This is a genomic window from Pseudomonas sp. Mb7, from assembly GCF_054790525.1.
On record NZ_CP186501.1, the window covers coordinates 2056574 to 2114244 of the forward strand.

48 protein-coding genes (2 of these 48 running past the window's edge) are annotated in these 57671 nt (G+C 60.1%); 26 read left to right on the forward strand and 22 right to left on the reverse strand.

The genetic code is table 11. The features are described 5' to 3' along the window. The 4 genes from gspE to ACOYXH_RS09520 form a co-directional block, all read left to right on the forward strand. A protein-coding gene (gspE, locus tag ACOYXH_RS09505) for a type II secretion system ATPase GspE (RefSeq protein WP_095125637.1) crosses the window boundary here: on the forward strand, window positions 1–615 show its end. 792 nt of this gene lie to the left of the window's left edge; 615 of the gene's 1407 nt are visible here — the last part of the coding sequence; its start codon lies off the left edge, out of view; the stop codon is at window positions 613–615. Next, on the forward strand, window positions 615–1826 hold the full coding sequence (gene gspF / locus ACOYXH_RS09510; protein ID WP_258709725.1) for a type II secretion system inner membrane protein GspF: 1212 nt from the start codon (window positions 615–617) through the stop codon (window positions 1824–1826). The genes gspE and gspF overlap by 1 nt, the downstream gene beginning before the upstream one ends. Before the next feature lie 612 nt (window positions 1827–2438). Then, window positions 2439–3548, forward strand: a complete 1110-nt coding sequence (locus tag ACOYXH_RS09515) for a substrate-binding domain-containing protein (RefSeq protein WP_095049840.1) — start codon at window positions 2439–2441, stop codon at window positions 3546–3548. A 191-nt stretch (window positions 3549–3739) separates the two neighbouring features. Then, on the forward strand, window positions 3740–16234 hold the full coding sequence (locus ACOYXH_RS09520) for a filamentous haemagglutinin family protein (RefSeq protein ID WP_460410587.1): 12495 nt from the start codon (window positions 3740–3742) through the stop codon (window positions 16232–16234). A gap of 53 nt (window positions 16235–16287) precedes the next feature. On the opposite strand, the gene ACOYXH_RS09525 is transcribed toward ACOYXH_RS09520, so the two are convergent. From ACOYXH_RS09525 to ACOYXH_RS09535, 3 genes are all read right to left on the reverse strand, one after another. Continuing rightward, window positions 16288–16575, reverse strand: coding sequence for a type II toxin-antitoxin system RelE/ParE family toxin (locus ACOYXH_RS09525; protein ID WP_371917969.1), 288 nt, complete (start codon window positions 16573–16575; stop codon window positions 16288–16290). Next, window positions 16556–16750 carry a type II toxin-antitoxin system RelB family antitoxin gene (gene relB, locus ACOYXH_RS09530; RefSeq protein ID WP_460410589.1) on the reverse strand — a complete coding sequence of 65 codons (195 nt, stop codon included), beginning with the start codon at window positions 16748–16750 and terminating at the stop codon, window positions 16556–16558. The genes ACOYXH_RS09525 and relB overlap by 20 nt, the downstream gene beginning before the upstream one ends. 254 nt (window positions 16751–17004) lie before the next feature. Beyond that, window positions 17005–17952, reverse strand: a complete 948-nt coding sequence (locus ACOYXH_RS09535; protein WP_095049844.1) for a SphA family protein — start codon at window positions 17950–17952, stop codon at window positions 17005–17007. Window positions 17953–18163: 211 nt separating this feature from the next. On the opposite strand from ACOYXH_RS09535, the gene ACOYXH_RS09540 reads away from it, so the two are divergent. The 11 genes from ACOYXH_RS09540 to ACOYXH_RS09590 all read left to right on the forward strand — a co-directional run bounded on the left by ACOYXH_RS09540 (window position 18164) and on the right by ACOYXH_RS09590 (window position 29181). Continuing rightward, window positions 18164–19261, forward strand: a complete 1098-nt coding sequence (locus tag ACOYXH_RS09540) for an AraC family transcriptional regulator (protein ID WP_460410591.1) — start codon at window positions 18164–18166, stop codon at window positions 19259–19261. Window positions 19262–19578: 317 nt separating this feature from the next. Next, on the forward strand, window positions 19579–20466 hold the full coding sequence (locus ACOYXH_RS09545) for a Dyp-type peroxidase (RefSeq protein ID WP_320414340.1): 888 nt from the start codon (window positions 19579–19581) through the stop codon (window positions 20464–20466). 10 nt (window positions 20467–20476) lie between these two features. Continuing rightward, entirely contained in the window at window positions 20477–21445 is a 969-nt protein-coding gene (locus tag ACOYXH_RS09550; protein ID WP_220558711.1) for a Gfo/Idh/MocA family protein, read from the forward strand. 221 nt (window positions 21446–21666) lie between these two features. Continuing rightward, the gene (locus tag ACOYXH_RS09555; protein WP_127927000.1) at window positions 21667–22419 is read left to right on the forward strand and encodes a GntR family transcriptional regulator; all 753 of its coding nucleotides are present in this window, start codon (window positions 21667–21669) and stop codon (window positions 22417–22419) included. After that, window positions 22416–24146, forward strand: a complete 1731-nt coding sequence (locus ACOYXH_RS09560; protein ID WP_460410593.1) for a fumarate reductase/succinate dehydrogenase flavoprotein subunit — start codon at window positions 22416–22418, stop codon at window positions 24144–24146. The genes ACOYXH_RS09555 and ACOYXH_RS09560 overlap by 4 nt, the downstream gene beginning before the upstream one ends. A 26-nt stretch (window positions 24147–24172) precedes the next feature. Further along, window positions 24173–24418 (forward strand): 4Fe-4S dicluster domain-containing protein, encoded by a 246-nt coding sequence (locus ACOYXH_RS09565; protein ID WP_003225615.1) that lies wholly within the window; start codon window positions 24173–24175, stop codon window positions 24416–24418. Between the two features lie 211 nt (window positions 24419–24629). Continuing rightward, on the forward strand, window positions 24630–26054 hold the full coding sequence (locus ACOYXH_RS09570) for an ABC transporter substrate-binding protein (RefSeq protein WP_177409266.1): 1425 nt from the start codon (window positions 24630–24632) through the stop codon (window positions 26052–26054). A gap of 265 nt (window positions 26055–26319) precedes the next feature. After that, entirely contained in the window at window positions 26320–27099 is a 780-nt protein-coding gene (locus tag ACOYXH_RS09575; protein ID WP_460410596.1) for an ABC transporter permease, read from the forward strand. Further along, the gene (locus tag ACOYXH_RS09580) at window positions 27099–27947 is read left to right on the forward strand and encodes an ABC transporter ATP-binding protein (protein ID WP_460410598.1); all 849 of its coding nucleotides are present in this window, start codon (window positions 27099–27101) and stop codon (window positions 27945–27947) included. The genes ACOYXH_RS09575 and ACOYXH_RS09580 overlap by 1 nt, the downstream gene beginning before the upstream one ends. Continuing rightward, on the forward strand, window positions 27944–28906 hold the full coding sequence (locus tag ACOYXH_RS09585) for a HEAT repeat domain-containing protein (RefSeq protein WP_460410599.1): 963 nt from the start codon (window positions 27944–27946) through the stop codon (window positions 28904–28906). Before ACOYXH_RS09580 ends, ACOYXH_RS09585 begins: the two co-directional genes overlap by 4 nt. Next, window positions 28903–29181, forward strand: coding sequence for a DUF971 domain-containing protein (locus ACOYXH_RS09590; protein ID WP_460410601.1), 279 nt, complete (start codon window positions 28903–28905; stop codon window positions 29179–29181). Before ACOYXH_RS09585 ends, ACOYXH_RS09590 begins: the two co-directional genes overlap by 4 nt. Window positions 29182–29302: 121 nt before the next feature. Here ACOYXH_RS09590 and ACOYXH_RS09595 read toward each other — a convergent pair whose 3' ends face one another. The 3 genes from ACOYXH_RS09595 to ACOYXH_RS09605 all read right to left on the reverse strand — a co-directional run bounded on the left by ACOYXH_RS09595 (window position 29303) and on the right by ACOYXH_RS09605 (window position 33798). Further along, complete coding sequence (locus ACOYXH_RS09595) at window positions 29303–30961, reverse strand: phosphoethanolamine transferase (RefSeq protein ID WP_460410602.1); 1659 nt, start codon at window positions 30959–30961, stop codon at window positions 29303–29305. Between the two features lie 211 nt (window positions 30962–31172). Continuing rightward, entirely contained in the window at window positions 31173–31910 is a 738-nt protein-coding gene (locus ACOYXH_RS09600) for a TorF family putative porin (protein ID WP_220558717.1), read from the reverse strand. A 145-nt stretch (window positions 31911–32055) separates the two neighbouring features. Beyond that, window positions 32056–33798 carry an amidohydrolase gene (locus ACOYXH_RS09605; protein ID WP_460410603.1) on the reverse strand — a complete coding sequence of 581 codons (1743 nt, stop codon included), beginning with the start codon at window positions 33796–33798 and terminating at the stop codon, window positions 32056–32058. Between the two features lie 103 nt (window positions 33799–33901). On the opposite strand from ACOYXH_RS09605, the gene ACOYXH_RS09610 reads away from it, so the two are divergent. Next, complete coding sequence (locus ACOYXH_RS09610) at window positions 33902–34819, forward strand: LysR family transcriptional regulator (RefSeq protein ID WP_095049858.1); 918 nt, start codon at window positions 33902–33904, stop codon at window positions 34817–34819. A gap of 48 nt (window positions 34820–34867) precedes the next feature. On the opposite strand, the gene ACOYXH_RS09615 is transcribed toward ACOYXH_RS09610, so the two are convergent. Both ACOYXH_RS09615 and ACOYXH_RS09620 read right to left on the reverse strand, forming a co-directional pair. Continuing rightward, complete coding sequence (locus tag ACOYXH_RS09615; protein WP_095049859.1) at window positions 34868–35464, reverse strand: LysE family translocator; 597 nt, start codon at window positions 35462–35464, stop codon at window positions 34868–34870. 55 nt (window positions 35465–35519) lie between these two features. Beyond that, window positions 35520–36356, reverse strand: a complete 837-nt coding sequence (locus ACOYXH_RS09620; RefSeq protein WP_220558720.1) for an AraC family transcriptional regulator — start codon at window positions 36354–36356, stop codon at window positions 35520–35522. A 137-nt stretch (window positions 36357–36493) separates the two neighbouring features. Here ACOYXH_RS09620 and ACOYXH_RS09625 point away from each other — a divergent pair, with 137 nt between their 5' ends. Both ACOYXH_RS09625 and ACOYXH_RS09630 read left to right on the forward strand, forming a co-directional pair. Then, window positions 36494–36769 carry a hypothetical protein gene (locus tag ACOYXH_RS09625; protein ID WP_095049861.1) on the forward strand — a complete coding sequence of 92 codons (276 nt, stop codon included), beginning with the start codon at window positions 36494–36496 and terminating at the stop codon, window positions 36767–36769. 67 nt (window positions 36770–36836) lie between these two features. Continuing rightward, a complete protein-coding gene (locus ACOYXH_RS09630) occupies window positions 36837–37760 on the forward strand; it encodes a bifunctional helix-turn-helix transcriptional regulator/GNAT family N-acetyltransferase (RefSeq protein ID WP_460410604.1) in 924 nt (307 codons plus the stop codon). A 974-nt stretch (window positions 37761–38734) separates the two neighbouring features. Here ACOYXH_RS09630 and ACOYXH_RS09635 read toward each other — a convergent pair. The 4 genes from ACOYXH_RS09635 to ACOYXH_RS09650 form a co-directional block, all read right to left on the reverse strand. Next, window positions 38735–39196, reverse strand: coding sequence for a DUF3574 domain-containing protein (locus ACOYXH_RS09635; RefSeq protein ID WP_095049879.1), 462 nt, complete (start codon window positions 39194–39196; stop codon window positions 38735–38737). A gap of 197 nt (window positions 39197–39393) precedes the next feature. Continuing rightward, a complete protein-coding gene (locus ACOYXH_RS09640; RefSeq protein WP_460410605.1) occupies window positions 39394–41778 on the reverse strand; it encodes a DUF3772 domain-containing protein in 2385 nt (794 codons plus the stop codon). Window positions 41779–41944: 166 nt separating this feature from the next. After that, complete coding sequence (locus ACOYXH_RS09645; protein ID WP_258709736.1) at window positions 41945–42217, reverse strand: hypothetical protein; 273 nt, start codon at window positions 42215–42217, stop codon at window positions 41945–41947. 136 nt (window positions 42218–42353) lie between these two features. Next, window positions 42354–43232, reverse strand: a complete 879-nt coding sequence (locus ACOYXH_RS09650) for a LysR family transcriptional regulator (protein ID WP_220558728.1) — start codon at window positions 43230–43232, stop codon at window positions 42354–42356. A gap of 157 nt (window positions 43233–43389) precedes the next feature. On the opposite strand from ACOYXH_RS09650, the gene ACOYXH_RS09655 reads away from it, so the two are divergent. The 7 genes from ACOYXH_RS09655 (at window position 43390) to ACOYXH_RS09685 (ending at window position 49013) form a co-directional block, all read left to right on the forward strand. After that, on the forward strand, window positions 43390–43815 hold the full coding sequence (locus tag ACOYXH_RS09655) for a VOC family protein (protein ID WP_026000724.1): 426 nt from the start codon (window positions 43390–43392) through the stop codon (window positions 43813–43815). A 112-nt stretch (window positions 43816–43927) separates the two neighbouring features. Then, window positions 43928–45184 carry a cation:dicarboxylate symporter family transporter gene (locus ACOYXH_RS09660; RefSeq protein ID WP_095049883.1) on the forward strand — a complete coding sequence of 419 codons (1257 nt, stop codon included), beginning with the start codon at window positions 43928–43930 and terminating at the stop codon, window positions 45182–45184. Between the two features lie 122 nt (window positions 45185–45306). Then, on the forward strand, window positions 45307–46410 hold the full coding sequence (locus ACOYXH_RS09665; RefSeq protein ID WP_460410606.1) for an alkene reductase: 1104 nt from the start codon (window positions 45307–45309) through the stop codon (window positions 46408–46410). A gap of 57 nt (window positions 46411–46467) precedes the next feature. After that, window positions 46468–47211, forward strand: a complete 744-nt coding sequence (locus ACOYXH_RS09670) for an SDR family oxidoreductase (RefSeq protein WP_095049885.1) — start codon at window positions 46468–46470, stop codon at window positions 47209–47211. 81 nt (window positions 47212–47292) lie between these two features. Beyond that, window positions 47293–47679: a nuclear transport factor 2 family protein gene (locus ACOYXH_RS09675; protein WP_095049886.1), complete on the forward strand. Its 387-nt coding sequence runs from the start codon at window positions 47293–47295 to the stop codon at window positions 47677–47679. A gap of 65 nt (window positions 47680–47744) precedes the next feature. Further along, window positions 47745–48179: an SRPBCC family protein gene (locus ACOYXH_RS09680; RefSeq protein ID WP_095049887.1), complete on the forward strand. Its 435-nt coding sequence runs from the start codon at window positions 47745–47747 to the stop codon at window positions 48177–48179. A 117-nt stretch (window positions 48180–48296) separates the two neighbouring features. Continuing rightward, window positions 48297–49013, forward strand: coding sequence for a class I SAM-dependent methyltransferase (locus ACOYXH_RS09685; protein ID WP_095049888.1), 717 nt, complete (start codon window positions 48297–48299; stop codon window positions 49011–49013). A 713-nt stretch (window positions 49014–49726) separates the two neighbouring features. Here the strand turns inward: ACOYXH_RS09685 and ACOYXH_RS09690 are convergent. The 3 genes from ACOYXH_RS09690 to ACOYXH_RS09700 all read right to left on the reverse strand — a co-directional run bounded on the left by ACOYXH_RS09690 (window position 49727) and on the right by ACOYXH_RS09700 (window position 51400). Beyond that, window positions 49727–49885 carry a DUF2986 domain-containing protein gene (locus tag ACOYXH_RS09690; RefSeq protein ID WP_095049889.1) on the reverse strand — a complete coding sequence of 53 codons (159 nt, stop codon included), beginning with the start codon at window positions 49883–49885 and terminating at the stop codon, window positions 49727–49729. Between the two features lie 78 nt (window positions 49886–49963). Then, window positions 49964–50872 carry an alpha/beta fold hydrolase gene (locus tag ACOYXH_RS09695; protein ID WP_460410607.1) on the reverse strand — a complete coding sequence of 303 codons (909 nt, stop codon included), beginning with the start codon at window positions 50870–50872 and terminating at the stop codon, window positions 49964–49966. 66 nt (window positions 50873–50938) lie between these two features. Then, on the reverse strand, window positions 50939–51400 hold the full coding sequence (locus ACOYXH_RS09700) for a VOC family protein (RefSeq protein WP_034155445.1): 462 nt from the start codon (window positions 51398–51400) through the stop codon (window positions 50939–50941). 125 nt (window positions 51401–51525) lie between these two features. On the opposite strand from ACOYXH_RS09700, the gene ACOYXH_RS09705 reads away from it, so the two are divergent. Further along, window positions 51526–52011 (forward strand): anti-virulence regulator CigR family protein, encoded by a 486-nt coding sequence (locus tag ACOYXH_RS09705; protein WP_460411545.1) that lies wholly within the window; start codon window positions 51526–51528, stop codon window positions 52009–52011. Window positions 52012–52045: 34 nt separating this feature from the next. Here the strand turns inward: ACOYXH_RS09705 and ACOYXH_RS09710 are convergent, their stop codons facing one another. The 7 genes from ACOYXH_RS09710 to ACOYXH_RS09740 form a co-directional block, all read right to left on the reverse strand. Next, complete coding sequence (locus ACOYXH_RS09710) at window positions 52046–53587, reverse strand: methyltransferase regulatory domain-containing protein (RefSeq protein ID WP_460410608.1); 1542 nt, start codon at window positions 53585–53587, stop codon at window positions 52046–52048. Window positions 53588–53754: 167 nt separating this feature from the next. Continuing rightward, window positions 53755–54237: a GNAT family N-acetyltransferase gene (locus tag ACOYXH_RS09715; RefSeq protein WP_460410609.1), complete on the reverse strand. Its 483-nt coding sequence runs from the start codon at window positions 54235–54237 to the stop codon at window positions 53755–53757. 130 nt (window positions 54238–54367) lie between these two features. Beyond that, entirely contained in the window at window positions 54368–54688 is a 321-nt protein-coding gene (locus tag ACOYXH_RS09720) for an isochorismate lyase (RefSeq protein WP_095049893.1), read from the reverse strand. Window positions 54689–54859: 171 nt separating this feature from the next. Beyond that, window positions 54860–55063, reverse strand: a complete 204-nt coding sequence (locus ACOYXH_RS09725; protein WP_095049894.1) for a PLD nuclease N-terminal domain-containing protein — start codon at window positions 55061–55063, stop codon at window positions 54860–54862. Window positions 55064–55113: 50 nt separating this feature from the next. After that, entirely contained in the window at window positions 55114–56034 is a 921-nt protein-coding gene (locus ACOYXH_RS09730) for an ABC transporter substrate-binding protein (protein WP_095049895.1), read from the reverse strand. After that, on the reverse strand, window positions 56031–56390 hold the full coding sequence (locus ACOYXH_RS09735; RefSeq protein ID WP_095049896.1) for a (2Fe-2S) ferredoxin domain-containing protein: 360 nt from the start codon (window positions 56388–56390) through the stop codon (window positions 56031–56033). The genes ACOYXH_RS09730 and ACOYXH_RS09735 overlap by 4 nt, the downstream gene beginning before the upstream one ends. Beyond that, window positions 56390–57671: the 3' portion of a TonB-dependent receptor plug domain-containing protein gene (locus ACOYXH_RS09740; protein ID WP_460410610.1), read on the reverse strand. Its footprint extends 656 nt past the window's final position; only the last 1282 of its 1938 coding nucleotides appear in the window; the start codon falls outside the window, past its right edge; the stop codon is at window positions 56390–56392. Before ACOYXH_RS09740 ends, ACOYXH_RS09735 begins: the two co-directional genes overlap by 1 nt.

The following is a 57671-nucleotide window of genomic DNA, read 5'->3' on the forward strand; positions in this document are numbered from 1 at the left end:
AACATCCTCACCGTGGAAGACCCGGTGGAATACGACTTGCCGGGGATCAGCCAGATTCAGGTCAACGCCAAGATCGACATGACTTTTGCGTTGGCGCTGCGAGCAATCCTGCGGCAAGACCCGGACATCATCATGATCGGCGAAATCCGCGATCTCGAAACCGCGCAAATCGCCGTGCAGGCCTCGCTGACCGGACATTTGGTGCTGGCGACCTTGCACACCAATGACGCAGTGTCGGCGGTCAACCGCTTGATCGACATGGGCGTCGAGCCGTTTCTGCTGGCGTCGTCAATGCTCGGGGTTTTGGCGCAGCGACTGGTGAGGCGGTTGTGCAATCAATGCAAGGAAGAAGACCCCACCGCGCCCGGCACCTGGCGCCCGGTCGGCTGCCCGGAGTGCAATCAAACCGGCTACAGCGGCCGCACCGGCATCCACGAATTGTTTTGCATCGACGACGACATCCGCACCCTGATCCACCAAGGGGCGGGGGAGCAGGCCTTGCGCGCCTCGGCGGCCAAGGCCGGGATGTTCAGCCTGCGTGAGGACGGTGAGCGCTGGATTCGCAGCGGCGCCACCGCCCCTGAAGAAATCCTCCGTGTGACACGGGACGCCTGATGAATCGCTATCGTTTTGAAGCCGCCGATGCCACCGGCAAGATCGAATCCGGGCACCTTGAGGCGGACAGCCAGGCTGCTGCGTTCACAACATTACGCGGGCGCGGTTTGACCGCACTGTCGGTGCACAAGGAAAGCAACGTCGCTCAGCACGGCGGTGGCGGACTGTTCAGCGCCAAACTCTCGGACAACGATTTGGCCTGGGCCACGCGGCAATTGGCGAGTCTGCTCGGGGCCAGCCTGCCGTTGGAAGCGGCGCTGAGTGCCACGGTCGAGCAGGCCGAGAAAAAGCACATTGCCCACACCCTAAGTGCCGTGCGCGCGGATGTGCGCAGCGGTATGCGACTGGCGGAATCACTGGCGGCGCGGCCACGGGATTTTCCGGAGATCTATCGCGCGCTGATTGCGGCGGGTGAAGAGTCTGGCGATCTGGCGCAGGTCATGGAGCGGCTGGCCGACTACATCGAAGAACGCAACAACCTGCGCGGCAAGATTCTCACCGCGTTTATTTATCCGGGCGTGGTTGGGCTGGTGTCGATCGGCATTGTGATTTTTCTGCTCAGTTACGTGGTGCCGCAGGTGGTCAGCGCGTTTTCCCAAGCGCGGCAGGATTTGCCGGGGCTGACCCTGGCGATGCTCAATGCCAGCGATTTCATTCGTGCGTGGGGCTGGTTGTGTGCGGCGCTGATCGCCGGGGCGTTCTGGAGCTGGCGTCTGTACCTGCGCAATCCGGCGGCGCGTTTGAGTTGGCATCATCGGGTGCTGAAATTGCCGTTATTCGGGCGTTTCATTCTGGGTCTGAACACCGCGCGTTTCGCCTCGACGCTGGCGATTCTTGGCGGTGCCGGGGTGCCGCTCTTGCGTGCACTGGAAGCGGCGCGGCAGACATTGTCCAATGATCGCCTGAGCCTGAGTGTCACTGAGGCCACGGCCAAGGTGCGCGAGGGCGTCAACCTGGCAGCAGCGTTGCGGGTGGAAAATGTCTTCCCGCCGGTGCTGATTCACCTCATCGCCAGCGGTGAAAAAACCGGTTCACTGCCACCGATGCTCGAGCGCGCAGCGCAAACCCTGTCGCGTGATATCGAGCGGCGGGCGATGGGCATGACCGCGCTGCTGGAGCCGCTGATGATCGTGGTGATGGGCGGGGTGGTGCTGGTGATTGTGATGGCGGTGTTGTTGCCGATCATTGAGATCAATCAACTGGTGCAGTAGCCGGTTTTGATGGTGTCTGATCGGGCCCCTTCGCGAGCAGGCTCGCTCCCACAGTGTTCTGTGTTGTGAAGTCAATTGCATTCGATCATTGAGAGCACTGAGTTGATCCAGTAGTGGTGTGTCAGATGTTTTTAGGGTGTCTGACCTGGCCTCATCGCTGGCAAGCCAGCTCCCACAGGTTCTTGTGTTGTGTCGCAGATCGCATTGACAACTTGGCTCCTTGTGGGAGCTGGCTTGCCAGCGATGGGGCCAGTCAGGGCAACAAATAATCCATATTTTTTTCCAGCACTTCAGCATCACCCGACCCTCAAAAGAACCATCCTCGGGTTCTCCTTTCTGTCATCTGCAACCACCCGCCAACGCCTCCAGCCCGATTCAGTCAAACCCGCGATCCAGACGCTGCGCAGCATCCGACAAACACCCGAGAAAATCCCTTCGGGAACAGCTCTCAGCTCCCGAGGTTTTTTCCTTTATCTGTCACCGGAAGCTGCGAATTTCTCAGTGCGACTTAACCAAGGCCAACGCTAGCGAGGGCCCCGGTGAGTCCTCCCAGTGTCATGCAAGTCACCCGAAAACCTGTGTTCCCAAACCTAGTTGAAAAGGAGATTCTTCATGTTCAAGCGCACTCTGATCGCAGCCTCATTGACCGTCGCCGCTCTGGCATCCGCCCAGGCCATGGCCGTAACCGGTGGTGGCGCTTCACTGCCTGCCGCTCTGTACAAAGGTTCTGCCAACAGCATCCTGCCTGCCAACTTCAGCTACGCCGTAACCGGTAGCGGCATCGGCAAAAGTGCTTTCCTCTCCAACACCGCTTCGCAATTCGGCACCACCGGCACTGTGCACTTCGCTGCCAGCGATTCGATTCTCAACGCTACGGAACTCAGCAACTACACCGCCAACTTCGGTACTTCCTACGGCCCGCTGATTCAGTTGCCATCGGTTGCCACCTCGGTAGCGATCCCTTACAAAAAGACTGGCAACACCACCCTCAACCTGACCAGCGCGCAACTGTGCGACGCCTTGTCCGGTGCCAAGACCACTTGGGGTGAACTGCTCAACAACGACGCCAAAACCGACCCGACCCTGATCCGCGTGGTCTATCGCACGGCTTCCAGCGGCACCACTGAAATTCTCACTCGTCACCTGAACTCGGTGTGCCCTGGCCAGTTCGCCGTCAACACTACCTTTACCAGCGCTCGTCTGGGTGGCTCTCCGCTGCCGGGCAACTGGGTAGGTGTGGTCAACACGGCTGACGTCGCTACCGCCGTGAACGCTGTAAACGGTTCGATCGGTTATGTCGGTCCGGACGGTGTGAACGCGTCGAGCAACGCCGTAGTGGCGCGCATCAACGGTGTTCAGCCTACCAGCGCCAACGTCAATGCTGCCCTGTCATCGGCTGCTCTGCCAGCCACTCCATCCAACCCGGCGCAGTGGGTACCGGTCGTAGCCAACCCAGGGACCGGCTATGCCATGGCGGCCTACACCAACTTCATCTTCGGCCAGTGCTACAAGGACGCCGCTGTTGCCGCTGACGTGAAGGCCTTCCTGACCCAGCACTACAGCACTCCAGGCAACGCTGTTGCTACCGCTGCCCACGGCTTCATTCCGGTTCCAACCAACTGGAAAAACGCTGTGACCGCCAACTTCATCACCAACTCCTCCGGCAACAACCTGGACATCAACAACGCCAGCGTCTGCAACGGCGTGGGTCGTCCTTTGTAAGTCCTGCTACACGCACAATGAAATGGCAGCAGCCTTAGGGCTGCTGCCATTTTTTTTGGCCGATTTACACCTCAATCATGAAGTTTGTGTGACATCCGTTCGGTCGTGGCCCTCGCCAACAGCCTATGTCGTAACAGCAGGTTTTTGCTGGCCTGCAGCTTCGTGTGGCAATCAAAAAGGATCTCGTAGTGATGCTCGCTCGCCCATCCCGTCGCAATATCCCCGGCCAGACTTTCAGGCGTGACGTTGCCGATCCGGCGCTGTGGTTGCTCAAGCCCCTGGCGCACGCGGTGGCATTGTGTCTGGTAGCCGGCAGTGCCGAGGCGGCGACCGCGTTCAGCTCTGGCTGGTTCGCGGCCAAGGGCGCTGCGCAACAAGCCGCGGCCGCCCGGCCCGGTGCGGCTGGTTTGCCGGGGATGACGCCACCCTTGGCGCAGCAGCAAAAAGCCAACCAGCAACTGCAACGCTCGTTGCAGACCCTCAACAACACCGTGGCGGCCATTGCCGCACAGCAGGCGGCTCAGGCTGCCGGGCGCGCGGTGGCCTTGGGCAGTCTGCAGACCGTTCCGGACGGGCTGGGCGAGGGCGGCCTCAAGGTCGACAACAGCCTGACTCAGGGTTGGCTGAACGCCAAAGGCCCGCAGCAGACGCAAGCCGATGGCAAGACCAACGTGAAGATCGAGCAGACGGCCGACAAGGCCATTCTCAACTGGGAGACCTTCAACGTCGGGCGAAATACCACAGTCGAATTTGCTCAGCAGTCGAATTGGGCCGTGCTCAACCGTGTCAACGATCCGAACGCACGCGCCAGTCAGATCCAGGGCCAGATCAAGGGCGACGGCACGGTGATGCTGATCAACCGCAACGGCATCGTGTTCAGCGGCAGCAGCCAGGTCAATGTGCGCAACCTGGTGGCCGCCGCCGCCAATATCACCGACATCCAGTTCCGGGATCGTGGTCTGTATTTCGACAGCAACGGCAGCCAGCCGACGTTCAGCGATGCCGCCGGCAAGGTGCTGGTGGAGCGCGGTGCGCTGATTGAAACCCACAAGCCCGTCGTCTCGACCGACGCCGGTGGCTATACGCTGTTGCTCGGCAAAGACGTTGTCAATGACGGCACCCTCAACACCGCCAAAGGCCAGACCGTGCTGGGTGCCGGTGATCGTTTTTACATCCGCAAAGGCTCAGGCACAGAAGGCAACACGTTTTCGACAACCTTTGGCAACGAAGTCACGCCCGGCTTCAAGGCTGGCGAGAGTGGCGGCCGGGTCAGCAACAGCGGGTTGATTCAGGCTGCCACGGGTGACATCACCCTGACCGGGCATGAAGTGGAGCAGGGCGGCGTGTTGCTGAGCAGCACCTCGGTCGCCACTCGCGGGACCATTCACCTGCTCAATCCGGCGAGTGACACGAGCGGCAGCGTCACCCTGGCGCCCGGCAGTGTCACGGCGGTCATGCTCGACAGCAGCGACCTGACGGCGCTGGACAGTCAGCATCAGGCGGCCCTGAGCGGGGTAAACCTCAATAACAGGATTCGCGGCGATCAGTCGCGTATCGATCTCCAGAGCGGCGGCAGTGTCGAATTCCAGAACGGTTCGATCACCCTGGCCACCGGGGGGCAGGTCGCTGTCACCGCGCAGCGTCGCAGCCTGGTTGGCGAAGGCGCGGTGATCGACGTTGCCGGCGCTGTCGGCGTCAAGGTGGCGATGGAATCGAACAACATCAAGATCAACGTGCAGGGCAACGAGCAGCGCGATGCGTCGGTCAATCGCGAGAACGGCGCGCTCAATAGTAACGATGTCTGGGTCGATGTGCGTGAACTGGTCTACGTGCCGGCCGGAACCAATGGCTATGCGACGGACCGTTGGTACACCGCGGGTGGCCTGCTGGAAGTCGGCGGTTATCTGGGCACCCAGGGGCATGGCATCGGCGAGTGGATGGCGCAGGGCGGCACAGTGAGTTTTGCCGGCAACGACGTGGTCACGCGTAAAGGATCACTGATCAACCTGTCCGGCGGCACCCTCGATGTGCAAAGCGGCGAGATTCGACAGAGCTGGCTGCGCGGTGCAGACGGTCGTCTTTATGAAGTCTCGCGTGCGCCGGGGGATCAGCTCTACAACGGTTTGTACAAGGGCTACGAGGATCACAGTGAGCGGTGGGGCCAGACCCGCACGTTCTACAACCCGCTGATTGCACCGTCCAGTCGTACAGAGTCGGGTTACACCGTGGGTCGCGATGCCGGGCAACTGGTGGTCAGCACTGGAAACGCGGTGCTGGACGGGCAACTGCTGGGTGAGGTTTTCCAGGGTGAACGACAGACTCAGGCGCCGCGTGCGGTCATCGACGGTTATGAGCAGAGCCAGACTGCGCTGGCACGGCGCGCGCAGTTGATTGTCGGCAGTTATCTGCCGAGCTATCAGGCGGCGTCCGGCGGATTGCGCTACACCCTCAATCCGCTGCTGGATCAGGTTCTGATCGGCGGCGAACGGCGGGACGAGGAATTCACCGGGGATCTGAACGGCGCCGTCGCGCAAGACCGTCAGGGCAAGTTGTTTCTCGACGCCGGCCAGCTCAATGGCTTTGATCTCGGCGCACTGAAGATTTCGGCGCTTGAGCGGATTGAAGTCAACGACGCGCTCAAGGTAGACACCGGGGGTGACATCACGCTGTACGCACCGGATGTCCGTGTTGCGGCCGATCTGACGGCGCGCGGCGGCAGTCTGAATCTGGGCAACGTGCTGAACCAGCTGCGCAGCAGCACCCTTGACGACATGCTGATTGCTGCACCGGCGGGTGAACCGGTGCAGGTGACAATCGCCAGGGATGTACGCCTCGACACCCGTGGTCTCTGGAGCAATCTGCGTACCGATCCGGACGATGTGGCAAGTCTCGGATACCTGAACGGAGGCCGGGTCTCGATCCGCAGCAGTGGCGATATCGATGTGGCGACGGGCAGCTTGATCGATGTGTCGTCCGGTGGTGCGATTCTGGCCAATGGCAAGACCCGGGGCGGCAAGGGTGGCGACGTGAGTCTTGAGTCCAGCGCGATTTCTGCGCTGGGCGATTCGCATCTGACGATGGCCGGCGACATTCTCGGTCATGGCGTGACGGGCGGCGGTACGCTCGCTATTCAGGCCAATCGGGTGCGGATCGGTGCGTCCGCAGACACGCTGCCCGAACATGCCTTGCAGCTGACGCCCGAGTTGTTCGACAACGGTTTCTCTGCCTACCGGGTTACCGGTCTGAACGGTCTGGAGGTGACGGCGGGCACACAAATCGATGTGACGATGCCGGTCTACCGTTTTGCCGACACAACGCTGAATCCGGTCAGCGGGGTCGACCCGAGCCAGGCGATGGAGCGGTGGACACCCACGCTTTATCAGGAAGACCCGCTCAAGGGCGTACTCAGTCAGCGCGCCGGTGCGAGTCTGGCGCTGCAAGCCGGCTCGAGTGAACTCGACCGGTTCGACACCGCCAGCACCCTGACGCTGGGACGCGGATCGCGCATCACGGTCGATCCCGGACAACGGATCAATCTGCGCGGGACCGGGCAGATCACCCTGGAAGGCGAACTGCAGGCCTGGGGCGGAACCCTGGATATACGTCAGCAACAGTTCGGCTCGATCGACGTTGCCACTTCACAGCAACAAGCCGACAGCAAGGCGCACAACCGCTCGATCTGGATCGGCGAGCAGGCGCTGCTGGACGTCGCGGGGCGTGCCCACACGGCGGTCGATGCGTCGGGTCGGGTCTACGGTCAGGTCGACAAGGGCGGCAGCATTATCATCGGCGGCGAAATCGATCCCAAGCGTGCGACGGCGACGGCGGCCGATGCATTTCTGATTGTGCGCGAAGGTGCACGTCTGGATGCCTCCGGGACGCAGGCCGTGCTGGACATCTCCGGGCAGGGTCCGACCCGCGTTGCCTCGGATGGCGGACGTATCAGCCTGAGTTCGTATAACGGCCTGTGGATCAATGGTCAATTGCGCGCCGCTTCAGGTGGCAGCGGTGCTGCCGGCGGACGGCTGGAGGTAGCTCTGGAGACCCCGCTGTACGCTACGCAGAAGGCGGGTGCCGAGGTTCTGCGAGCTCGGGAAATCGTCATTGGTCACGGACCGGGCGATGCAGTGTTGCCCGTGGACCTCAAGCCCGGTGACGCCGCGAACACTCTTCGTTACGGGCATGCCCGCCTGAGCACCGATACGTTGATGTCGGGCGGATTCGACAATCTGAGCGTGTTCAGCAACGGCCTCTTGTCATTTGACGGCGACGTCGACCTGCACATGAATCAGAGTCTGAATCTCTATGCTGGGGCCTTGTCCCTGGCGCAGACTTCCAGCGACTCGACGCGGGTCAATCTATCAGCGCCTTCGGTGCGGCTGTCCGGTGTGGGGACTTATTACGGTGTGGTGGGCACCATTCGTCCCCGGGTCCTGAACAGTCCGACTGCGCAAGTTTCGCCGGCGCAGTTCAACGTCAATGCCAACGTACTGGATATTGCCAACAGCCTGTCGTTCGGCGCGCAAGGGTCGATCTTGCAGAACAACGACGCCCCGGTTGAAGTCAGCCGTCGCGGCTTTGACCAGGTATCGCTGACCAGCACCGGGGACGTGCGGTTTCTTGCGCCCACCAGTGGCCAGGTGAAGTCAGAGTTGTGGACACCGGGGGACCTGAATCTGCGCGCCGCGCAGATCTACCCTGCGAGCGGGGTCTCGGCCGAAGTCCGGGTCGGCTATCAGAGTCAGAGTTCTCTCGCCGATACCCATCGGACATTGCGCATCACTGGCCAGGGTCCGGCGCCGACAGCGCTGCCGTACTCGGTGTTTGGCACGCTGGCGATGAGCGCCAGCCGGATCGATCAGGGCGGTGTTCTGCGTGCGCCTCTGGGCGTCATCAGTCTGGGTGATCTGCTGACCAAAACCCAGGAACTGCGCCTGCTGCCCGGGAGTACGACGTCGGTCAGTGCGGCCGGTCTGGTGATGCCTTATGGCGGCACCACCGACGGTATCGAATACCTTTACAACGGCGCGCCGATCATATTGAAAGGCATCAGTGGCGACAGCGCCGGGGTGAGCCTGCGCTCGCAGTACGTGGATGTGCAGTCCGGCGCGTTGATCGACCTGTCGGGCGGCGGAGATTTGCGCGGTGCCGGGTTTGTCTCCGGTCGCGGTGGCTCCACCGATGCGCGGTTCAGTCCACTGGTGCGTAATGCCAGCGATGGAACGTTCAGTCTGCCGGGGCTGGCCAGCAACCCGGTGTACGCCATTGTCCCGGGCGATCAGAGTGCCTACGCACCGATACTGGGGGAAGCGGGAGCGGTCGATCCGCGCATCGGTCAGCAGATCACCCTGGGCAGCGGCGTGCCAGGGTTGGCGGCAGGCACTTATACATTGTTGCCTTCCACCTTCACGTTGCTGCCGGGCGCGTTCCGGGTGGAAGTGAACGGCCAGGCCGCCCCGGGCGCCACCAACGGCGCGGTTGCAATGCGCAACGGCTCGTGGACAAGCAGTGCGCGGATGTCGATTGCCAATACCGGTGTGCGGGACAACCTCGCCAGCCAGGTCATCGTGACATCGGCGGATGTGTTGCGGCGTTACTCGCAATACAACGAAACCACTCTGGAGCAGTTCATCGTCAGCGATGCGGCGCGCCGGGGTGTTCCGCGTGCGCTGGCGCCCATGGACGCTAAAGCGCTTAACCTGTTTGTCATCGCGGGGGGCAAGCAGGATACCGCACTGGACTTCAACGGCCGGATCGCCTTCGCAGCCGCCAAGGGAGGCGTGGCCGGGACGGCGGTGATTCGTGGCGGCAGTGGCGACAGCTTTGAGATTCTCGCCACCGGGCAGTCAGCCACGAAAGGCTTTGCCGGCGTCTCGCTGAATGCCGATACGCTCAACCGGCTGGGCGCTTCTCGTCTGGCGATCGGTGCGACCCCGACGGTGAATTACGGCACGGCCGGTAACATCGTCAGTTTCACGGGCAGTACCTACAACATCACCTTGCGTGAAGGTGCGCTGCTTTCAGCACCCGAAGTGCTGCTCTGGACCAACAGTGGGGACGGTGCCATCACGGTCGAGGCCGGTGCCGGCGTCAACTCTCTGGGACGCGGCGAGGTGCCGTACGACTCCTCGAGCGGTTTCGTCTATCAGCCCGGCGCCGCGAGTCTGCTGGTGGTGTCCAACGGCTGGACGAATGTGCTGGCGCCAGAGGTCAACGTCAGCACTGCGTCTGGCAGCATCCGCATCGGTACCTGCGATCGCCAGGCATGCGCCAATCCGGCGATGCTTTATTCGAATGGCAGCATTACGGCGGCCACCAACAATCAGTTCGAACTGGCCGAAGCGGTGCGTTTCGGCACCCGTCACTTGGCATTGGCTGTGGGTGCGGTCAACATCGGTACCACTGAAACACTGGCGGCGGTCGGTCGCCTGCCTGCCGGCCTGACGTTGAATCAGGGCGTGCTGGACCGGTTGCTGCGCGGCGATACTCAGTTTGCTGCGCCAGCCCTGGAAACGCTCAGCCTGACCACTCGCGACGCGTTCAACTTCTACGGCAGCGTCGCGCTGGACACTCTGGATCCTCAGACCGGGCGCAGCAGGTTGCAGAATCTGATGATCACGACCCCGGCCATCTACGGCCTGGGGGATACGAGCGACGTGGCGACCATCCGCACGGCCAACCTGATCTGGAACGGCACCACTCAGGCGCCCGGGGCCGTGGCCAGCGGCGGTGCGGGCACCGGGCACGGCACGCTGAACATCGAGGCTCAGCGCATCGATTTTGGCTACGGCCCTTATTCCCAACCCAACGGCCTGGATCAGAACGCTCGTCTTGCGCTGGGCTTTGCCAACGTCAACCTCAACGCCAGTGACCGCATTACCGCCAACCACAAGGGCAGCCTCGCGGTTTATGAAACGCAGGGGGCTTACGACCCGATCAAGGGTTATCTCTACAGCGGCGGCAACCTGAACCTGCGCACACCTCTGCTGACCGGGGAGGGCGGCTCGGTGAATGCGCTCAAGGCCGGCGGCAGTCTGGTATTGAGCGGGCCGACCGGGGTGGCGCCCGCCGATGCACTGGGTGCCGAACTGACGCTGGAGGGGCGTAATGTGGTGCTCGACGGCCGGATTGCGCTGGCCAGCGGCAAATTGCAGGTCAAGGCCGAGGGCGATCTGACCCTGACGAGCGGGGCTACCCTAGACTTGGCGGGCCGCACCCTGCCATTCAACGATATCAATCAGTACAGCTGGGGCGGCGACGTGGCGTTGTACAGCCGCGACGGCAATATTCGTCAGGCGGCCGGCTCGCGCATCGATCTGTCAGCGCAGAACAATCAGGCCGGCAATCTGAGTGTCGTGGCACTGTCAGACACCGCGGGCGAGGTCGATCTGCAAGGCGAAATCCGTGGCAGCAGTACAGGGCATTACGATGCCGGCGGCACGTGGGTACCCTACAAATCCGCGGGCGTGGACATACGCGCGCAACACCTGGGTGGAGCGCTGAATGAACAGTTTGCTGCGCTCAACCAACGCTTGAACGCCGGGCAAGTCTTCGGCAGTCGCAGCTTCCAGTTCAAACAGGGCGACCTGGTGATCGGCGATGGCCTCAAGGCGGGCGAGGTCTCGGTATCGGTGGACAACGGCAGCCTGACGGTGAACGGCCTGGTCGATGCCAGCGGCGAACGTGTCGGCAATATTCGCCTGTCGGCCGCCCATGGCCTGAATGTGGCGGGCGGCGCGGTACTGGATGCTCACGGTCGGGTACTGCGGGTCGACAGTTACGGCAAGATTATCGACGCGCCCAACCGGGCCATGGTCGAGCTCAGCTCCGGCGACGGCCTGCTGACCCTCGCTCCCGGTGCACGGATAGACCTGCGCCATGGCACGGACGCGGCAGTCGGCACCCTGGCGGGTCAGAATGACGGTCGCCTGCGCGGCACACTGGAACTGAACGCACCGCGACTGGGCGCCGATGACATCGCCATCGATGCCCGTGGCGCGTTGATCATCCAGGGTGCGCGGTCCATCGGGCTCAATGCCGTGCGCCGCTATACCGATGCCGCCGACGGGGTAGATCCGGCGGCCAGCGGTCGGCCTTATCAAATCATCGACCAGGCTTACCTGAACCGCATCCACGGTGACAACGACCTGTTCATCAACGCAGCCTTGGGCAACGCTGATCTGTTGCAGCGCAAACTGGCAGGGTTGAACAATGCGGGGTATGCCGATGCCTTCCATTTGCGACCAGGTGTAGAGATTGCGAGTAAAACCGCCGACGGCGATATGGTGGTGCAGGGCGATCTGGACTTGTCCGGCTATCGCTACGCCAGTCTCAACCCGAACACCGGCAAAACTTCGCTCTACGGTTCTGGCGAGGCGGGGAGCCTGGTGATTCGAGCCGGGGGTGACCTGGACATCTACGGCAGCATCAACGATGGCTTCGCGCCGCCACCGGAAACCGTGGACGATGCGGGATGGAAACTGCTGCCGGGCGTCCAGCCGTTTGGCGGCGATCTGATTGTGCCGGGGGCGGGCGTGACGCTGGCCGAGGGCACGTTGTTCCCAGCGGGCGTCAAGCTGAACTATGACTTGCCGATCCAGGCCGCCGTCCTCGCCAGCGGTACGCTGTTGCCCACCGAGGGCGTGCTCGCCGGCCCCTACACGTTGCCGGCCGGCACCGTGTTGAGCGCAGCCGTACACGATGCCTCCGGTAACCTGCTGTATGGCGCCGGAACGCTGCTCAATGACAGTGTGATATTGCCGGCCGGCAGCCGCCTGGGCGCCGGGACCCGACTCGCTCAGGCTACCGGGATGCAGGCCATGCTCTGGCCAAAAGGCGTGCCGCTGCCCAGTGTTCTGGATGACCAACAGCGTGCGGTGGGGGCGAAGTTGAGTGGGTCGCTGGCACTGCTGCGCGGCTCCCTGATTCCGTCCATGACCGATGTGGTGCTGGCTGCCGACACACCCTTTATCGAACTTCGTTCATTGAACGGTACACGCCAGGGCGCGAACTGGGCGATCGCGAGCATGTTGCCGTCGGGCAGCGCATCGTGGTCGATGCGGATAGTTGCAGGTGCCGACCTGGAAGCCGCTGACAGTCGTGTGGTGAAACCCGTCACCAGTGGCGGTGACTTACGGCTGGCAGACACTCACCTCGGGATTATCGTCACCGAGAAAAAGCTCGACAGCACCTGGTCGGCGGATAACCCGTTGGGGTATCCGGCGGGCAGCGTCGTCAGCGATGAGGACAGTTTCTGGTGCGATCTGATTCCCGGGGTCTGTCTCCCACCGGCCAAGTTCCTGTGGGCGGATGGCAACATGATGGGCATACCCGCCGGAACCCCGGTCATTGACGACGATCTGTTCTGGTGCGACATCGATCCGGGGAACTGCCTGGCCAACAAGGGCGGGATAACCGCCAATCCCCACTCGCAGATGTTCAGCGTGCTGCGCACCGGTACTGGCGATCTGGATTTGATGGCTGCGGGCAATCTGCGCATGGACTCACCGTTCGGCGTTTATACGGCGGGCACTCAGTCCAGCGATGTCGATTCACGTTTCAACCAGGCCCGCGGCCGCCTGTCTGACGATGGATCGGTACTGGGCAGCGCCGGCAGCGCTTACGAAAAATGGGTCAATGGCGGTTCAGAAAGCCTGTATCAGGCGTGGTATCCGCAGATGGGCGGCAACCTGACGATCGGTGCCGGTGGTTCGGTGTCGGGGGACACGCTCGGGCGGCGCAGCTACGCAATGAACGCGCCACTGCGTGAACAGGTCCCCAGCGTTGCTGTGGGCAACTGGCTCTGGCGTCAGGGCGACGCAAAGGCGGATCTTCCTACGGCCTGGTGGATCAACTTCGGCAGCTACGCCACGCAGCCCTTGCCGGACCAGAGCACCGACACCGGGTCGTACCTGGTCGGGTTCACCGGCTTCGGCACGTTGGGCGGCGGCAATATCAGCCTGCGCGCTGGCGCGGATGCAGGCATGCTCAGGGCCATAGGCGATCAGTTGCTTAACCCCCGCAGTCAGGGACTGATCGTGGCAGTGGGCAGCACCGGCCGCGTTGGCGCTGACGGTAGCCTGCAGTTGACCGGCGGTGGCGACATGGACATTCGTCTTGGCGGCATGCTCAATCCGTCATTGCAGGCGAGGTCGGGGCAGAACGGCACGACACCGCCGCGACACGACCTTCAAGGCGCCCTGATCAATCTACGGGGTGCGGCACAGCTGACCGGCGCTGCTGCGGGTGCGATCAACCTGCAATATGGCGTCGAGCAATTCCAGCAGGACGCCCGGGAAACCAGAGCCTACGATTTGTTCAGTGCCAGCACCGGAGCGGCCGGCGGTGGCGTGGTCTTGATACCGGGTGATTCGGGGATGCGCATCAGCACACGCGGCGACCTGGTGATAGGGGGCGCGGCGGATCCGGGTCGGGTCAGGCTGCAGAACTCCACGCCGTTCACCACTGACAATGGCGAGGTCCATGCGGGTGGTGGACTGAGCGGCTTCTCGTTGTGGACCGGGCACACGGCCATCGATCTGTTTTCCGCCGGAGGCAATCTCACACCGAGCACACAGATGGCTGAAGTCATCACGACGTCGTCTCAAACCGTAAGTGGAATGAACAGCTCGCCGACTGATGGTCGCTTTGTATACCCCTCGATTCTTCGGGCCGTTGCAGGCCAGGGTTCCATCTATGCGGGACCGTCGGCCGCTTTCGGTGCATCAAGCAATCTGTTTCCGGCGGTGGGGTACTCGTTATTGCTGGCGCCTTCGACAAACGGGCAACTGTCGTTGCTGGCCGGTGACTCCATCTACGCCGGCGGTTATGCGATCAATCAGTCCGGCGCGAGCCCGGCAGCCATTGCGACCCCCTTTGCGCCTGCCTTCTCGGGATACGGAGCCAGCGCGAACGTGCCGTTGGTCAGCAACTACAGCCCCGATGGTGTGATCCCGAAGGGAAACCTGCGTTATCCGCTGTTTGCCTTTGGCGCCGACACCTTCTCGGGGTTAAGCGATGTACAGGGCCCGGCGCGTTTCTATGCCTTGACTGGTGATCTGGTCGGTTTACGCAGCGGCGAAACGCTGAGTTTTTCCCCGTCCGCTCGTACCTGGTATGAAGCGGCGGGGCCGGTGTGGATGATGGCCGGTCGCGATATCGTCGCGTCCGGTACTTTCCTGGGGCAGCCGACAATCGCGCCGAATGAGGAATTGGGCGGAACCCGACAAAACGTCAGTTCGACCGGCAACCTGTTCATTCACAACGACCCGCGGGATGTCTCGCGCGTATCTGCCGGGCGCGACATTCTCTACAGCAGCTTCGATATCGCCGGCCCGGGCCTTTTGGATGTCAATGCCGGGCGCAACATCCTGATGGAGAATCAGGCCGCTATTACCAGCCTCGGACCGATCACGGCGGGAGACAGCCGATCGGGGGCAAGCATCGTGTTGCAGGCCGGCGCAGGAGTGCAGGGGCCGGACTACACGCGATTCATTGCGCGTTACCTTAACGCGCAGAACCTGGCCGATCCGAACGCTTCCCTCAACGGGCAACCGGGCAAAGTGGTCAAGACCTACCTGGACGAGTTGCAGAGCTGGCTGACCCTCGGCTACGGCTTCAGCGGCAGCGAAGAACAGGCGCAAGCCCTCTTCGCCGCACTGCCGAGCGCCGAACAGGCAATCTTCGCCCGCCAGGTGTACTTCGCCGAACTGCGTGCCGGTGGCCTGGAATACAACGACGTCGATGGCCCGCGCACTGGCAGTTATCTGCGCGGTCGCAACGCGATTGCCGCTCTGTTCCCGACCACCGACGTGGCCGGCAATCCGATCCGTTACGACGGCGACATCACGATGTACGGCGGGGCAGGGGTCAAGACCCTGTTCGGCGGCGACATCCAGATGCTCACGCCGGGCGGCGGTCAGGTGTTCGGCATCGAAGGCGCGGCGCCGCCATCGACAGCGGGGATCATCACCCAGGGTTCGGGCAATATTCAGCTCTATTCGCAGGGCAGCATTTTGCTCGGCCAGAGCCGGATCATGACCACCTTCGGCGGCTCGATTCTCGGCTGGTCCGCCGAGGGCGATATCAACGCCGGTCGTGGCTCGAAAACCACCGTGGTCTACACCCCACCGAAACGCGTCTACGACACCTGGGGCAACGTGACCCTGTCGCCGTCGGTGCCAAGCACCGGCGCCGGTATCGCCACGCTCAACCCGATCGCCGAAGTGGCGCCGGGCGACATCGACCTGATCGCGCCGCTGGGCACCATCGATGCGGGCGAGGCGGGGATTCGCGTGTCGGGCAACGTCAACATCGCCGCGCTGACGGTGGTCAACGCCGCGAACATTTCGGTGCAGGGCAAGGCGACGGGTGTGCCGGTGGTGTCGGCGGTGAATACCGGGGCGATTACTTCGGCCAGTTCGGCGGCATCGTCGGCCACCCAAGCGGCGGAAGACGTGGCGCGTCAGCAGCAGGCGGCTTCGCGACAGAATCAGGCGTCGGTGTTCACCGTGCAGGTGTTGAGCTTCGGCAATGAACAACTTGCGCCGTCCCGCGATGGCGCTAGCCGTGCACCGGCCCCGGGTTACAACCCGAACAGCCCGGTGCAGGTGCTGGGCGCCGGGGCGCTGGATGAACAGGCGAAACAGCAGTTGACCGAGGAGGAGCGCGGGCAACTGACGTTGTAAAAGACTCTCGTGTAGTACGTTTGGGCGGCCGGTTGGTCGCCCTTTTTTTATATTTATGAGGTTCGTGGGTATTGTTGTCGGGTGTGGACTAACGTCAGGATTTTGATGCGCCCGTTCACTCGATAGACCAGTAGATAGTTTGGATTGACCACCATTTCCCGAGTGCCTGGTACTCGACCGGATCTGTAACCATAGGGAATTGATGAAAGCCTTTGCGTTGCTGCACCCACTTTGCGCTGCAGAGCCGCTGAAGCGTTGGAATTGTATTGTTCAATGTAATCGATAATGTCAGCCAGATCGTCCAGAGCTTGATCACTCCATTCAAGCGGCAGTGCGTCGATTCTTGCGTTTCTCTTCTAATAGTTGGTCGAGCCGCACCATGGCTTCCTCATGGGGAATGCCTGAGCGAGGATCATCCAGTGCAGCCTGCACCTTGGCACGAAACCAGCGATCGTAGCTCTCTGCCTCTTCTTCGGATTCGAACTCAGAATAAAACGGGGAAAGCAATATGCTCATATGACCTCCGTGATCAATGTCAAGCAGTCTAAGGGGGGAACGGCCCGTTGTCGTCACTGGCTGACGATGCACCCCATGAACCCTTGAGCAACCATGGGATAACGGAGCCCAGTATCTGCAAGCGCACCCTTTAAATCTGCCAGACGTTTCCCCCTGTTGTCCGGTAATCTCGACCGCCGCTGTAGGCGTATTCCACCCATGCGTTTTTCAGGTTTTCAGGCTACAAAACCGGGTGTTGTTTCCTACAAATACACTCAGAACGCATAGGGAATACTCACCTTCGCCCACAACATTTCCCCCTCCGGCCGGTTCTCCACGTCAAATTCCTTGGCCCAGCGAATCTCCGCACTGGCGTACTTGAGAAAGGTAAAGTGCAGCGCCGGGCCAATCGCGAACACCTTGCCGCGCACACCATCATCGACGTCCTGCCCGGCAAACTGCACGGTGTGGCCGAACTGTTTGTCGTCGGTGGTCTGCTTGAGGAAGTAGCCGTTGACGCCGAGCATCAGGTCGTCGGTGATCTTGTAGCTGGCCGAATAATCGAAGTGGAAGATCTGCCCGGACTTGTAGTCAGTGTCCTTGTTCTTCTCGTTGAAGCTGTAGGTGGTCTTCATCGAGACTTCGGTGCGTTCAGTCGGTAACCAGGTGAACGAGAACAGCGGCTTGTAGGTGTAGAAATTGTTGCTGGTGTTGGCCAGTCGATCGACGCTGTATTCGCCGGTGGGCACGGTGATTTCCACGGCGGCGCCGAGGGTCAGGTTTTTGCCCATGTCCCACAGAATGATCGGCGCGATGGTGGTATCGCCCATGCCTTCGCGGGTGTCGCTCAAGCCGAACACCGAGACTTCCTGCTTCAACCACGGCTGGGCGATGTAACCGGCCAGACGCCCGCCGAACACGCGCACGGGGCTTAAATAATCGAGACGCGGAATCACCGCAGTGGATTCGATTTCGACCTTCGGTACCTTGCCGCCCAGCGAACTGATGTTGAGCTTTGTCGACTTGTAATGGTTGTAGTAGAGATTGAACGCGACCATGTTCTGCGGAAGGCTGTCGACTTCCAGCGGCAGCATGAAGAAGCCGTCGGTGCCGGTGCCGATGTTGTCGACCCCGGCTTCGGTGGCCAGGGCGGGCAACGTCAGGGTGCAACCTGCGATGAAAAGGGCGAGCGGCAAGAAGGATGTTGCACGGTTCTGGCTCATGACTGTCCTCATTATTATTGTGATTGGGACCTGGTACCGGTCGCTCGGAGCGCCGGTACGCTAGAAATAAGCGTTTGGCGTACGTTGGGGCAGGGTATTGGCGGACACCGAGGGGGGCATCTGCGGACAGTCCGTAAACCTTGTGCTAACTTCCTTCGACATAACCGGTTACAAAAATAACAATCAAGCGTGATCCGGAATGTCAGCCCCCATGAACGTAAAAGTCCAAGACCCGACCTTCGAACTGGCGCTGGTCTCGCCGTTCCTCCTGCAAACCCTCGCCGAAGTCGTGCAGAACAGAGGAATCGATTCCCAGAGCCTGTGCCGTGGGCTGGGTTTCACCCTTGAGGATCTGCAGGATCCGGCGCAGCGGATTTCCTATCGCCAAGCCGTGGCGATGATTCAGCGCGCGCTCAAAGTGCTGCCCAATCAGGGGTTGGGATTGTGGGTCGGCGCGCAGAACGTACTCGGTACTTTGGGTCTGCTTGGGCATGTGTTGTCGCTGTGCAAGACCTTGCGTGATGCCTTTGCGCTAGGCATTCGTCATCAACACACCTCGGGCGGGATTGTGGTGTCCAGTGTTGATGTGGTCGGCGCTCAGGTGCATCTCGATGCTGAATGTCGTCTGCCATTTGCCGATGTGCAGGTGTTTGCGGTCGAGGAGTTCTTCGCCAGTTTGCTGGTGTATGGCCGCGCGCTGGTGGGGGGTGAGTTCAAGGCGATTGCCGTGGAATTTGTGCATGCCGCACCGGATTACCTCAGCGAATACCAGCGCCTGCTCGGGCCGGACGTGCGCTTCGGTTGCCTGCACAATCGCATGCTGATCGATGCGCAGTGGCTGGACGTGAATCTGCCCAATCATCATTCGCTGGCGTTGCGTCAGGCGGTGGCATTGCTGGAGCTGGAAGCGGCGCAGGTGCATCAGAAACTTGATTTGATTCAGGCTGTGGAACGGGCGATTGCGCGGGATTTGAGTAGCGGCAGTCACATCGAAAAGATTGCTGGCGATTTGAATATGAGCAGCCGTACGTTGCGCCGGCGTTTGACTGAGCATGCGCTGACGTTCGAGGCGTTGCTGGAGCAGGTGCGGCAGGCGCGGACCCTGAGTTTGCTGGCCAATCCTGATATGCCGATTGAGCGGATTACCGAGGAAGTCGGCTACAGCGATGTGCGCAGTTTTCGCCGGGCGTTCAAGCGCTGGACGGGGCTGAGCCCTAGCGCTTGGCGTAATGACGCACACCCTCACCCCAGCCCTCTCCCGGAGGGAGAGGGGACCGACCGAGGTGTCTTGCGTCTTACATCGACCTGAAAGGTCTTTGTCGATTATGGATTCACCGATGCACGCTCAATTCAGTGTCTTACCTCGAACATCCCCTCACTGCAGCCCTCTCCCGGAGGGAGAGGGAGCCGACCGAGGCGTCTTGCGAGTTACATCGACCTGAAAGATTTTTGTCGATTATGGATTCGGTACAGCACGTTCAAGTCGGTGTAGATCTTTAATATCCCCCAATCAATTCCCTCTCCCCCCGGGAGAGGGCTAGGGTGAGGGGCTTTTGACTTCCATCCAAACCCACACAAACCCTCCGGCCACAGGTAAACTCCCGCGCACTTTCCCAAGGAGTTCACATGAGTTACTACCAGCCGGGCATTCTCGCCACCCCTGTTCCTGCGCAAGCGCGTCACCTGTTTTTCGCCCTTGAGTCGGTTGAAGCCCTGCCGCAGGCGCTCGACAGCCTGCTCAATCAGGTGGACGGCAAGTCGGCGGTGGTCGGTTTTGGTGAATCCCTGGCTAAGGCGCTCAACATGCAGATTGACGGCCTGCGCAGCTTCCCGGCGCTGACCGGCGTTGGCGTCGAGAACCCGTCAACCCAGCACGCGCTGTGGGTGTGGCTGCACGGCGTCGACCGTGGTGAACTGCTCAACCGCTGCAACGCCCTCGAAGCCGCACTGGCACCAGCCCTGCGTCTGGTCGAGATGCAGGAAGCCTTCCGCCACAAGGACGGCCACGACCTGACCGGCTATGAAGACGGCACCGAAAACCCCCACGACGAAGCCGCCATCGCTGCCGCCCTGCAAAGCGCAGGCACCGACGGCATGGTCGGTGGCAGCTTCGCCGCGATCCAGCAGTGGCAGCATGACCTCAAGGGTTTCCACAAACTGTCCGCCGAGGACAAAGACAACATCATGGGCCGTCGCCTCAGCGACAACGAAGAAATCGACGACGCACCAGTCTCCGCCCACGTCAAACGCACCGCACAGGAAAGCTTTGCCCCGGAAGCCTTTGTCGTGCGCCGCTCGATGCCGTGGATCGAAGGTGATCGCGCCGGTCTGATGTTCCTCGCTTTCGGCTTCTCGCTGGATGCCTTCGAAGCACAACTGCGCCGTATGAGCGGCCTGGAAGACGGCATCACCGATGGTCTGTATCGCATCAGCCGGCCGATCACTGGCGGCTATTACTGGTGCCCGCCGCTGAAGGACGGTCACCTCGATCTGCGCGCCTTGCGCATCGGCTAAAGGAAGAGACATGAACGTGGTGCGCTGGGGCATGATCGGTTGCGGCAGCGTCGCTGAACGCAAGAGCGGCCCGGCCTTCTACAAGGCGCCCGGTTCGGCGTTGGTGGCGGTGATGGGCCGACGCCTTGAGGCCGTGACTGACTATGCCGCGCGCCACGGCATCGAGCGGGTTTACACCGACGTCGATGCGCTGATCAACGATCCCGAGGTGGACGCGGTGTACATCGCCACACCCCCCGACAGCCACCACGCCTACAGCCTGAAAGTCGCTGCGGCCGGCAAACATTGCTGTGTGGAAAAGCCCATGGCGCTGAATGCCGGGCAAAGCCGCGAGATGCAGCAGGCGTTTGCCGATGCCGGTTTGCATTTGTTCGTTGCCTACTATCGTCGCTCATTGCCGCGTTTTGCGCAGGTGCGGCAATGGCTGGAGGAGGGGCGCATTGGTGAGGTTCGGCATCTGAGCTGGACATTGACCAAGGCACCGTCGCCGGCGGATCTGCAGGGGCGCGACAATTGGCGCACCGATCCGGCGGTGGCCGGTGGCGGTTACTTCGCTGATCTGGCCAGCCATGGTTTTGACCTGTTCCAGTACCTGCTCGGCGACATCGTTGAAGTGGCCGGATTCACGGCGCGGCAGGCGGGTTTGTACGCGGCGGAAGATGCCGTCAGCGCCAGTTGGCGGTTCGCTTCCGGAGCGCTGGGCATGGGCTGCTGGAGCTTTGTCGCGGATAGGCGCGAGGATCGGGTCGAGATCATTGGCAGTCTCGGGCGGATCATTTTTTCGGTGTTTGATGAGCATCCCGTGCAGTTGCATGCCGATGAACACCTCAGCCTGGAAATCCCCCATCACGAGCACATCCAGTGGCATCACGTGCTCGGAATGAATGCGCATATTCGTGGAGATTCCAAACATCCCGCCGTCGCCGAACAAGCCCTCAAAACCGACTGGGTCATGGACCAGATCCTCAAACGCCACTGACCTCCAGTCTTACACCATCCCCTGTGGGAGCTGGCTTGCCAGCGATAGCGGTGGTTCAGATAGCCAATCAGTTGGCTGACAGAACGCCATCGCTGGCAAGCCAGCTCCCACAGGGAATCGCGTGTGTCATGCATCTAAGGTTATGCCCAAACAATATTTCTCAACCTTGTCATAACATCTCTATGATCACGTCATAACTCGTTATAACAAGTGATCCCGTGATGACCGATAACGTTCTCTCCCTTAGCAGCGTCCCGCTGCACACCCAACTGCGCGACGTCCTCCGTGCGCGGATTCTCGACGGCGAATACCCGCAAGACAGCCAGATGCCCTCCGAAAGCGAACTCGGTGCGTTGTTCAAAGTCAGCCGCATCACCGTGCGCCAGGCGCTGGGCGATCTGCAAAAGGAAGGGCTGATCTTCAAGATCCACGGCAAAGGCACCTTCGTCGCCAAGCCGAAAACCTTTCAGAACGTCAGCAGCCTGCAAGGCCTCGCCGAGTCGATGACCGGCCGTGGCTATGAGGTGATCAACCGCCTGCGCAGCTTCAAATTCATCCCGGCCGACAAACGCGTCGCCGAGCGTTTGCAAGTCGCTGAGGGCGAGATCGTCGCGCAGATCAAACGTGTACGGTTGATCAATCGCGAGCCGATCTCGCTGGAAATCACCTACCTGCCGAAAATCGTCGGCGAGCGGCTGGAGAAGGCTGATCTGGTCACCCGCGACATCTTCCTGATCCTCGAAAACGACTGCGGCATCGCCCTCGGCCACGCTGATCTGGCCATCGACGCAGTGCTCGCCGACAGCGACCTGACCCAGGCGCTGAACGTCGAGGCCGGCTCGCCGATCATGCGTATCGAGCGTCTGACCCACGACGCGCAAGGCCAACCGCTGGACTTCGAACACCTTTACTACCGTGGCGATGCGTTCCAGTACCGCCTGCGGATCGACCGGCAAAAAGGGGAGCAGGCATGACCCGCAACGTGCTCGAACAGGAATACGACATTGTCGTCATTGGCGGTGGCACTGCCGGCCCGATGGCCGCGATCAAGGCCAAGGAAAAGAACCGCGACTTGCGCGTGTTGCTGGTCGACAAGGCCAACGTCAAACGCAGCGGCGCGATCAGCATGGGCATGGACGGCCTGAACAACGCGATCATCCCCGGCCACTCGACGCCCGAGCAGTACACCAAGGAAATCACCATCGCCAACGACGGCATCGTCAATCAGGCCGCCGTTTACGCCTACGCCACCCACAGTTTCGAAACCATCGAGCAACTCGACCGTTGGGGCGTGAAGTTCGAGAAAGATGAAACCGGCGATTACGCGGTGAAAAAGGTCCACCACATGGGCGCCTACGTGCTGCCGATGCCGGAAGGGCACGACATCAAAAAAGTCCTCTATCGGCAGTTGAAACGTGCGCGGGTGAGCATCACCAATCGTCTCGTCTGCACGCGGTTGCTGACTGACGAGGAGGGCACCGTCAACGGTGTGATGGGCTTCGATTGCCGCACGGCCGATTTCCATGTGATCAAGGCCAAGGCAGTAATTCTCGCTTGTGGCGCTGCCGGGCGACTCGGTCTGCCTTCGTCGGGCTACCTGATGGGCACCTACGAGAACCCGACCAACGCCGGCGACGGCTATGCGATGGCCTATCACGCCGGCGCCGAACTGGCCAACCTCGAGTGCTTTCAGATCAACCCGCTGATCAAGGATTACAACGGTCCGGCCTGCGCCTACGTGACCGGTCCGCTGGGTGGCTACACCGCCAACAACAAGGGTGAACGCTTCATAGAGTGCGACTACTGGAGCGGGCAGATGATGTGGGAATTCCACCAGGAACTGGAGAGCGGCAACGGCCCGGTGTTTCTCAAACTCGATCACCTGGCAGAAGAAACCATCCAGACCATCGAGGAAATCCTCCACAGCAATGAGCGCCCGAGTCGTGGTCAATTCCACGCCAATCGCGGCACCGATTACCGCACGCAAATGGTCGAAATGCACATCTCCGAAATCGGTTTTTGCAGCGGTCACTCGGCCTCCGGGGTGTGGGTGAACGAACGCGCCGAGACCTCGGTGAAAGGCTTGTATTCGGCCGGTGACATGGCCGCTGTGCCGCACAATTACATGCTCGGCGCCTTCACCTACGGCTGGTTTGCCGGGCATAACGCCGCAGACTTTGTCGCCGGCCGCGAGTTTTCTGCGCTGGATGCCGCGCAGATCGAAAAGGAAAGGGCCCGGGTCTACGCCCCGCTGGATCGCGAATATGGACTGCCGCCGGCGCAGGTCGAGTACAAGCTGCGGCGTTTCGTTAACGACTACCTGCAACCGCCGAAAGTGACCAAGAAAATGCAGATCGGCCTGCAACGCTTCAGCGACATCGAGCGCGATCTCGAGCAGATGAAGGCCAACAACGCCCACGAACTGATGCGCGCGATGGAAACCAGCGTGATCCGCGACTGCGCCGAAATGGCCGCTCGCGCCTCGTTGTTCCGCGCCGAAAGCCGCTGGGGTCTGTACCACTATCGCGTTGATCATCCGCAGCGCAACGACAGCGAATGGTTCTGCCATTGCCACCTGAAGAAGGGCAATGACGGCCAGATGACCAGTTTCAAGAAAGCCGTCGAGCCTTACATCATTCCGCTTGATGCCGAGGAAATGCAGGCTTACGACCGTTTACGGGTCGGCGCATTTGCCGCTTGATGCACTACTGAAAGAGAGTCCGAACCATGGCCTATCAAGCTCAAGAAATCTTCTTCCGCTCCAACGCCCCCGTCACCGTTGATGAGGACAAATGCATTGCCGAAAAGGGCTGCACCGTGTGCGTGGACGTCTGCCCGATGGACTTGCTGGCGATCAATCCGGCGACGCAGAAGGCCTACATGGCGTTCGACGAATGTTGGTACTGCATGCCGTGCGAGAAGGATTGCCCGACGGGTGCCGTCAAAGTCGACATCCCCTATCTCCTGCGTTGAAACCCGATCCCCTGTAGGAGTGAGCCTGCTCGCGATAGCGGTGTGTCAGTCAGCACATCAACATCTGGAAAACCGCTATCGCGAGCAGGCTCACTCCTACATTTGGAACTGTGACAACCCAAAGCCATCCGGTGAACCCCGGACGCTGGATTCACCGAAAACCCCTCGTTTCCCACCGCGCCCTGATCGCGGCGGAGACGAACTCAAATAAATGATTCGAGGGGAAACACTCATGTTGCGTGCAGCAATCGCCGGTCTGGTACTGGCTTCGTTCACTTTGTCGGCCTCGGCCGAAACCATCCGCATCGCCATCGGCACCCAGGACACCACCATCAATTGCGCCGCTGGCGGTCTGTTGATTCGTGAACTCGGTCTGCTCGACAAATATCTGCCCCACGACGGCGCCTACCAAGACGCGAAGTACGACGTTCAGTGGAAGAACTTCACCAGCGGCGCGCCGCTGACCAACGAGATGGTCGCCGGCAAACTCGACTTCGGCGCCATGGCCGATTTCCCAGGTGCGTTCAACGGTGTTGCGTTCGAAACTGCCGGCAAGCACAGCCTGTTCATCAGCGTACTGTCGGGGAGCATCAAGGGCAGCGGCAACGGCATCGTCGTGCCGAGTGCGTCCGGCGTGCAATCGCTGAGCGAACTCAAGGGCAAGACCATTTCCGTGCCGTTCGCCTCCACCGCCCACGGCATGTTGTTGCGCGCGGTGGCGGAGCAGGGCTGGGATCCGCTCAAGGACGTCAACATCATTGCCCAGCCACCAGAAGTCGCCGGCTCGGCGTTGCAGGCCGGCAAGATCGACGCCCACGCCGATTTCGTGCCGTTCGCCGAGCTGTTTCCGAGCCGGGGCTTCGCCCGCAAGATCTACGACGGCGCCCAGGCCAATGCGCCGACGTTCCATGGTGCGCTGGTGGATCAGGCGTACGCGAAGAAGTACCCGGAAGTCGTCGTCGCCTATTTGCGGGCGAGCATCGAGGCCAATCAACTATTGGCCGCTGAGCCGGAGAAATACAGCGAGTTGATCGCCAAAGTCACCGGCGTCGATGCCGAAGTGAACTACCTGTTCCACGGCCCACTCGGCGTGCAGACCCGCGACTTGAGCTGGAAGCCGGAATATCGTCAGGCGGTTGGTACGGCCATCGATACGTTGAAGCTGTTGAAGAAGGCTGATCGTGGCCTCGATCTGAATACGTTCATCGACGATCAATACATCCGCGCCGCGTTCAACGCGTCGGGTCTGGACTACACGGCGCAGCTGGCCAACTACGCACAGACGCCACTGAAGGCTACGGATGCGACGACGGGGAAAGCGATTACTGACTTCAGTCATGTCGCGGAAATCTGGGTGCGCGGTGAGGACAAAGTGCGCCGCTATGCCTCCGCTGAGTCCGCTTTCACTGCGTTGGCGGCGTTGAAGCAGGAAGGCAAAAACATCCGTGCGGTGTATGCACAGGCCAGTGACAGCGGGATCAAGTTGTTGGCTGAGCAGGCGTGGTTTGCCAGTGATGCGAAGGGCCGGTTGAGTGCGTTTTTGCTTAAGGGGCAGGCTCAGCAATATGCGTCGGCGCGGGGTGGCAAGGTTCTCGATTTCGCCGATGCCACTACTCAAGCGGTTGCTGTCCGCTGATAGAAGATCAAAAGCCCCTCACCCTAGCCCTCTCCCAGAGGGAGAGGGGACTGACCGAGGTGTTTGGACTCGCTACGCCGACCTGAAATGCCGAGTCGAACTCAGGTTTTGAAAAGCACGCAGGTTGGCTCCCCTTCGAGTCGAACTCAGGTTTTGAAAAGCACGCAGGTCGGCTCCCTTTCCCCCTCGCGCCCCTGGGGGAGAGGGCTGGGGTGAGGGGGTAAATATCAGTCATCACACAGATCCAGAACCGGAAACCCGCTCGATGAAAACACCCATCCGCTGGACATCAAGAGCCGCGTCACTGCTGCTCTGCCTGCTGTTCTGGCAACTCGCCGCCAGCCACCACTGGAACCTCGGCCTCGTCACCTTCGCCAACGTGCCCACCCCCGTGGCCGTGATCGAAGCAGCGCTAGGCCTGGGCGACTCCGGCAAGCTCCTGCAGCACCTGACCGCCAGCCTCAGCCGTGTGTTCGCCGGCTACCTCGCGGCGCTAGTCATCGGCATTGCTCTCGGCCTGGCCATTGGCCGTTCGAAGTGGGCCGAAGACCTGCTGCTGCCACCGCTGGAAGTCCTGCGCCCAATCCCCGCCGTCGCGTGGATCCCCCTGGCGATCCTGATGTTCCCATCCTCCGAACTGTCGATGGTCTTCATCACCTTCACCGGCGCGCTGTTTCCGATTCTGCTCAACACCGTGCACGGCGTCGAAGGCGTCGACCCGCGTCTGATCGCCTCCGCGAAAAGCCTCGGGGCAGGGCGCCGGGCGATCCTGCTGGAAGTGATCCTGCCCGGCGCCGCACCCAGCATCATCACCGGCCTGGCGATCGGCATGGGTACCTCATGGTTCTGTCTGGTCACTGCGGAAATGATCTCCGGTCAGTTCGGCATCGGTTATTACACCTGGGAGTCCTACACGATTCAGAACTACGCCGACATCGTCGTCGGCATGTTGCTGATCGGCGTGCTGGGCATGGGCAGCAGTCTGCTGATCAAACGCCTGGGCGGGTTGTTCACGCCTTGGTATCGACCGCGAGGAAAAGCCTGATGAGCGTGATGCAAACCCCGGAAGGGCGGATCGACATTCGCCAGTTGTCCATCGTCCTCGGCGCAGGGCGTGAAGCGTTCGAAGCCGTGCGCGAACTTGATTGCCAGATTGAACCGGGTCAGTTCGTGTGCATTCTTGGTCCGTCCGGTTGCGGCAAATCGACCTTGCTTGGCGCCTTGGCCGGGCACCTCAGCGCTCATGCCGGCAGTCTGAAAGTCGATGGCGCGGCGGTGTCCGGGCCGTCTCCACAGCGCGGCATGGTGTTCCAGCACCACACGCTGTTTCCGTGGCGTACGGTGCGTGACAACGTGGCTTTCGGCCTGAAAATGCGTGGTATCGGCAAGGCTGAGGGCCACCGCGCCGCCGATGAAATCCTCAAACTGGTCGGCCTCGACGGATTTGCCGAACGCTGGCCCGATCAACTCTCCGGCGGCATGCAGCAACGGGTGGAGATCGCCCGCGTGCTGGTCAACCGCCCGCGTCTGCTGTTGATGGACGAGCCGTTCGGCGCGCTGGATGCGCTGACACGTCTGAACATGCAGGAACTACTGCTGGACATCTGGACGCGTATCCGTACCACGGTGGTGTTCGTCACTCACGACATCGACGAGGCACTGTTCCTCGCCGACCGCTTGCTAGTGATGAGCGCGCGACCGGGGCGAATCATCGAAGACTTGCGCCTGGATTTCGCCCGGCCACGCACCAGCGAACTGGTCACCAGCCCCGAATTCTCCCGACTCAAACGCCACTGCCTCGACCTGCTACGCCACGACAACGACCGACCGCTGCCGCGCCTCAACCCGCTCGGCCTGCCTCCCGAAAACCCTTTGCCGCGATTTGCCCTATGACCTCTATTTTTGCTGTGACCGATAACCAGGACATTCTCGATCTGCAACCGCGCCTGACTGCCGAAGACGCCGGTGTGCGACGCATTGCGCTGATTGATCTGGCGGATCTGGAAGAACCGGATGGCTTGCTCTGGCTGGTTGATCGCCTGAGGCAAGATCCCGCCGAAGAGGTTCGCGCTGAAGCCGCACGTTTGCTGGAAGCCTGGGAAGATGAGGGCGTCGTGCAGGCCTTGTGTGAAGCCTTGACCGACACGTCGCCCGCCGTGCAATCGGCCGCCGCGCAGAGCCTGAGCTTGCTCAAAACGGAAGCGGCGGGGCAGGTGATTTTGCCGTGGACCGATCACGCCGACGTCAGTGTGCGTATCGCCGCATTCCGTGCCTTGCGTGAGTTGCGTTTCGCCGCAGCCGCGCCGGCAGCGGTTTCGGCGCTGAACGATGTCGACGCCAGCGTTCGTCGTGAAGCCGTGGGCGTGCTCGGCTGGCTCAAGCAGCTCGACGCATTGCCCGCCCTGGCACGATTGGCCAGCGCTGACCCCGACACCGAAGTACGCCGTGCTGCGACTGGCGCTTTGGGCTTGGCCTCCAGCGCCGAAGTGTTGCCAGCCCTGCGCCAGGCCTTGCGGGATGACGCCTGGCAAGTACGCGAAGAAGCCGCGACGACCTTGGGCAAGGTCGGCCACATTGACGCTGGTTCCGCGCTCGTCGAAGCCTTGAGCGATGATTATTGGCAAGTGCGCCTGCGCGCTACCCGCAGCCTCGGCCGTTTGCGTTTCGCCCCGGCGCTGGACGCCCTGATCGACACCCTCGGTCATCGCATCAGCAACCTGCGCAAGGAAGCCGCGCTGGCCTTGGGCGAACTGCATGATCGCGGCGCCGTGGCCGCGTTGCAGGCTGCGCAGGACGACGGCGACCCGGAGGTGCGCAAAGCCGTGCGCATCGCCTTGAGTCAGTTGCAATGAACCCGCTGTCGATGGCTAATTCGCAAAGCGAAGGCACCTTGTGCTTGAGCTGGCCGGACGCCCGCGAACAACAGCTCTATCACGCCGAACTGCGCCGCCAGTGCCCGTGCTCGCAATGCCGCGCGTTTCGCCTCAAAGGCATGACACCACTGGTGGATGATCGCGTGCGCCTGATCGAACTCAACCCGCAGGGCTACGGCGTGCAAATGATCTTCAGCGATGGCCATCAACGCGGCATCTACCCGTGGGCCTATCTGGCAAACCTCACCTCCTGAGAGCACCATTCCCTGTGGGAGCTGGCTTGCCAGCGATGGCGGCTTGTCAGTCAACACAGATGCCGGATGTGCCGGCCTTATCGCTGGCAAGCCAGCTCCCACAGGGATCTTCAGTGTTTGGTTAATTCGTGGCCGTCATCGCCGGCCGGCAGCCATGAAAAATATCCAGCCCTGGCTGATACACCGACGTCCTCACATCAAACAACCCCAGCAGCGAGTGGAACAGGTTGTCATGGCTCAGGTCCGCCTGCCCGGTCTTGCCTTGCAAACAACCGCGATCGATCCCTTCACTGGCGAGCGTGCCATTGCCAAACCACATCACCATCGGCACATGGGTCTGCGCTTGCGGCGCCAGCGCATACGGCGCCGCGTGCAGGTACAGCCCGTTCTCGCCCAGCGATTCGCCGTGATCGGAGACGTAAACCATCGACGTGTCCAGTGAGTCCTGATTGCGCTTGAGCAGTTCGATGACCTTGGCAAGGAAATGGTCGGTGTACAGAATCGTGTTGTCGTACACGTTCACCAGTTCATCGCGGCTGCAACTGCCCAACTGGTTGGTGTGGCAGATCGGTTTGAAGCGCTCCATGTCTTTCGGATACCGCTCGTAGTACTCGGGGCCGTGGCTACCGTCGGCGTGCAGGACGATGATCGCGTGGCCCTTGAGGCTGTCGATGTAGCTTTGCAGGTCTTGCAACAGCGCCTCGTCGAGGCAGTTGTTGCCGTCGCAGAATGGCCCCGGCTGATTCTTCGAAATGTCGCGATGCGGTACGCGCAGGCAGGTGCCTTTGCAGTCGCTGTTGTTGTCCAGCCACAGCACTTGCACGCCGGCACGCTGGAGAATGTCAAGCAGGCCTTCGTAGGTTTTGCCTTTCTTGTCGCTGTAATCCTCACGCGGGAACATCGAGAACATGCACGGCACCGAGACCGCCGTCGACGTGCCGCAGGAATGCACCTGAGTGAAGTTGAGGATGTCGAGTTTGCTCAGTTCGGGATTGGTATCGCGCTCGTAGCCATTCAGCGAGAAGTGATCGGCGCGAGCAGTTTCACCGACCACGAAGACCATCAGCGATTTCTTCTCGCGGCTGGCCGCCTTGGCGCTCATCACCGCGTCTTCGCCGATGGCCTGCACCACGAAATGCTTTTTGATGCCCAGGCGTTGCTTGGTGTACTTGCTGATCGCGTAGATGTAGTTGGTCGGGTTGATGAAGTGGGTGAGTTTGTCTTCTTCGCGGAAGATTGGCGCGTAGGTCGAATAGAACGCGCCCACCGAGGCGGCGATCACCAGCACACAGGCGATGATCACCAGCATCTTGTTGAGCAGACCGCGAAAGAACGGCCGATAACTGACCGGCCAGCGCCAGATCAACGCCGCCGGCAATACACCGAGCAACAGCACGTAAGCCAGCAGCTTGCCGCTGAACAACGCGGTGGCTTCGGCGGGGTTGGTTTCGAAGACGTTCTGCATCATCACCGTGTCGATGGCGATGCCGTATTCATTCATGAAATACGCGGCGCAGGCCGAGAGCAGGGCGACCACGGTGAGCACCGGTTTCAGTGTCCAGCGAAACGACACCAGTGTCAGCAGCAGGGTGATCGCGGCCCACAAAAACAGCGCGAACGAGGCGAAAAACGCCAGTTTGTGCGCGCCTTGCAGGGTGATCAGAGTGCCCAGCGCCTCCCAGGTCGCCAGGTTGTACAACGCCACCAGCGCCAGGGAGAACAGCAGCACCAGCCGGGTAGGCGTGATGGACGGTAAGCGCAGTCCGTTGCCCAAAGCCATGTCAAACATTCCTCTACTTGAATAGAACATCACGCGGTTACGCGTGTAACTGTAGAAGAGCATTAGTAAAAAATTTGTAAACATCCTGTAACAAGTTCGACCCCCATTTCCTGTACGAGCTGCCGAAGGCTGCGATCTTTTGATGTTGTTCTTAACATCAAGATCAAAAGATCGCAGCCTTCGGCAGCTCCTACAGTGGGATTTCGCTGGGTCAGAAAGATTTGCTGACGCTGGCGACGACGGTGGCGGTGCAGACGTCTTTGAAACCCCAATTGCTCAGACATTGGGTTTGTGAGAGATCGGTGTCGATGTAGCTCAGGCCCAGTACCACGCCGGCGAGGTTATGGGTGAGTTTGACTTCCCACTCGCGATAACTGTCCTCGGCCTGCCCGGACGCCGAGTACAAATGCGGATCCTTGAAATCCATATTGCCGTAACGCAGCTTCAACCCCGAGTCGTACGGCAGTTCAGTTTCATAACCGATGTAGCTGTACAGCGAACTCTGTTTGCTATCAATTCCCGGCGCATCACTGGAGTAATACGCCGCCAACTTCACCCCATAAACCCCGAGAATCCCGTAGACCTCGCTCTGGTTGAACTGGCTTTCCTTGGGGTAGGCGTACTTGATGTAGCCCAGATCGAGGCTGACTTCCTCGGTCGCCTGCCACAGCCAGCCGCCGTAGTAATCGACTTCCTGACGGGTTTTCAGGCCACCGCCGAAATCGACGTTGGAACTCCACGCGCCGAGGTACAGACCGCTGCTGTGCGCGAGAGTCAGGCCGGCCTGCATGGCAGGGTCGTTCTGGGTTTGCGAGATGCCCCGGGTGCGGTAATCACTGGCTAAAGTGAGATCCACCAACAGCGCAAAGTCATCGTTTAAAGGGATCGCAAAGCTGCTCAACGGCAGCAGACTGAAAAAACTCAGGGCGAACAGGGGCAAGGCTTTCATGTGAAGTCCCGATGTTGTGATTGTTATGGGGGCAGGAGGTAAACCTGTAGGAGCTGCCGAAGGCTGCGATCTTTTGATCTTGGTTTTTAAAATCAAAGTCAAAAGATCGCAGCCTTCGGCAGCTCCTACAGGGGGATCAATGTTGTTATTGGGTGGCGGTGTAGACCTGACGGCCGCCGAACCAGGTCTGCAAAACCTGGGTGTCATGCAGGGCCTTGTTGTCGACGCTGAACACATCGCGGTCGAGCACGATAAAGTCAGCCTGCTTGCCCGGCGTCAGCGAGCCGATCTGCTTCTCCAGGCCAATGGTCCGCGCGGCGTTGACGGTGTAGGCGTAGAACATGGTTTCACGGTCCAGACGCTCATCGGCATTGAGCACACCCAACGGTCCGACACGGGTAATCGCCTGGGCCATGGCGTTGAACGGATTCGGTGTCGACACCGGCCAGTCACTCGCGCCGGCGATCGTCGCGCCCTGTTTCAGCAGCGAATGCGCCGGGTACTGATAGCGGAAGGCGAGGGCGCTGACGTAGGGCTTGATCATGTCGGTGGTGTAGTCGTCGGCACTGGCCCACAGCAGTTGCATCGAGGCGATGACGTTGAGCTGTTTGAAGCGGGCGAACTCTTGCGGGTTGACCATTTGCAGGTGAGTGATCGAGTGGGTCACGCCGCTCTGGCGATCCTTGCGCGCCTGAGCAATGCCGTTCAGCGATTCCCGCACCGCACGGTCGCCGATCGCGTGGATGTGCACCAGCCAGCCGCGCTGGTCGATGGCGCTGACCAGTTCGCCGAAGTGTTGTGGATCGATCAGCAGTTCGCCCTGTTTGTGCGAGTTGCTGTACGGGTCGATCATCGCCGCGCTCTGTGCCGGGAATTCAATCACGCCGTCGGCGAAGATCTTGATCCCGGGCAGGGTCAGGTTGGGAATGCCCTGGAATTGCTGGCGCACCTTGTCCAGCGTATCGAGGTCGGAGGGTAGGCTTTTCGGGTTGGCCACCAACAGCGCCGCGACGTGCACGCTCATGTCGCCGCTTTCCGACAGGGCTTTATAGGCCGGCAGCACGCCGACGGTTTTCTCGGTCGGTTTGAGGGCGAACACCGCTTCACCTGGTGCGGCGTTGGCGGCAGGGTCCATCCACGCGGTGATACCCAGGCTGTTGTTGTAGCGCACCGCTGATTTGGCAGCGCTCAACATGTCGGTAGGGCTTGGCACTGGCATCTTCGAGGCGACCCGGTCCCAACCGGCGTCGACCACAAAGCCGTTCGGCTCACCGTTGGCCAGTTTGCCGATGGTGTCTTTTTCCGCGTCTGGCAGGGTTTTCAGCAGGGCCGAATCAATCCCGGTGCGCTTGAGCATGACGTTGTTGGCCCACGCGGTGTGGTGGTCGCTGCCGATGAATACCACCGGCACATTGGCCCATTCGCCGCTGTTGAAGGTGTTGCCCAAGGCCTCGGCCTGCGCCCAATAAACCGAACTCATGCCGGCAATGCTCAGCACATCGCCGTGTTTGGCCTTGCCGTCTGCACGCCAGTCGCGCAGGCGTTTTTGCAGTTCGTCGAGGTCGACGACTTCGTCTTCCATGTTCGCCGAGACCATTTCCAGTCCACCGAAAATCGCGTGGGAATGGCTGTCGATGAGGCCGGGCATCAGCGCTTTGCCCTTGAGATCGATCACTTGGGTGCCGGGTTCGATCAAGGCTTTGATCTGCGTGTCGCTGCCGACTTTCAGCACTTTGCCGTTCTCCACGGCCAGTGCTTGCACCTTGGGTTGCGCGCGGTCAGCGGTAAAAATCTTGCCGTTGAGCAGCACCAGATCGGCGGCGGCCATGGCTTCCATCGAGGCAAAACTTACAGCGGCTGCCAACAGACTCGGGATGAATCTTTTCATTGAAGATTTCCTTGTTATTGCGTCTGATGGCCAGATTAGTGGCTGGCAACGGCTGACAGAACGCCTCCCTCACGAAAAACGTTTTTGCCTGAATGGAAAAAGCATGGACAAGTTGGGTGCATTGAAAATGTTCGTGGTCACCGCGCAGCTCGGCAGTTTCAGCCGCGCCGCCGAGCAGTTGGGCAAGACCCCGTCGGCGCTGACCAAAGCGGTCAATCACCTGGAATCGGAGCTGGGTGCACGCCTGTTTGAGCGCAGCACACGGCGGATTCTGCTTACCGAAATCGGCCGGGTGTACCTGGAAACCGCACGGCTGGTGTTGCAGCGGCTGGACGAGGCCAGCGAGGAAATCGAGCAGTTACAGCACGGCTTGCGCGGCAACCTGAAAATCACCGCACCACTGGCGTATGGGCGGGCGTTTCTCGATCAGGTGTGTGACGGCTTTTTGCAGCAATACCCGCAGATCAGCCTGCAAGTGGATCTGTGCGATGCCTTCGTCAACCTGCTGGAAAGTGGTTATGACCTGGCGCTGCGTGAAGGCCACGATGACTTGCCGGGGCTGATTGCGCGGGTGGTGGGTAGCAATCGACTGGCCCTGTGCGGCAGTCCGGAGTACCTGGCGCGCAAGGATTTGCCGGTGACTCCGCAAACCCTTGAGCAGCATGAGTGGCTGCTCTATCAGCACCCATTGCTCAGCCGCGAATTCTGGTGGGCCGAGCGCGATGGGCAGCGCTTGAGTCTGGCGCAACCGGCGGCACCGCGGTTGCGCAGCGACAATTACGACTTGCTGCTGGCCAGTGCTTTGGCCGGGCGCGGTTTGCTGCATACGCCGCTGTGGAGCGCCGCACCGTACATTGCCGACGGGCGACTGGTGCGGGTCATGGCCGATTACGACATCGACCCGGATACCTTCGGCCCGCACATTCTCGCGGTGTACCCGAGCCATCGGCGGGCCACGGCGAAGGTGGTGGCGTTCATCGATTACATCTCGGCATTCCTCATCGAACGTGGCCTGAGCTGACAGCCCATTCCTCCGTAGAAGCAGCCTTCGGCAGCTCCTGCAGGGGCGTTATGCCAGGACGGTCAGCCATGCCGAGAGCAGCAGCAACAACGCCAGTGCCGCATTCATGCGTTTGAACGCCCGTGGCGAACCCATCAACCGTGCGCTGCCCACACCCAGCAATGCCCAGAACGTCATGCACGGCAGCGACACCAGCAAAAACGCCAGTGACAACACCAGCAGCCGCAGAGTCTTGTCACCCCCGCCAACAAACACGCTGACCACTGCCACCGCCATCATCCACACCTTGGGATTGACCAGTTGCAGCATGGCAGCGCCCAGCACGCTGAAACTTTCTTCCTGGGCATCCGCCGGGTTCAGTGATGGCGGCGTGCTGCGAAAGATCTGCCACGCCAGCCAGCTCAACCAGAGCACGCCGCCCCAGGCCATGGCATGCTGCACACGCGGGTAGCGCAGCAACGTTTCGCCGGCACCGAGGCCGACCATCAGCACGATCAGGGCCGCCGCCGCGCAGGCGCCAAAAATGATTGGCAATGTGGCGAGCAGGCCTTGGCGCGAACTGTGGCTCAACACCAGAATATTGGTCGGCCCCGGCGTGATCGAGGCAACGAAAGCAAACAGCAGAAAGGGCAGTAATGACGCCATGATCGGGATTCCCTGAAAATCAACACAGGTATCCATGATCGCCAGACGGCGTGCGTCAGTCTGGAAGGTTTGAGCAGCGTTTGCGGTAATCCGCCGGCGTCAGTTGATAGGCACGCCGGAACCAGCGACCGAGGTGGCTCTGATCGGCAAAACCGAGCACGCTGGCGACTTGCGCCGGCGTTTCACCGCGCGCCAGCAACTGCCGCGCCTTGGCCAGGCGCAACTGGATCAGGTAGGCGTGCGGCGCCAGACCGAAGGCAGACTTGAACGCCCGGCTGAGACGGAAACGGTCCACCCCGCAGACCCGCGCGAGATCATCGAGACCGATATCTTCATAGGTGTGCGCGTGCAGATAATCCCGCGCCAGTTGCGCCACCAACGGCAGGCGCGGATCGAAAACCTGGCGCTTGCGCCAGTCGAGATGACGCGTGAGCGAGCTAAGCAGACCGTCAATGGCGGTCTGCCGGACGATGCGCAGATCGCCGTCATGCAACGCATGGAAAGCGTGATTGATCGCTGTGGCCAGACGCGGGTCCTGACTCAGCGTGTCGGCAAAACCGGGCTGACTGTCGGACGGTGCGTCTTCGAACAGCGCGTGCATTTCACGCTCCAGCCAGTGCGGATCGAGGTAGAGCATCGAATAGGTAAAACCTTCCTCGGTCGGCGCCTGGCCATCGTGGATTTCCCCCGGCTCCAGCAGGAACACATTGCCCGGGGTACTGCGATGGCGTACTCGGCGGCAATTGAATTGCTGCACGCCTTGCTCGGTGACGCCGACGAGGAAGCTGTCATGCCAGTGCGGATCGTAGGCATGCCCCTGAAAATGAGCACGAATCGATTCAATCCCGGTGTCGACATCCTGGGACAGCTCGATCCAGTTGCGTTTATCCACGAAAGCTCCAGTGTTCGCCATTGAACGGTGCGGCCCCATAAAATACCGCGCAATGCTCATCGACGTTTAGAAGATTTGTGCAGATGAGGGGGCTAGACTCTGCAGGTCACGAACCCTTTGGCGGCAGGTGGAATGCGATGATTAACCGATGCTCGCGCGGGGTTTTACTCACCTTGATCGCCCTCAGCCTGGCGTTGGCGGCAGGCTGCTCAGGCCGCAAACACTATCCGCCTTCCGGCGTCGGGGACGCCTGCTACGCCAAAGCCTTGCCCTCGGTCGGTGAGGGCGGTCTGGCCTGGGGCTCCAGTTTGAACATGGCCCGGCAGAAGTCGATGAGCAACTGCATCCGCTATGCCGGGCGCTCTGGGGGCACGCCGGACACCTGTCAGGTGGTGTTGGCCAAGTGCCGATAGCTTTCTGTTGACATGGTTGCTTTTGGCAAATATATAGTTGCTTTAAGCAATTAACTGAGCGTTTGCCATGTCCAGCAGCCATCTCCTCGAGCAAGCCGACGTTGTGCGCGGTTTCAACCGCTTCTACACCCATCAGATCGGTGTATTGCAGGAGCATCTGCTGCAAAGCGACTACTCGCTGACCGAGTTACGCATTTTGTATGAGCTGGCGTCGCGCGGTGACCTGACCAGTGCTGAACTGCGCCAGATGCTCGGCCTCGATGCCGGCTACATGAGCCGCATCATCAGCGGTTTCGAAAAGCACGGCTTGATCCAGAAAGTGCCGTCGCCTACGGACGGCCGCGCTGCGCAATTGCACCTCACCGACCTCGGGCGCGAAATTCTGGTCCCGCTGGAAAAGGCTTCCCGCGAACAGATCGTCGCCATGCTCGAGCGATTGCCTGAACCGCAGCAGAAACAACTGATCGGCGCCATGACGCTGATCCAGACACTGCTGCAAGGCAACAGAGACTCAACCTACGTATTACGCGATCCGCAGCCCGGCGACATGGGTACAGTGATGCAACAGCAAACCGCACTGTATACCCGCGAATACGGCTGGAATTCGGAGTTCGAGGCGCTAGTGGCCGAGGTGGTCGCCAAGTACTTGCGCGATTACGACCCCACCTGTGAGCGCTGCTGGATTGCCGAAAAGGACGGCAAGGTCATCGGTTCGGTGTTCATCGTCCGCCAGGACGCGACTACCGCCAAACTGCGCATGCTCTACGTCGACGCCAGCGCGCGGGGTCTGGGCATTGGCAGTCGTCTGGTCGAGGAGTGCCTGCGCTTTGCCCGGCAGATGGGTTACCGGAAAATGACCTTGTGGACGACCAGCAACCTGACGGCTGCACGCAAGATTTATCAGCAGGCCGGGTTTGAGTTGGTGGAGGAAGAAGCGGTTCACAGCTTTGGCAAGGATCTGCTGAGTCAGACGTGGGCGCGGGTGTTGTGAGCTGTTTTTCGTCGTCGGGTGCAGTAAAAAGACAGACGAAAAAAAACCGCCTTTGCGGGGCGGTTCTTTTTGTAAACCCTGGTTTGCGACCGAGGTTTGTTGCTTCACTAGCTGCTATGACATGTGCTCATGGTATGAGTCTTTGCGTCCCCTCGCAACATTAATATTCTGTATCAGGTGGATGCATACGTTATCCAATGTTGAAAAGAGCAATACTGGCAGAAATAACGTTTTACAAAGCCGATGAATTACCTGGTCATGTATCGTTCTATTGAGGGTTATGATGCTGACGCTCACATGTCTGAGCAGCGACGAGGTTTGGCTGGCAACTCAACGGTTTCATTCCCTCTGACACGGTTTTGCACCCGTGCCGGGATGATACTTCGGAGGGCTTTCAACCGGCCGCCTCACTAGCTGCTATGACATGCCAGCTGAAGGCAAGCATGATCCGGTAAGCTTGCTGGAGGTTTGGCCCCCAGCCCTGGAGGCCAAAACGTATGAAGCTTTTGCTGCGTACGCTGAGCCTTGTATGGAGATTGTTTAAAGCATTTCGCTTTTACGAGTTCCTGCGAGACCACTTTGACGACCTGAAGTGACGGCCGTTAATGTGGGAAAAGCCCGTTCCGGTTTCGACTGGAACGGGCTTTTTTTGCTCTGGAATAGCTGTCAAAAGTATGGTTTTCCTACATTTGATTTCTTTGTTGCGTAGGCCGTTTCTTCGGCACGTGTAGGCTTAGTTCAAAGCCTTCACTCTAACCCTCTTTCGGAGGGAGAGGGGACTGACCGAGGTGATCTCAAACGCTACGCCGACCTGAATGTTTTCTTACCGAATCGATTATGGATTCAGTGAAGGAAAAACAGGTCGAGGTCGGTTTTGATTCAGTGAGCCATGCTCAGGTCGGCGTAAATCTCCAATATCCCCGGATCGGTTCCCTCTCCCTCTGGGAGAGGGTTAGGGTGAGGGGCTTCTGATTCTAGAAGGACACCTCCGCCGGCTGCGACAACCGCAGCACCGACAAGTCCCCCGTAATACGCTTGTAAGCCAGGCGAATCGCTTCAATGTTGCCCGCATTCTTCGGGCTGTTCTCATGCAAGATCACAATCACCTTGGTGCTCAAGCGTTCAGGCTCTTTCGCGCCCTTATCCCGCCACTGCCCATAAGCATCGAACACACTGAAACCATCAGGAAATCGCGACGTCACCTCCTGATCAAGAAACTCGCGCCAGCGCGCCGGGCTGACTGCACCGTCCTTGCCATCGATCGAACCAACGGAGAAGTACAACTCGGTGCGAATCCACTGCGCCTGCGCCGGCCGCGAAATATCACCTTGCAAGGTCGAACTGGCGGGATCATGGGTGTGAACGGACGCAGGAGGAGGGCTGGCACAACCGGCGACGGCGACGAACAGCGCCGCCAGTAGAAAACGTCGAGGCATGGAACATCCTTATTGAACGATGAGTAAACCGCTCGAGTATAAGGTTGCCGTCTGACCGCCAATAAAGACCTAAAAAGCAGGCATTTAGGCGCTTCCGGAATAACCCTTCACCGCGCAAAAATTGTGGGAGCGAGCCTGCTCGCGAAAGCGATTTTTCAGACAGCGAAAATATTCCATGCCAGAGCCTTACCGATTCATTACGCACTCGCCGGCGGTTTCGCCAACGCAATCTCTGCCGCACCCAGCCGCTTGAGAATCTCGAACAGCAAATCACTTTTGGTCACCCCGACAATCCTCGGGCTAGCCACGTACCCGGTCACCGTCAAAGTAATTCCGTCAGGCGACAATTTGCTGAAGCGCACGAACGGTGCCGGTTTATCGAGGATGGTTTCGTTCTCCCGATACGTGTTGAGCAACAGGTCTTTCACCTCTTCAGGATCGATATCGAGCGGGAACACCAGTTCCAGTGACGCCACGCCTTGCGCGCTGCCGCCCAGGGTGACATTGCGCAGGTTCTGCGAGATCAGTTGCGAGTTGGGCACGATGACGATCGAGCGGTCGCTGAGCTGGATTTCCGTGGCGCGCACGTTGATGCGGCGGATGTCGCCTTCCACACCACTGATGCTGATCAAGTCGCCGACCTTCACCGGTCGTTCGGTGAGCAGAATCAGCCCCGAGACAAAGTTCTTCACGATCTCCTGCAAACCGAAACCGATACCCACCGACAACGCACTGACGATCCACGCCAGATTAGTCCACTGCACGCCCAGCGACGACAGCGTCAGTAGAATCACGAAGGCGTAACCGATGTTGGAAAACAGCGTGCTCAACGAGGCACACATGCCCGGGTCCATGTCGGTCCTGGGCAGGAACTCGTTGTCGAGCCAGCGACTCAGGGCGCGGATCAGCCAGATGCCGATCATCAGCGCTAGCACGGCATTGAGCAGGTGGCCGGGGACGATGTTCAGCTTGCGCAACCCGGCGCCGCCAAGGATCGCCATGATGTTGCTCGCCAGTTGCCCGAGCGTGGTGCCGATGCCACCGACAAACAGAGCGATCACCGCCAGCAGCATCAGTGCGGCCCGACTGAAGCCGGACAGCAGGATCGAGATCTGATCGAGGCGGCGATCACCGATGCCCAGTAACTGTTTGAGCGCTTTACCGCTGGCGTGCCGTGGCGAAAAAACGTGCTCGCAGACGTCCTTGATCAACTGGATCAGCAGGTAGAAACCCGACAAGACAATGTACGCCCACACCAGCTCATAACTGATGAACCGCGCCAGCGACACATAGCCGGCGAGCAGGGCAATCGCCGAGACAAACATCGAGACGCTAGCAAGGGTGTAAATCACCCCGGCAAACGTACTGTTCGCTGCTGCCGCATCATTAGCCGCGACCAGCGCCTTGCGCACTTTGCCGACGCGCAACAACAGGACCGTCACGATCGCCAGCACAACGATCGAAATGACCCCGCGCCCGGCAATCACGATCTGGCTGCTCATGCCGGTGGCATTGCTCACCTGCACCAGCGTCACCAGCACCAATAACGTGCAGGACAGGATGCGCGGGTAGGGCCTGAGCGCCAGCGCCACCTGATCGGCAATCGCCGGCAGGCGCCACGAGGGATGTTCGGTCGACAGCAGCGCGCGGCTCAACCCGGTTAGCAGCACGCACGCATACACGACCTTTTCGAACTCTTCGGAGAAGGTTTCCAGCACTGGCGGCAAAGGTTGATGACGGGTGCAGGCGTAGAACAGTAATTGCAGGGCAATGGCGGTGGTGGCGATGGTCGCCAGCGCCGAGGCGAACGCCAGCGCACTGCGGCGCAGACGTCCCTCGGGCATGCGGTAAATGCACACCCAGGTCAGACCGCGTTCGGCCAGCCGGCGGCCGAAGGTCCAGATGATCAGTGCCAGCGCCATCAACATACTGGTGTAGATGCGTTCGCCCGGCGCCCACACGGTGGCCCATGTGTCGCGCACCTGCGCAACGAAAAAGCGCAGACGCTGGCGATCATCGTCACTCGGACTCACCAGCGGCGACCAGAAACTGGGACTCAGCACGCTGTCAGTGCCCAGCGTCAGCTCACTTTCCAGCAGTGTGCGGCGTATCCCGGCGATCTGCGTAATCAGATCCGCCGCGCTCTGCTTCAGCGCCGCCAGGCTCTTCAATGTGCCGTCGACCTTGCTCTTCTGCTCGGCCAACGACGCCCGTTGCGCGACGATGTCTGCCTGCTCTTCCGCTAGATCGGCATCCGGCGCGGCCCCCAGCACCCCCAACTGCACTGCCAGTTGCGCCTGCTGCGGCAACAACGCCGCCGACAACCGATCGACATCCAGAATGAACGCCTGCACCCGATCCTGCGGGCCTTCGAGCTGGTTGTAATTGTTCGCTGCGGAAATCTGTTGCTTGAGGCCGTCGAGGCGTTGTTGCAGCGCCTGCAGTTCGCTTTGCGAAATCACCGGCAGCGGCGCGGCGGCGGTGGTTGCCGGCGCCGGCAAGTCGGCGGCCAATAGCGTCGGACTGCCGCCAACCGCCAGCATGAATGCGAAAAAAAACAACGACTTCAATGTGTTGCGCATGGGTGAGGCGGCTCGAATGGATCACACAGTCTATGAGGTTAGGTGATCGAGGCGATTGGCGCGCAAAAGTTTCCCGCAGAGCAGGGCCGGTGAGCAGAACTTGCAGACGCAAAAAGCCCGACGGGAGGTCGGGCCTTTATTCGGTGACGGCGGTAAAGCGCTGCACTCAGACGGCGCGGCGTTCGAGCAAACGGTCGGAACCCCCTTCGGCAACGGCATCGCTGAACAGTGGGTCGGTTTCGGTGGCGGCGGCAACGGCATCGCTGAACAGCGGATCGGTTTCGGTGGCGGCGGCAACGGCATCGCTGAACAGCGGATCAGTCTGGGTGGCGGCGGCTACTGCGTCGCTGAACAGCGGATCGGTTTGAGTCGCGGGAGCGGCAACAGCATTCAGGGCGAACAATGAGAAAGCGATGCTGAGAAGGGCTTGGCGTTTCATGAGTGTGTGCTCCGTGATGTAGTGGTGTGGTCTGGAGCCGATGTTACGCCGCGCATTTGATAAGAGAACTTCATTGAATTAATGGTTGTTATTGATGCGGTTAATGGCTGTGCTTTGTGAAGGCGCAACCCTGCACTCAGTCATAGCCGATCTTGACCTGCGCACTGATCAGCTCGGCCAGCATCCGTACAGGTTCGGTGAAGGTCTGGCGCGATCGGTGCACCAGCCCGATATCACGGTGGAACGTGTGCTGACCGAGGTCGAGCACCCGGACGCCGGCAGGCCAGGCAAAGCCGGGCGCCGTCTGCGGCACCAGCGCCACGCCGACACCGTTTTCGACCAGTTTGATAATTGCCTCCAGTTCATCCAGCTCGCAGACCTCGTGCAGGGTGAAATGCATCTGCCGTAAAAAGCGGTCGACCTGCCTGCCGCCGAAAGAGGAGCGGTCATATCGTATAAACGGCTGGCTACAAAGTAATTGGCTCCAGTCATCGCCCGGCACATCGCGTGGCACGATCAACCGGTAAGGCTCCAGCGCCAGCGTGGTCCAGCGCAGATCACTTTGCAGTGAGAAGGGTGGGCGGATGATCACGGCCATGTCGATCTCGCCAGCATCCACCAGATTGACCAGTTCCATCGACAACCCCGGAACGATCCGGGATCTGCACTGCGGGCAGTGCTGGTGAAACTTCGCGAGTGCATCGGGTAGATAAGAGCGCTGCACCGACGCAATGGCGCCGATGTTGACCAGCACGCTGGGCGGCAGCCCCACCGTTGTCGAGCCGAGGCTGTCGTAGAGCCTGAGCAGTTCTTGCGCTTGCAGCAGTATCTGGTGGCCCATTCTGTTGAGGTGTGCCGAGCGCCCCTTTCGGTCGAAAAGCTCGAAGCCGAGTTCGGCTTCCAGGCGCTGGATCTGGGCGCTGACGGCAGCCTGCGTGAGTCCGATCCTGTTGCCGGCTGCAGCGAAAGTACCTTCGCGTGCTACGGCGATGAGTGTCTTCAGTTCTTTGATCATTCACAAATATTAATTGTGTTTCTAAGAAATATATATTGATTTTTATGTTTGGTTTTCCGCCCTAGGATGTTTCCCATCCCCCGGCAGCGGCTGAACCCAAGGCGCCGATGACGGCAGGAATGTTCACCAACCAACAAAAACATGATTGGAGTTTCTGATGAGCCTCTCGCCTTTTCACCTCGCTATCCCCGTTTACGATCTGGCTGCAGCGCGCACCTTTTACGGTGAAGTCTTTGGTCTTGAAGAAGGGCGCTCCAGTACTCAGTGGGTCGATTTCGACTTTTATGGCCACCAACTGGTGATTCATGAACACCCGAAAACCGCGTCCCAGGAAAGCGTTCACAGCAACCCGGTCGACGGTCACGACGTCCCTGTTCCGCACTTCGGCATCATTTTGGGATGGCAACAGTGGGAAGCATTGGCCGAACGTCTGAAGTCCTTTGGCACCGAGTTTGTGATCGAACCTTACATCCGCTTTCAAGGGCAGGTGGGTGAGCAGGCCACCATGTTCCTCTTTGATCCTTGCGGTAACGCCCTGGAGTTCAAGGCGTTCAAGGATATGAGCCAGCTCTTCGCCAAGTGACAACCGTCATGGCACAACCCGGTTGTGCCATTTGGTCCCTAGTGAGCTGGAAGCTCATGACTCTAGCAACTGCCGCTGACGCAGACCTTTCCTTCCAACAAAAAGGCTAGACATGAAACGTATTCCCCTGGTGTGGCAAATCGTTGCCGGGCTGTTGCTTGGCGTGCTCGTCGGTTGGTATTTCAATACCCATCCGCAATATCAAACGTGGGTCAGCACGGAGATCCTTAAGCCCCTCGGTGACATCTTTATCAAGATGATGAAGATGGTGGTTGTACCGATTGTCTTCTGTTGCATGATTCTGGGCATCGCTGGCGGTGGCGATAACAAGTCGTTTGGCCGCATGGGCATCAAGTCGCTGGGTTATTTCTTTGCTATTACCGCGCTGGCCATTGTCATCGGCTTGTGTTTTGCAAACCTCTTTGAACCGGGTAGCGGCACCGATATTTCCGGCCTGTCGCATGGCACGGCATCGATCAACATGGAGCCCTCGAAAGGCGCGCTGGTGATCGTGCAGAACATCGTGCCGGACAATGTTCTGGTGGCGATGTCGGAAGCGAAATTGCTCTCGGTACTGTTCTTCGCCGTGCTGTTCGGCCTCGCCCTGAATGCGCTGCCAAGAGAAAAAAGTGCGCCAGCCATCGCGGTGGTTCAGAGCATTTCCGATGCGATGTTCAAAGTGGTCTCTATTGTCATGGCCTACGCGCCGGTTGGTGTCTTCGGCATGATTGGCGCCACGGTCGCGACCTTTGGTTTTGCCTCGCTGTTGCCATTGCTCAAGTTGATCGGCGTGGTTTACCTGGCGCTGGTGGTCTTTGCATTGGTGATACTCGGTGGCATTTGCTACTTGATTGGGGAGAACATTTTCAAATTGATTCGCTACTTCCGCAGTGAATTGATTCTGGCGTTCTCAAGTGCCGCATCCGCCGCCGTCATGCCGCAGTTGATGAGCCGTTTGGAGCGCTACGGTGTACCGCGGCGGATCGTCAGTTTCGTGGTGCCGGTGGGTTATGCATTCAATCTGGACGGCGCTTCGATTTTCCTCGGTGTCGCGACGATCTTTGTGGCGCAGCTCTATGGCATCGACCTGTCACTGTCGCAGCAGATCCTGCTGGTGGTGACGATGGTACTGACGTCGAAAGGCGCGGCGGGGGTGCCCGGGTTTGCCATCATCATCCTCTCCGCTACGTTGGCTTCGGCCGGTCTGCCCCTGGAGGGCGTGGCATTGATCGCGGGTATTTTCAGGATCATCGACAGCGGTACGACCACGCTGAACGTATTGGGCAATGCCATCGCACCGCTGGTGATTGCCAAGTGGGAAAGAGCCGCGCTTGAACCGTCAGGTGTTCATCCCGCTGCCGAAGTGTGAGCCTTCAAGCGTCGGCCCCTCACGTTTGAAACCGCACCGATAACGAGTGCACGCCCGCTGGCGCAGGGGCGTTTTTTTTGGGTTGCTTTACTAGACGACCGGTCTATTTAATAGGAGTGCTTATGATTGATAACGCTGTTGATACCGACCTTTTTTCGCCCATGCAGATGGGCGCGCTGCAATTGGCCAATCGAATTGTCATGGCCCCCGTGACGCGCAGCCGGATGGCCGACGACGGCGTACCGAATGAAATGCATGCGACTTACTACGCTCAGCGTGCGAGTGCAGGTTTGATCATCGCCGAGGCGACGAACATTTCCGCTCAGGGACGTGGCTATGCGATGACGCCGGGCATCTGGTCGCAAGCGCAGGTCGCCGGGTGGAAACAAGTCACCGATGCGGTGCACGCGGCCGGCGGAAAAATCGTCTGCCAGCTGTGGCACGTCGGGCGTTTTTCCAGTGTCGAGTTGCAGCCCAATGGCGAAGCGCCGGTCGCACCCTCGGCCATCAAGGCTGAGGGCAGCACGTATACCGAGAAAGGTTTTGTCGAGGTATCGATGCCTCGCGCGCTTGAGACCGCGGAAATTCCCGGAATCATCGAGCAGTACAAACTCGCCGCCGAGAATGCCAGGCAAGCCGGGTTCGATGGCGTCGAAGTGCATTCGGCCAACAGTTATCTGCTCGACCAGTTTCTGCGTGATTCGACCAATCAGCGCACGGACCTCTATGGCGGCTCCATCGAGAACCGTGCCCGGCTGACGCTGCAAGTGACGGAAGCGGTGGCGTCCATCTGGGGCAGCGACCGTGTCGGTATCCGCCTGTCTCCGGTGACGCCCGATGCCGGCAATACGCCGCCCGACAGCAACGTCATGGCGACTTACGGCTACCTGATCCAGCAACTCAATCGATTCAATCTGGCCTACCTGCATTTCGTCGAAGGCGCCACCGCCACTTCTCGCAGCGTTCCTGCGGGCGTGGATCTCGACGCGCTGAGTGCGCAGTTCGACGGCGCGTTCATTGGCAACAACAACTATGACCTGGCGATGGCGCTTGAGCGTCGGGCGCAGGGCCATATCGATGCGGTGGCGTTTGGGCGTTTGTTTATTGCCAACCCCGACCTGGTCGAGCGCTTACGCCATGGTCTCGAACTGACCATTGCCCCGCGTGAGAGTTACTACGGCGGTGGCGCGAAAGGCTACATCGATTGGCCAACCGCTAACGCCTGAATGGCAACCCTGACACCGACCGGGCGCAATCGCATTCACTGCAAAGAGGAACGAAACATGAATTATCTACACAACAAAGTCGCCATCGTCACCGGTGCATCTTCCGGTATCGGCGCGGCCACGACGCGTGCGCTGGCGGCACAAGGGGTTCGTGTGGTTGTCGCTGCGCTGGACGAAAAGGGCTTACAGGCTTTCGTCGCCGAGTTGCGTGAGGCCGGCCATGACGTGGTCGCTTTTACTGCTGATGTGACCCGGCTTGAGCAAACCAGAGCACTCGCCAGGTTCGCGCAGGACACCTATGGCGGTGTCGACATTCTGGTGAATAACGCCGGGCTGATGCTGTTCTCCAATTGGGTCGATCTGGTCGTGGAGGATTGGGAAAAGATGATCGACGTGAACATCAAGGGTTATCTCAACGCTACCGCGGCAGTGCTGCCTGTGATGCTGGAGCAGCGGTCCGGGCAGATCCTCAACATGGACTCGGTGGCCGGCCATCAGGTCGGGCCGGCGGCGGGTGTTTACAGCGCCACCAAATTTTTTGTGCAGGCCATGACCGAGTCCATGCGCAAGGAATTGGGCGTACAGCATGGCATCCGCGTCAACACGGTCAGCCCCGGCGTTATCAATACCGGTTGGGCGGACAAGGTCAGTGATCCGCAAGGGCGCAAGGCCGCCCAGGAACTCAACCGCATCGCCATCGCGCCTGACGATGTTGCCCGGGCGGTGATCTATGCGCTCAACCAGCCGGTAAACGTCACCGTCAACGACCTGATCATTTCGCCGACGCGCCAGGACTGGTGAGTGTTGGCTGCTCCAGCCGCCGGGTGCCAGCCTTGGCTTCCGGTGGCCTTTGTAACTCCCCCCCAACGAAAGGAAACAACCATGTCGAAGAACATCAAGGCTGTACCGACCGCCGAATACACCGCTGTCATCGCCACCGCCAATCAATACGTCGAAGGTCTTCGGGTCGGTGATGCTCAAGGCGTCGCTCAAGCCTTTCATAAAGAGGCGGTGATGTACGGTTTCACCAACGGCGAATTGCTCGGCGGCCCGATCAAGAACCTGTTTGATTTCGTCGAGAAAAACGGCGCTGCCCCGCAAATCAGTACGCGTCTAGACGTGCTGGCGATCACACCGACCACCGCGGTGGTGCGCGTGGACATGGAAACCGATGCGATCGGTGCTGACTACAACGACTACCTGACCCTGATCAAAATTGGCGGCGTCTGGAAGGTCATCGCCAAGGTTTATCACCAGTTCGAGGCCTGAATATCGGTCGATCCCGGTAGTCCGCTGCCGGGATCGGCGGATGATCAATTACAAGGGGATACGAGATGTCGAAGGTTGAGTTTTCCGCTGTCGTGGAAGGCGCTGCACAACAGGTCTGGAACGTGGTGAAGCAGTTTGGCGAGATCAAGAACTGGCACCCTTCGATTGTGGACAGCCATATCGAAGGCGCAGGACCCGAGATTGTGGGCTGCATTCGCACGCTCACGTTGAGCGATGGCGCCGTTGTCAGAGAGCGCTTGTTGTCGGTTGATGACTCGACGTTGAGGCTGTCCTACCGTTTTGAAGAGTCGCCCTTACCGCTGGACAACTACGTGGCCAGCGTGGAACTGGTTGCTTTGTCAGGCCAGGACAGAACACTGGTCAGTTGGCTGGCCAGTTTCGATCTTCGAGAACCGAACAGTGCCGAGCACTATCAGGCACTGATTCGCAGCCTGATCGTCGACGGCCATGGTGGGCTGCAGGCGCTGCTTGCTCGGTAATACAAAACCCAGGTTCACATGCCCCGCATTCCCGCAAGGAATGCGGGGCATGAAGCGAATGAATTTTCCCTCTCGCGCTCTTCGGCGTAGCGTGCTCGAAAAACCAGGAGCATTGCCGTGAGCCAAACCTCGACCAGCCCCGCAGAAAAATTCGACACCTCCCGCGCCAGCGAATACGCCCGCCAAAGCCGCATCGCGCTGGCCGGCTACGACGCCTGTCATGATCTGGCGGCCTGCATGTTGGCGGCGAGCCTGGGTTCGCGTCCGGCCAACATACTGGTGGTCGGCGCTGGCGGCACGGCGCAGGAAATCATTGCGATGGCGGCGCTGGAGCCGCAATGGCATTTCACCGCAGTCGACCCTTCCGTACCGATGCTGGAAACCGCGACAGCGCAACTGCAGGCCAACGACTTGCTGCACCGAACCCAGGTGCATCTTGGCCACGTCGAAGACCTGCCGGCTGCTGCCTCATTTGATGCGGCAACGTTGATCGGCGTGCTCCATCATCTGAACGGTGATGAGCCCAAGCGCCAGATCCTGCAAGCGATTCAGGCGCGACTCAAACCGGGCGCACCGCTGATTGTCGCCGGCAACCATTACGCCTATGCCAGCCAACCGTTATTGCTCCAGGCGTGGGGACAGCGTTGGCGGCAGCAGGGCGCCAGTGCGGAGGAGGTGAAGGCCAAGCTGGGCAAGATTCTGCAAGGCGCCGACCCGCCGCATTCCGAAGCGGCGGTTCAGGCGTTGTTGCATGAGGCCGGGTTTGGCGAGGCGACGCGGTTTTTCAGCAGTTTGTTCTGGGGGGCTTGGCTGGCGTGTAAAACGCCTTCTTGATGCGGACTGGTTCGCAAGGTGCGCTCAGACATGCCATTAACGTCACCGTCGGCGTTCGATCCATTGTTCCTTGGTCAGCCCATAGCACTTGCACAGGGCCGGTGCACTGGAGAGGCTCAACTCGGCGTCGTACAAGTATCGGCGCAGAAAAGGAGAACCGCTCACATGTCCGTTCTCACAAGCCTATTAATGTTTTTGTTCCGGATCCTGCCATATTGTGCATTGCAAGAAGAAGTACCCCAACAACGTACCTATTGGAAAACCAAACATCAATAACGCACCTATGAACTCTGATGCTTTTCTCGAAGACTCAAGTCGGTTTCTGCTTCCATAGGCAAGCAGTAAATGGACGAAAACGGCTGCTGCGCAAAACACAGGTATGCCTATTGAGGTGCTTTTATCAATCATGCATAGCCATGCAGAAAGTGAGCAGATGAGGAAATAGAATAATGCCAGGGTGATATGAAATCTCATCAGTTTAATATGATTTTTTTCATAGTTTGGCGAGCTATTTGTCATCGTGAGTCTGGCTCCGAAATAGGCGCAAGCATAAAAATAAATGTGTCGTAAATTTGGTCGGTAAACGCGCAAAACGGACAGGAAAAAAACGACCACCCGGCCCGGTCAGCGAAACGCGTGGCGCCGGTGGCGGAGAAAGACCTCTACATTGACCGGGCGCTGGCGAATATTGCGCCGTTCTTGTAGAGCAGGGATCAGCTCTCGCTGGAATCGATTGATTCCACTGCTGCCTCAGCCTCCAGTTTCGCCCGCTCAGCCTTGCTGATGTACTTGGGCTTTTTCGGCGCCAGTTTGGCGCTGGCCTTCTTGGCCTTTTCCTTGAACAACTGCTGCAGTTTCTTTTGACGATTCATGTTTTCTGTCCGGCCTGCTCTTGCGCGCAAAAGGGGCGAATCCTGACGTAAGCGTCGGGCCAAGGCAATGCCCATTCTTCACATTGCGATAAAGTCGCGCACTGCCTTGATGGTCGGTGCCGGCGCCTCTTCCATCAACCAGTGTCCCGCCGCCGGTATCACCACTTCGGTCACGTTGTCCGCGGCATTGCGCATGACGATCGCTTCGTTGTTGCCAAAGGACTTTTCACCGCCCACGGCGAGCACCGGCATGGCCAGGTGTTTCTGCAGAACGGGGGCGTTGTCGAGGGCGTCCTGACGAATGCTGCGGAACTGGGCAAAAGCGGCGTGCATGGCGCCGGGGCGGGCGTATAGCTTGGCGTAATGCTGGCGGGTGCCTTCATCGACTTTGGCCGGGGTGCCGGCGAACTCGTTCCAGAAGCGGTCGAGGTAGATGCGTTCGCGCCCGGCAACCAGACGCTCCATGTCCGCGCCGCCGAAGTCGAAGTGCCAGAGCATCGGCGAACGAACAATGTCGTTCCACGGTGTGATGCCGGGCACGGGCGCATCCATCACCACCAGGCGCTCGGTCAGCTCGGGATAGCGCGCGGCATAGGCGAACGCGACCATGGTGCCGATGTCATGCCCGATGACCACCGAGTGCTCGATCTTCAGCGCGCTCAACACCTGAAGAATGTCGCCGGCCTGGGTCTTCTTGTCGTAGCCGTCCTGCGGAATCGACGATAACCCCATGCCGCGCAGATCCGGCACCACCACGGTGTGGTCGCGGGCCAGATCCGCCGCCAGCGGCGCCCACATGTCGCCGGTATCACCGAAACCATGCAACAGCACCACGGCCGGACCCTTGCCACCAACTCGCACATGCATTGTCGCGCCTTCGACTTTGATGTCCTGAGTGTGGAAGGTGGCGGGGAAGGGAGTGACGTCGGCGTGGACCTGGAAACTCAGGACGAGCAGGGCGAGGCCAGTCAGCAGTGGGCGGGTCATGGCGAAGTCTCCAAGCGTGGTGGCGATGGAGAGAGCGTAGACGTATCGATCAGGGGCGGCGGAGTTTCATCCGCAAGCAAATGCTGCCTCGATAAATGCCCCCAGCGCCTTCTCTTCGAGAATCTCGATCGAGAAATGCCCGAAGCGCTTGGGCAACCAGATGATGCGGGTTCCGGACGGCGATTGCAGGTTCTCGCGAGTCAGCGGCTGGCCGTTCTCGTCTTCCGGCTGAACCCCGCTGGCGAGCAGTTCGTCGTAGGCCAACTCGATATCAGGTGTCGTGTAGCAATGACGGTAAATCATGCCTTCGCCCACTGTATCCAACAGTTCCTTGAGATTTCCCGCCAGCGGCTGGACCAGCATGAAGCGTTCCTGACCGATCAACGCCACGGCATAGCGTACGTGCAGGCCCCCGCGATTCCAGGTCTGCGTTGTGGAGATCCGCGCCTGAAGGATCTGCGCGTAATAGGCACAGGCTTCTTCAAGGTCTTTGACCAGTACGTCGATGTGGCTGAACTTCAAATCCATGAAATAGCTCCTGTCAGGCAGTGTCGATGGGCTGGGCGTAATCGACGATCGGTCAGCCGGAATAAACTAAGCTGATGTGTAACGTCAAGATGACACAGGAGCAACCCACCATGAAGGCGCGCCGCATGAACAAGTCACGCACGTTGATTGCAACGATTTCCTCTCTTGCGCTGGTTGTCAGCTCGGCGATGGCATTGGCTGATCCCGGTAATGGAAAGGGCCAGGGCAATGGCAATGGCAATGGCAATGGCAAGGGTAATTCGCAGAATGTGCAGGGCCACGGTAACCAGAAAGGCAATGGCAACAAGGGCAACAACTCTGGCGGTGACTGGAGTCATGCCCCTAGTATCGATCGCGGCAATGTGCTCGGGATTGTTGGTGGCTACCGCGACTATTGGAGCCCGGGACCTGCGCTGCCACCGGGCATTCAAAAGAATCTTGCACGCGGCAAACCGCTGCCGCCCGGGATCGCGAAAAAACTCGATGGACGCCTGGTCGGTCACCTGCCGCATTACGATGGCTACGAATGGCAGCAGGTGGGCACGGATCTGATATTGGTTGCGCTGGCCACCGGCCTGATTTACGAGGTGCTCAACGGGGCGTTTGATTAAGATTTCCTGCCCCGCTGCGCACCACCTACCCCGATCAGACGATTTTCAAAGCGCTCAGCACGATCAGCGATTGCTCGGCAAAGGCCTGGGCCTGCTCGGTCAGCGCGGCGATGTTGGCTTCAGCGGTGGTCAGCGCTTTGCCGTCCTTGACCAACACTTCGTTTTGTTCGGCGATGACGCTCCACGCCAGTTGCGCCCACTCCGCCGGGTGCTGCTTGCCCTGACGGATCGCAATCAGGAACAGTTGCTGGAAACGACTGACGGTGACGCCACCCCCGGTGACCGGGCTGCTCAGCACTTGAATGTCGGCATTGAACAGCGCGCGTTTGCACAGTTGCAGGTTGAACGCGGCGCAGCGTTCATACACCAGAGCCTCGGCAGCTTCGCTCTGGCACGGGGCTACCGCGCCCATGCTGACCAGGATGGCGATGGCCTGTTCCAGATCGTCGTAGGCCATTGGTGACACCGCATGGAGCAACTGCTGCATCGTTTTGGCTTCATACATCTGATCCGCGAGGGCATTGAGGAGCGGGCGGTAAATTTCCGCTTGCAGCGTCGCTGCGCCAGCGGGGCCGGTGACGCTGGAGGCTACGTTTTCTGTCGGCTGCATCAGCACGAATCGCGTATTGAGCATGCGCGAACGGCGCTCGGTCGCGCTGAGTCGGTTGGCACCGCGCACGTACAGGTCGCGACGGAAAGCCTGGTTGACGAAATAGTCACGCGCCTGCTCGCGCATCACCGGGTGTTCGATACCGTCGAGAAAGGCCAGGCCTTCGGCGCTCAGGTTGAGTGCGTCGACCGAATCCATCGGCACCGCGGTCGTGACGTAATCGAGCTTGGCCGGGGCCAGTGCATCCACCATGTCGGCGAAATACATGCAGTTCCAGTCGCGATTGAAATATTCGTGGGCGACGTATTGGCGGTCCTGACCTTTGATGGTCTGCAGCCGGGCACCCAGACTCGGCGCGGCAATGGCGTACTTGGGGTTGGCCGCCAGCAGCGCTTCGGAAAACTGCAACGCGGCGTCGATGCGCTGATCCGCCCGCGTCGAGTGATTGGCGAAGCGGTCGTGCAGGCTGAACAATTGGCGCAACGGCGCAGCAGGCGACCAGCCCGGGAATGCGTTGTAGCTGACGTAGAGATGACCACCCGGTTTGAGGTGGCGTCGGGCGAATTCGACGATCAGTTTCTGGTTGTCACGGCTGACCCAGGTCCAGATGCCATGCAGGCTGATGCTGTCGAACTGCGGCAAATCATGGCGCGCCAGCAGTTGCTCGAAGCTGTCGTCGTAGAGTTTTGCGCCGTTGTTGCTGAGTTCCGCCAGCTCAATGGCATGGGCCGCCTGACCGGGGTGGAAGTCCGTCCCGACGAAGCCACCAGGGTTGGCCGTGGCGTGGATATTGATCGACACACCCTGGCCAAAGCCGAGTTCACAGTGATAACCGTCGGGATTGTCCAGACCGGCAAAGCCGCGCAACAACAGGCAGTAACGCTGGAATACCGGATTGATTTCCCGGCTATAGCTGTAGGTGTAGCCTTCGTCGGTGAAATAACCTTCGTTCCAGGCATTGCTCATGGGTGCAGCCTCTTGAATCGTAATGGAAAGTGGCTCTTGTAAAAGGATGGACGTGCGTCGTTCAGTCTTGCGCAGGTCATCAGCATGTTGTCGGCAGGATCGAACCATCCGATAGGGTTCGTGCTGATATTTTGCCGGGTTTATTCATGATCGGAGTTGGCCGCTCCTCACAATCGAACGCCCATCTCCAGGGCGCGGGTCTCGAAGCCGAACTCGGCATACATGCGCACCGCGCGCTCGTTGAACGGCCAGACCGTCAGGCGCAAGTCTTGAGCATTTTGCGCGATAGCCCAGTCTTTCACCCGTTGAATCAGTGCGCGGCCAATGCCTTTACCCCAAAACGTCTCGGCGACACACACCGAACCGATGCGAACAACATTCTGCGGCTGCATCAACGGCCCGGAACTGGCGGACAGGATGGCCGTAATGAACGCCACGGGCCGTTCACCTGCGCTGGCGATGAAGACGATCTGGCCAGGCTTTTCGAATACCCCCGCCCAGTGCGGCAAATCGCGGGCGAAATCTTCGGTCGCGGCGGCGTAGATATCGGGGCGGGCGGCGTGGTGTACCGAGTTGAGCAATTGGCCCAGCTCGCACATCGCCAGAGCATCTTCAGCGGTGGCGGTGCGGTAGGTAATGACTTCTTCCATGAATAGCGCTCGTTGATTTCGTGAGGGATCTGGCGTTGTGGTTGAAAAAGAAGTCATCGGACACACGCGGGCGGTGGTCGACAGCACGCGCCGCATGTTCGTGAGCCAGTGAAAAACTCCGGCAAAGGCGTCAACGTTCCGGTTGCTGCGCCGCCCAGTGCTTCATCTCTTCTGCGATGAAGTGATTGACCAGGTCGCTGTACATTTTCTCGATCGCGTCTGCGTTCAAACCTTCGGCGCAGGCCCATTCGCGGCGGGTGGCCAACATGGCCTGGTAACGCTCAGGTGCTCGAACCGACGTCGATGAGGTTTTGAACTTCGACGCGGCAATGACGTACTGGAAACGTTTGCCCAGGAGTTTGATAACCGCCTGATCGAGACGATCGATTTCACTCCGGATGTCTTGCATGTCCGCACAATCGGCGGGTTGTAATGTGTTGATCACTTCCATGTACGTCGTTCTCTCTTCGGGGGAATCTTTGCCGGGCAGGTGACACGCGAAAGAGGTGCCGACGATACCGGCATCCATCACTAAGATACGCTTCGCCAATGCAACCTCCCTGTTGTCGCCTGGCCGGCGCGTATTGCGGTGTGCAGCATAGATGAGGTTCTAGCGGCCTGACTACGATGCTGAGTTATGACTGACATGCTTGGGCCCCGCCAACGCCCAGGCAATCAAGCCGAACAGCGGCACAAACACGATCAGCACAATCCATACACCTTTGTTGCTCGCTTTCCCCTCGCTCTTGCGCACCCGATTGATGGCCCAGAGTTCGATTAGCAGAAGAACTGCCGCCAGTACGATCCACACGGTTTCGATTTGCATTGGCTACCTCCTGATGGTCTGTTCGTTAGGTGGCGTGCGGTGCGACGGGTTCATTTATTTTTCTTCAGTGCATTGAGCAGGCGGGCCAGTTGCAAGGCGACGCGGCCGCTGTTGTAGGTTGGCAGCAGGTGGGTGAAAGGGATCTCGATGATGCGGTTCTCGCGCACCGCGCGCAGTTGCGAGAGGACCGGGTCGTGGGCCAACAGGTAGCGTTTGCGGCGGGCGGGCGACCATTCGGCGTCGGCCAGCAGGATCACGTCCGGGTCGCTGGCCAGCAGGGTTTCGCTGTTGACGGTGACTCGATAGAGGTTGATGTCGGCGAACACATTGCGTGCTCCGGCAGCCGCCAGCAGCGGAGTGACAAAGCCACGCCGACCTTCGCTGTCGAGACCTTTGACTTCGCTGTCGAGATAGAACACGGACAACGGTTTACCTGCACCGGCCAAGGCTCGGGCGCTGGCAATGTCCTTTTCCATGGAGTCGATCAATGCTTGGGCTTTTTGCTGCTGGTGCAGCAGCTTGCCCAAGGTCAGCAAGTCATTGCGCACATGCGCGAAATAATCCAGCGAGTGCCCATTGCAGGCGGATTCCAGCAGATACGTACCCACGCCATTGCGCGCAAGCCCCGAGCGCGAGGTCACCCCGTCGCCGAACGCCGTGGCAAAACCGCCGATCACCAGATCCGGCTTCGCAGCGTAAAGCACTTCGCTGGCCGGGTACTGCCGCGCGATTACCGGTACGCCGAAATACTCGGCTTGGCGCTGACCGGCACCGGTGTCATCCAGATACGCCACGCCGACCAGCGCTGGCCCGGCACCCAGTGCGAGGACGAGATCGGCCGCATGCTGATTGAGCGCGACGATGCGCGAAGATTGATCGGCGCTCCATTCTTCGCCGCAATTGCGGTAACTGTCGGCGAGTACAGGCATTGAGCAGAGCAGGGCGCCAAGTACGTACAGAATCGATCTCATGTCTGCGCCTTGATCAGCAAATCCGCAACCACTTCACCGCCCACCAGATGCCCCTCGACCAGCCGCTGCACATCTTCATGGCTGCGCACGCCATACCAGCAGCGTTCCGGGTACACCGTCACAATCGGCCCCAGATTGCACGGGAACTGACAGTGCGTACGGGTCAGCAAGACGCCGCCCGGCGTCTCGATGCGATCGTGCGCCAGTAAGTGCCGGCGCAAGGTTTTCCATAACTGCAACGCGCCGCGTTGGGTGCAACGCGGGCCGGTGCAGACGAATACATGGCGCGCATGCTCGGGCACCTGCGACCAGTCCGGGTGCGTGTCGACGCCGTCGACGGTTTTGATGTCACTCATCAGAAGCGGTACGTGTAGCGCACTTCGGAGGTGAACGGCCGGCCGAGGTTATCGACGTTGCTCGAACGGCTGGTGACGTAATCACGGTCGAACAGGTTCTCCACCAGCAGGCTTACGCGGTGTTGGTGGGCGTTGTCGAGGTAGCGATAGGCGTCGGCGTCGACCACTGAATAATTGCCGTACTCGACCTGCTTCGAGCTTTTGATGTCGCGGATATAGCGGATCGCACCGCCGGCACCCCACAGACGGTTTTCCGACTCATAACCCACGCGCGAGCGGGCGAAGAAGCTCGGGATATCGTTGAGGGTCACACCGCTGCGCGATTCGGTGAGGTTGCGGGTCATGTCCGCTTGCAGGCTCCACTGATCGTTGAGCGCGAGTTTGGCGTCGGCCTCGAAACCACGCATACGCACCTGGCCTTCACCGTTGACCCATTGAATGTCGTCGAGGGTGATCAAGTCGTCGATCTTGCGTTTGAACAGGGTCACGCTGGCGCTGAGTTCGCGGTCGAGCAGAAAGCCTTTGTAGTCGACACCCAGCTCCGCATTGCGGCTTTTTTCCGGCTTCAGGTTGCGATTGCCGATCTCGTCGCCCGGTTCATTGACGAACAGCTGCTCGGCGTTCGGCAGTTTGTAGGCGCTGCCGTACTGACCGCGCACCGACCAGTTGTCGTTGAGGTCATACAGCGAAGTGAGCATGCCGACCGTGGCACTGTCGCCGCCGCTCATGGCTTCGTGGCGAACGCCTATGCTCGGGTGCCAGTCGGGCAGGGCGTCGATCTGCGGACGCAGTTGCGTGTAGAAAGCGTGGGCTTCGGCCTTGTCGTTATCGATGATCAACACATCATCCTGGCCCTTGAACCATTGATTGTCGGTGCCAAACACCAGTACATGATCGCCGGGCAATTCAGCCTTGCCTTCGGCCTGCACACCCCAGTCGGTGAAGCCCCAATAGTCGTTGTGGTTAATGACTTTGGTGCCGCCGCCCTCCCGGTTGTTGACGCGGGTATAACGCGTGTCCCAGTCGTTGATATGGCCTTTGACGAAGTAGCTCAGGCGCTCATTGACGGCCTGCTCGAAGGTCGCCGTGGCGATCTGCTGCACGCGGTCGTTAGTGGTCTTGTGGTTGTCGACCGGGCGGGCGAAATCGAGGTTGGCGTCGGCGTATTGGTAAAACAGCTCCAGCCGCGAATCATCGTCGAACGACTGAATCGCCTTGCCGCCGAACGTGGTGACTTCGTAAGCGCGATCCTTGCCGGAATCGTTTTTCATGTCGCGGTTG

What these genes read in the sequence shown, in the direction of transcription:
- gspF (WP_258709725.1), top strand. Translation starts at nt 615, where the DNA reads ATGAATCGCTATCGTTTTGAAGCCGCCGATGCCACCGGCAAGATCGAA.
- ACOYXH_RS09515 (WP_095049840.1), top strand. Translation starts at nt 2,439, where the DNA reads ATGTTCAAGCGCACTCTGATCGCAGCCTCATTGACCGTCGCCGCTCTG.
- ACOYXH_RS09520 (WP_460410587.1), top strand. Translation starts at nt 3,740, where the DNA reads ATGCTCGCTCGCCCATCCCGTCGCAATATCCCCGGCCAGACTTTCAGG.
- relB (WP_460410589.1), bottom strand. Translation starts at nt 16,750, where the DNA reads ATGAGCATATTGCTTTCCCCGTTTTATTCTGAGTTCGAATCCGAAGAA.
- ACOYXH_RS09535 (WP_095049844.1), bottom strand. Translation starts at nt 17,952, where the DNA reads ATGAGCCAGAACCGTGCAACATCCTTCTTGCCGCTCGCCCTTTTCATC.
- ACOYXH_RS09540 (WP_460410591.1), top strand. Translation starts at nt 18,164, where the DNA reads ATGAACGTAAAAGTCCAAGACCCGACCTTCGAACTGGCGCTGGTCTCG.
- ACOYXH_RS09545 (WP_320414340.1), top strand. Translation starts at nt 19,579, where the DNA reads ATGAGTTACTACCAGCCGGGCATTCTCGCCACCCCTGTTCCTGCGCAA.
- ACOYXH_RS09550 (WP_220558711.1), top strand. Translation starts at nt 20,477, where the DNA reads ATGAACGTGGTGCGCTGGGGCATGATCGGTTGCGGCAGCGTCGCTGAA.
- ACOYXH_RS09555 (WP_127927000.1), top strand. Translation starts at nt 21,667, where the DNA reads ATGACCGATAACGTTCTCTCCCTTAGCAGCGTCCCGCTGCACACCCAA.
- ACOYXH_RS09560 (WP_460410593.1), top strand. Translation starts at nt 22,416, where the DNA reads ATGACCCGCAACGTGCTCGAACAGGAATACGACATTGTCGTCATTGGC.
- ACOYXH_RS09565 (WP_003225615.1), top strand. Translation starts at nt 24,173, where the DNA reads ATGGCCTATCAAGCTCAAGAAATCTTCTTCCGCTCCAACGCCCCCGTC.
- ACOYXH_RS09570 (WP_177409266.1), top strand. Translation starts at nt 24,630, where the DNA reads ATGATTCGAGGGGAAACACTCATGTTGCGTGCAGCAATCGCCGGTCTG.
- ACOYXH_RS09575 (WP_460410596.1), top strand. Translation starts at nt 26,320, where the DNA reads ATGAAAACACCCATCCGCTGGACATCAAGAGCCGCGTCACTGCTGCTC.
- ACOYXH_RS09580 (WP_460410598.1), top strand. Translation starts at nt 27,099, where the DNA reads ATGAGCGTGATGCAAACCCCGGAAGGGCGGATCGACATTCGCCAGTTG.
- ACOYXH_RS09585 (WP_460410599.1), top strand. Translation starts at nt 27,944, where the DNA reads ATGACCTCTATTTTTGCTGTGACCGATAACCAGGACATTCTCGATCTG.
- ACOYXH_RS09590 (WP_460410601.1), top strand. Translation starts at nt 28,903, where the DNA reads ATGAACCCGCTGTCGATGGCTAATTCGCAAAGCGAAGGCACCTTGTGC.
- ACOYXH_RS09595 (WP_460410602.1), bottom strand. Translation starts at nt 30,961, where the DNA reads ATGGCTTTGGGCAACGGACTGCGCTTACCGTCCATCACGCCTACCCGG.
- ACOYXH_RS09600 (WP_220558717.1), bottom strand. Translation starts at nt 31,910, where the DNA reads ATGAAAGCCTTGCCCCTGTTCGCCCTGAGTTTTTTCAGTCTGCTGCCG.
- ACOYXH_RS09605 (WP_460410603.1), bottom strand. Translation starts at nt 33,798, where the DNA reads ATGAAAAGATTCATCCCGAGTCTGTTGGCAGCCGCTGTAAGTTTTGCC.
- ACOYXH_RS09610 (WP_095049858.1), top strand. Translation starts at nt 33,902, where the DNA reads ATGGACAAGTTGGGTGCATTGAAAATGTTCGTGGTCACCGCGCAGCTC.
- ACOYXH_RS09615 (WP_095049859.1), bottom strand. Translation starts at nt 35,464, where the DNA reads ATGGCGTCATTACTGCCCTTTCTGCTGTTTGCTTTCGTTGCCTCGATC.
- ACOYXH_RS09625 (WP_095049861.1), top strand. Translation starts at nt 36,494, where the DNA reads ATGATTAACCGATGCTCGCGCGGGGTTTTACTCACCTTGATCGCCCTC.
- ACOYXH_RS09630 (WP_460410604.1), top strand. Translation starts at nt 36,837, where the DNA reads ATGTCCAGCAGCCATCTCCTCGAGCAAGCCGACGTTGTGCGCGGTTTC.
- ACOYXH_RS09635 (WP_095049879.1), bottom strand. Translation starts at nt 39,196, where the DNA reads ATGCCTCGACGTTTTCTACTGGCGGCGCTGTTCGTCGCCGTCGCCGGT.
- ACOYXH_RS09640 (WP_460410605.1), bottom strand. Translation starts at nt 41,778, where the DNA reads ATGCGCAACACATTGAAGTCGTTGTTTTTTTTCGCATTCATGCTGGCG.
- ACOYXH_RS09645 (WP_258709736.1), bottom strand. Translation starts at nt 42,217, where the DNA reads ATGAAACGCCAAGCCCTTCTCAGCATCGCTTTCTCATTGTTCGCCCTG.
- ACOYXH_RS09650 (WP_220558728.1), bottom strand. Translation starts at nt 43,232, where the DNA reads ATGATCAAAGAACTGAAGACACTCATCGCCGTAGCACGCGAAGGTACT.
- ACOYXH_RS09655 (WP_026000724.1), top strand. Translation starts at nt 43,390, where the DNA reads ATGAGCCTCTCGCCTTTTCACCTCGCTATCCCCGTTTACGATCTGGCT.
- ACOYXH_RS09660 (WP_095049883.1), top strand. Translation starts at nt 43,928, where the DNA reads ATGAAACGTATTCCCCTGGTGTGGCAAATCGTTGCCGGGCTGTTGCTT.
- ACOYXH_RS09665 (WP_460410606.1), top strand. Translation starts at nt 45,307, where the DNA reads ATGATTGATAACGCTGTTGATACCGACCTTTTTTCGCCCATGCAGATG.
- ACOYXH_RS09670 (WP_095049885.1), top strand. Translation starts at nt 46,468, where the DNA reads ATGAATTATCTACACAACAAAGTCGCCATCGTCACCGGTGCATCTTCC.
- ACOYXH_RS09675 (WP_095049886.1), top strand. Translation starts at nt 47,293, where the DNA reads ATGTCGAAGAACATCAAGGCTGTACCGACCGCCGAATACACCGCTGTC.
- ACOYXH_RS09680 (WP_095049887.1), top strand. Translation starts at nt 47,745, where the DNA reads ATGTCGAAGGTTGAGTTTTCCGCTGTCGTGGAAGGCGCTGCACAACAG.
- ACOYXH_RS09690 (WP_095049889.1), bottom strand. Translation starts at nt 49,885, where the DNA reads ATGAATCGTCAAAAGAAACTGCAGCAGTTGTTCAAGGAAAAGGCCAAG.
- ACOYXH_RS09695 (WP_460410607.1), bottom strand. Translation starts at nt 50,872, where the DNA reads ATGACCCGCCCACTGCTGACTGGCCTCGCCCTGCTCGTCCTGAGTTTC.
- ACOYXH_RS09700 (WP_034155445.1), bottom strand. Translation starts at nt 51,400, where the DNA reads ATGGATTTGAAGTTCAGCCACATCGACGTACTGGTCAAAGACCTTGAA.
- ACOYXH_RS09705 (WP_460411545.1), top strand. Translation starts at nt 51,526, where the DNA reads ATGAACAAGTCACGCACGTTGATTGCAACGATTTCCTCTCTTGCGCTG.
- ACOYXH_RS09710 (WP_460410608.1), bottom strand. Translation starts at nt 53,587, where the DNA reads ATGAGCAATGCCTGGAACGAAGGTTATTTCACCGACGAAGGCTACACC.
- ACOYXH_RS09715 (WP_460410609.1), bottom strand. Translation starts at nt 54,237, where the DNA reads ATGGAAGAAGTCATTACCTACCGCACCGCCACCGCTGAAGATGCTCTG.
- ACOYXH_RS09720 (WP_095049893.1), bottom strand. Translation starts at nt 54,688, where the DNA reads ATGGAAGTGATCAACACATTACAACCCGCCGATTGTGCGGACATGCAA.
- ACOYXH_RS09725 (WP_095049894.1), bottom strand. Translation starts at nt 55,063, where the DNA reads ATGCAAATCGAAACCGTGTGGATCGTACTGGCGGCAGTTCTTCTGCTA.
- ACOYXH_RS09730 (WP_095049895.1), bottom strand. Translation starts at nt 56,034, where the DNA reads ATGAGATCGATTCTGTACGTACTTGGCGCCCTGCTCTGCTCAATGCCT.
- ACOYXH_RS09735 (WP_095049896.1), bottom strand. Translation starts at nt 56,390, where the DNA reads ATGAGTGACATCAAAACCGTCGACGGCGTCGACACGCACCCGGACTGG.